The 50,604-nt window shown below is 50.8% G+C and carries 43 protein-coding genes, 1 tRNA gene and 1 pseudogene; 25 read left to right on the top strand and 20 right to left on the bottom strand.

Features of this window, described 5'->3' with window-relative positions; translation table 11 throughout:
- Positions 1-130: 130 nt before the first annotated feature.
- The 4 genes from M0R47_RS13680 to M0R47_RS13665 all read left to right on the top strand — a co-directional run bounded on the left by M0R47_RS13680 (position 131) and on the right by M0R47_RS13665 (position 2,888).
- A complete protein-coding gene (locus M0R47_RS13680) occupies positions 131-1,006 on the top strand; it encodes a site-specific integrase (protein ID WP_292555775.1) in 876 nt (291 codons plus the stop codon).
- Between the two features lie 9 nt (positions 1,007-1,015).
- Positions 1,016-2,215: an IS91 family transposase gene (locus tag M0R47_RS13675; RefSeq protein ID WP_292555773.1), complete on the top strand. Its 1,200-nt coding sequence runs from the start codon at positions 1,016-1,018 to the stop codon at positions 2,213-2,215.
- On the top strand, positions 2,212-2,475 hold the full coding sequence (locus tag M0R47_RS13670) for a hypothetical protein (RefSeq protein WP_292555771.1): 264 nt from the start codon (positions 2,212-2,214) through the stop codon (positions 2,473-2,475). Before M0R47_RS13675 ends, M0R47_RS13670 begins: the two co-directional genes overlap by 4 nt.
- A 321-nt stretch (positions 2,476-2,796) precedes the next feature.
- Positions 2,797-2,888: transfer RNA gene (locus tag M0R47_RS13665), tRNA-Ser, on the top strand.
- A gap of 269 nt (positions 2,889-3,157) precedes the next feature.
- On the opposite strand, the gene M0R47_RS13660 is transcribed toward M0R47_RS13665, so the two are convergent.
- Positions 3,158-4,639 (bottom strand): TolC family protein, encoded by a 1,482-nt coding sequence (locus M0R47_RS13660; RefSeq protein ID WP_292555777.1) that lies wholly within the window; start codon positions 4,637-4,639, stop codon positions 3,158-3,160.
- A 342-nt stretch (positions 4,640-4,981) separates the two neighbouring features.
- Between M0R47_RS13660 and M0R47_RS13655 the strand changes: the two genes are divergently transcribed.
- From M0R47_RS13655 to M0R47_RS13640, 4 genes and pseudogenes are all read left to right on the top strand, one after another.
- On the top strand, positions 4,982-5,242 hold the full coding sequence (locus tag M0R47_RS13655; protein ID WP_292555769.1) for a YtcA family lipoprotein: 261 nt from the start codon (positions 4,982-4,984) through the stop codon (positions 5,240-5,242).
- An 18-nt stretch (positions 5,243-5,260) separates the two neighbouring features.
- Positions 5,261-6,439 (top strand): biotin/lipoyl-binding protein, encoded by a 1,179-nt coding sequence (locus M0R47_RS13650; protein WP_292555767.1) that lies wholly within the window; start codon positions 5,261-5,263, stop codon positions 6,437-6,439.
- Positions 6,436-8,700 (top strand): FUSC family protein, encoded by a 2,265-nt coding sequence (locus tag M0R47_RS13645; RefSeq protein ID WP_292555765.1) that lies wholly within the window; start codon positions 6,436-6,438, stop codon positions 8,698-8,700. Before M0R47_RS13650 ends, M0R47_RS13645 begins: the two co-directional genes overlap by 4 nt.
- Positions 8,701-8,753: 53 nt before the next feature.
- Positions 8,754-8,876, top strand: a pseudogene (locus M0R47_RS13640) (IS982 family transposase); the annotation flags it as partial.
- A 38-nt stretch (positions 8,877-8,914) separates the two neighbouring features.
- Here the strand turns inward: M0R47_RS13640 and M0R47_RS13635 are convergent.
- A complete protein-coding gene (locus tag M0R47_RS13635) occupies positions 8,915-9,223 on the bottom strand; it encodes a hypothetical protein (protein WP_292555764.1) in 309 nt (102 codons plus the stop codon).
- A 542-nt stretch (positions 9,224-9,765) separates the two neighbouring features.
- On the opposite strand from M0R47_RS13635, the gene M0R47_RS13630 reads away from it, so the two are divergent.
- Positions 9,766-10,554 (top strand): hypothetical protein, encoded by a 789-nt coding sequence (locus M0R47_RS13630; RefSeq protein ID WP_292555762.1) that lies wholly within the window; start codon positions 9,766-9,768, stop codon positions 10,552-10,554.
- Between the two features lie 339 nt (positions 10,555-10,893).
- On the opposite strand, the gene M0R47_RS13625 is transcribed toward M0R47_RS13630, so the two are convergent.
- The 7 genes from M0R47_RS13625 to M0R47_RS13595 all read right to left on the bottom strand — a co-directional run bounded on the left by M0R47_RS13625 (position 10,894) and on the right by M0R47_RS13595 (position 20,764).
- A complete protein-coding gene (locus tag M0R47_RS13625; protein ID WP_292555760.1) occupies positions 10,894-11,700 on the bottom strand; it encodes an SDR family oxidoreductase in 807 nt (268 codons plus the stop codon).
- A 39-nt stretch (positions 11,701-11,739) separates the two neighbouring features.
- Positions 11,740-13,476 carry an FAD-binding oxidoreductase gene (locus M0R47_RS13620; protein WP_292555758.1) on the bottom strand — a complete coding sequence of 579 codons (1,737 nt, stop codon included), beginning with the start codon at positions 13,474-13,476 and terminating at the stop codon, positions 11,740-11,742.
- 216 nt (positions 13,477-13,692) lie between these two features.
- Positions 13,693-16,866: a thioester reductase domain-containing protein gene (locus M0R47_RS13615; protein ID WP_292555757.1), complete on the bottom strand. Its 3,174-nt coding sequence runs from the start codon at positions 16,864-16,866 to the stop codon at positions 13,693-13,695.
- A gap of 55 nt (positions 16,867-16,921) precedes the next feature.
- Positions 16,922-17,590 carry an HAD family hydrolase gene (locus tag M0R47_RS13610; RefSeq protein WP_292555755.1) on the bottom strand — a complete coding sequence of 223 codons (669 nt, stop codon included), beginning with the start codon at positions 17,588-17,590 and terminating at the stop codon, positions 16,922-16,924.
- 3 nt (positions 17,591-17,593) lie between these two features.
- The gene (locus M0R47_RS13605) at positions 17,594-18,238 is read right to left on the bottom strand and encodes a lysophospholipid acyltransferase family protein (RefSeq protein ID WP_292555753.1); all 645 of its coding nucleotides are present in this window, start codon (positions 18,236-18,238) and stop codon (positions 17,594-17,596) included.
- Positions 18,239-18,613: 375 nt separating this feature from the next.
- Complete coding sequence (locus M0R47_RS13600) at positions 18,614-19,645, bottom strand: AraC family transcriptional regulator (protein ID WP_292555752.1); 1,032 nt, start codon at positions 19,643-19,645, stop codon at positions 18,614-18,616.
- A gap of 96 nt (positions 19,646-19,741) precedes the next feature.
- On the bottom strand, positions 19,742-20,764 hold the full coding sequence (locus M0R47_RS13595; protein WP_292555750.1) for a fatty acid desaturase: 1,023 nt from the start codon (positions 20,762-20,764) through the stop codon (positions 19,742-19,744).
- A 384-nt stretch (positions 20,765-21,148) separates the two neighbouring features.
- Here M0R47_RS13595 and M0R47_RS13590 point away from each other — a divergent pair, with 384 nt between their 5' ends.
- The 10 genes from M0R47_RS13590 (at position 21,149) to M0R47_RS13545 (ending at position 34,470) form a co-directional block, all read left to right on the top strand.
- Positions 21,149-22,009, top strand: a complete 861-nt coding sequence (locus M0R47_RS13590; protein WP_292555748.1) for a class I SAM-dependent methyltransferase — start codon at positions 21,149-21,151, stop codon at positions 22,007-22,009.
- 162 nt (positions 22,010-22,171) lie between these two features.
- Complete coding sequence (locus M0R47_RS13585) at positions 22,172-22,843, top strand: CDP-alcohol phosphatidyltransferase family protein (protein WP_292555747.1); 672 nt, start codon at positions 22,172-22,174, stop codon at positions 22,841-22,843.
- A 136-nt stretch (positions 22,844-22,979) separates the two neighbouring features.
- Positions 22,980-24,596 carry a phosphoenolpyruvate mutase gene (gene aepX, locus M0R47_RS13580; RefSeq protein ID WP_292555746.1) on the top strand — a complete coding sequence of 539 codons (1,617 nt, stop codon included), beginning with the start codon at positions 22,980-22,982 and terminating at the stop codon, positions 24,594-24,596.
- On the top strand, positions 24,593-25,723 hold the full coding sequence (gene aepY, locus M0R47_RS13575; protein WP_292555744.1) for a phosphonopyruvate decarboxylase: 1,131 nt from the start codon (positions 24,593-24,595) through the stop codon (positions 25,721-25,723). Before aepX ends, aepY begins: the two co-directional genes overlap by 4 nt.
- Entirely contained in the window at positions 25,720-26,469 is a 750-nt protein-coding gene (locus M0R47_RS13570) for an NTP transferase domain-containing protein (RefSeq protein ID WP_292555742.1), read from the top strand. Before aepY ends, M0R47_RS13570 begins: the two co-directional genes overlap by 4 nt.
- The gene (locus M0R47_RS13565; RefSeq protein ID WP_292555741.1) at positions 26,466-27,605 is read left to right on the top strand and encodes a 2-aminoethylphosphonate aminotransferase; all 1,140 of its coding nucleotides are present in this window, start codon (positions 26,466-26,468) and stop codon (positions 27,603-27,605) included. The genes M0R47_RS13570 and M0R47_RS13565 overlap by 4 nt, the downstream gene beginning before the upstream one ends.
- A gap of 13 nt (positions 27,606-27,618) precedes the next feature.
- Positions 27,619-28,383: a class I SAM-dependent methyltransferase gene (locus tag M0R47_RS13560; RefSeq protein ID WP_292555739.1), complete on the top strand. Its 765-nt coding sequence runs from the start codon at positions 27,619-27,621 to the stop codon at positions 28,381-28,383.
- 90 nt (positions 28,384-28,473) lie between these two features.
- A complete protein-coding gene (locus M0R47_RS13555; RefSeq protein ID WP_292555738.1) occupies positions 28,474-29,697 on the top strand; it encodes an MFS transporter in 1,224 nt (407 codons plus the stop codon).
- Positions 29,698-30,232: 535 nt separating this feature from the next.
- Complete coding sequence (locus M0R47_RS13550) at positions 30,233-31,417, top strand: efflux RND transporter periplasmic adaptor subunit (protein ID WP_292555736.1); 1,185 nt, start codon at positions 30,233-30,235, stop codon at positions 31,415-31,417.
- Between the two features lie 2 nt (positions 31,418-31,419).
- Positions 31,420-34,470 (top strand): efflux RND transporter permease subunit, encoded by a 3,051-nt coding sequence (locus M0R47_RS13545; protein WP_292555734.1) that lies wholly within the window; start codon positions 31,420-31,422, stop codon positions 34,468-34,470.
- A gap of 116 nt (positions 34,471-34,586) precedes the next feature.
- Here the strand turns inward: M0R47_RS13545 and M0R47_RS13540 are convergent, their stop codons facing one another.
- On the bottom strand, positions 34,587-35,627 hold the full coding sequence (locus M0R47_RS13540; RefSeq protein WP_292555732.1) for a methyltransferase domain-containing protein: 1,041 nt from the start codon (positions 35,625-35,627) through the stop codon (positions 34,587-34,589).
- Positions 35,628-36,218: 591 nt separating this feature from the next.
- Here M0R47_RS13540 and M0R47_RS13535 point away from each other — a divergent pair.
- Positions 36,219-36,734: a GNAT family N-acetyltransferase gene (locus tag M0R47_RS13535; protein ID WP_292555730.1), complete on the top strand. Its 516-nt coding sequence runs from the start codon at positions 36,219-36,221 to the stop codon at positions 36,732-36,734.
- 47 nt (positions 36,735-36,781) lie between these two features.
- Here the strand turns inward: M0R47_RS13535 and M0R47_RS13530 are convergent, their stop codons facing one another.
- The 7 genes from M0R47_RS13530 to nifB all read right to left on the bottom strand — a co-directional run bounded on the left by M0R47_RS13530 (position 36,782) and on the right by nifB (position 41,831).
- On the bottom strand, positions 36,782-37,357 hold the full coding sequence (locus tag M0R47_RS13530; RefSeq protein WP_292555728.1) for a nitrogen fixation protein NifQ: 576 nt from the start codon (positions 37,355-37,357) through the stop codon (positions 36,782-36,784).
- 2 nt (positions 37,358-37,359) lie between these two features.
- Positions 37,360-37,710, bottom strand: coding sequence for a 2Fe-2S iron-sulfur cluster binding domain-containing protein (locus M0R47_RS13525; protein ID WP_292555726.1), 351 nt, complete (start codon positions 37,708-37,710; stop codon positions 37,360-37,362).
- Between the two features lie 244 nt (positions 37,711-37,954).
- A complete protein-coding gene (locus tag M0R47_RS13520; protein ID WP_292555724.1) occupies positions 37,955-38,242 on the bottom strand; it encodes a 2Fe-2S iron-sulfur cluster-binding protein in 288 nt (95 codons plus the stop codon).
- A 27-nt stretch (positions 38,243-38,269) separates the two neighbouring features.
- Positions 38,270-39,550, bottom strand: a complete 1,281-nt coding sequence (locus tag M0R47_RS13515) for an FprA family A-type flavoprotein (protein ID WP_292555722.1) — start codon at positions 39,548-39,550, stop codon at positions 38,270-38,272.
- Positions 39,543-39,965: an ArsC/Spx/MgsR family protein gene (locus tag M0R47_RS13510; protein ID WP_292555720.1), complete on the bottom strand. Its 423-nt coding sequence runs from the start codon at positions 39,963-39,965 to the stop codon at positions 39,543-39,545. Before M0R47_RS13510 ends, M0R47_RS13515 begins: the two co-directional genes overlap by 8 nt.
- 15 nt (positions 39,966-39,980) lie before the next feature.
- On the bottom strand, positions 39,981-40,259 hold the full coding sequence (locus M0R47_RS13505) for a 4Fe-4S dicluster domain-containing protein (protein ID WP_104424178.1): 279 nt from the start codon (positions 40,257-40,259) through the stop codon (positions 39,981-39,983).
- A gap of 81 nt (positions 40,260-40,340) precedes the next feature.
- Positions 40,341-41,831: a nitrogenase cofactor biosynthesis protein NifB gene (nifB, locus tag M0R47_RS13500; RefSeq protein ID WP_292555717.1), complete on the bottom strand. Its 1,491-nt coding sequence runs from the start codon at positions 41,829-41,831 to the stop codon at positions 40,341-40,343.
- Positions 41,832-42,134: 303 nt separating this feature from the next.
- Here nifB and M0R47_RS13495 point away from each other — a divergent pair, with 303 nt between their 5' ends.
- On the top strand, positions 42,135-42,854 hold the full coding sequence (locus M0R47_RS13495) for a hypothetical protein (RefSeq protein WP_292555715.1): 720 nt from the start codon (positions 42,135-42,137) through the stop codon (positions 42,852-42,854).
- Here the strand turns inward: M0R47_RS13495 and M0R47_RS13490 are convergent.
- Genes M0R47_RS13490 through nifL form a run of 3 tightly spaced genes read right to left on the bottom strand, consistent with a single transcriptional unit; the run spans position 42,839 to position 46,262 of the window.
- A complete protein-coding gene (locus M0R47_RS13490; protein ID WP_292555713.1) occupies positions 42,839-43,099 on the bottom strand; it encodes a hypothetical protein in 261 nt (86 codons plus the stop codon). The genes M0R47_RS13495 and M0R47_RS13490 overlap by 16 nt on opposite strands.
- An 11-nt stretch (positions 43,100-43,110) precedes the next feature.
- On the bottom strand, positions 43,111-44,652 hold the full coding sequence (gene nifA / locus M0R47_RS13485; RefSeq protein WP_292555711.1) for a nif-specific transcriptional activator NifA: 1,542 nt from the start codon (positions 44,650-44,652) through the stop codon (positions 43,111-43,113).
- Positions 44,652-46,262 carry a nitrogen fixation negative regulator NifL gene (gene nifL / locus M0R47_RS13480; protein WP_292555709.1) on the bottom strand — a complete coding sequence of 537 codons (1,611 nt, stop codon included), beginning with the start codon at positions 46,260-46,262 and terminating at the stop codon, positions 44,652-44,654. The genes nifA and nifL overlap by 1 nt, the downstream gene beginning before the upstream one ends.
- Before the next feature lie 350 nt (positions 46,263-46,612).
- On the opposite strand from nifL, the gene rsxA reads away from it, so the two are divergent.
- Genes rsxA through M0R47_RS13460 form a run of 4 tightly spaced genes read left to right on the top strand, consistent with a single transcriptional unit; the run spans position 46,613 to position 50,349 of the window.
- Positions 46,613-47,194 (top strand): electron transport complex subunit RsxA, encoded by a 582-nt coding sequence (gene rsxA, locus M0R47_RS13475; protein WP_292555708.1) that lies wholly within the window; start codon positions 46,613-46,615, stop codon positions 47,192-47,194.
- 31 nt (positions 47,195-47,225) lie between these two features.
- Complete coding sequence (gene rsxB / locus M0R47_RS13470; protein WP_292555706.1) at positions 47,226-47,798, top strand: electron transport complex subunit RsxB; 573 nt, start codon at positions 47,226-47,228, stop codon at positions 47,796-47,798.
- Complete coding sequence (gene rsxC, locus M0R47_RS13465) at positions 47,792-49,279, top strand: electron transport complex subunit RsxC (RefSeq protein ID WP_292555705.1); 1,488 nt, start codon at positions 47,792-47,794, stop codon at positions 49,277-49,279. The genes rsxB and rsxC overlap by 7 nt, the downstream gene beginning before the upstream one ends.
- Positions 49,276-50,349: an RnfABCDGE type electron transport complex subunit D gene (locus M0R47_RS13460; protein ID WP_292555702.1), complete on the top strand. Its 1,074-nt coding sequence runs from the start codon at positions 49,276-49,278 to the stop codon at positions 50,347-50,349. Before rsxC ends, M0R47_RS13460 begins: the two co-directional genes overlap by 4 nt.
- The last annotated feature ends 255 nt before the right edge of the window (positions 50,350-50,604 follow it).

Genomic DNA, 50,604 nt, shown 5'->3' with positions numbered 1-50,604 from the left:
GCCAAAGGACTAAACCGCTCACGCGGTATTGACGCTGCGATCATAAGCCTGTGGCTGGTTGAAAGAGCGTAACTGTTTCCTATGTTATGGAATGAGGCAATCCGCCTTGTTTCAAGATAGGAGCTGTGTCATGACTTCGACAAGTAAAGCCATTACCCCGTTGCGCCAACGCATGATTGACGACATGCGGATGCGCAAACTTTCCCCCAAAACCCAGGCCAGTTATATTCGAGTTGTAAAGCGATTCGCGGGGTTCCTGGGGCGATCGCCGGATACCGCCAGCGTCGAAGATTTACGCAGCTATCAATTGCACTTGGTTGATCACGGTATTTCGCCAATTTCACTGAATGCGACCCTCACCGGGCTCAAGTTTCTCTTTGAAACGACGCTGGATCGCCCCGAGTTGTTGACTAAGATGCACGCGGTGCAGGTGCCGCACAAACTGCCCGTGGTATTGAGTCGTGAGGAGGTGGCTCGCCTGATCGCCGCCGTTGACAACCTCAAGCACCAGACAGCGTTATCGGTGGCTTACGGCGCCGGCTTGCGTGCCAACGAGGTGGTGTCGCTGAAGGTCGGTGACATTGATAGTCAGCGTATGGTGCTGCGCATCGAACAGGGTAAAGGCGGCAAGGATCGTTATGCCATGCTGTCGCCGGTGCTGTTGGAACGGTTGCGCGCCTGGTGGAAGTTTGCCCATGCCCAAGGCAAAATGCGCCCGGGTGGCTGGCTATTTCCTGGTTTAGACCCCATCGATCCACTCAGCCCCCGTCAACTCAACCGGGCCATCCATGCCGCTGCAGAGGCGGCGCGGATTGACAAGCGGGTGTCGATGCATACGCTGAGACACAGTTTCGCTACCCACTTGCTGGAACAGAAGGTCGATATTCGGGTGATCCAGGTGCTGCTCGGCCACAAGAAGCTGGAGACCACGGCGCTGTATGCCCAGGTAGCCACCGATCTCCTGCGTGAGGTAGTCAGTCCACTGGAGACTTTGCGCCCCTTGTAGACCCAGATCATGGTGCGTCCCGCACTCGAGGTGGCGGATATCTTCCGCGCCCACGGACCCGCTTGGCGACAAGCTCAGCAGACCCACTTAAGTCTGGGACAACTGAAAGTCATGTCCGCCATCGAACAGTGTCGCACCTCGACCTTGGGTGGGCATGTGTTGCATTGCCCTGCCTGTAAGCATGACGACATCGCCTATAACTCTTGCCGCAACCGGCACTGCCCGAAGTGCCAGGCCAGTGCGGCCAAACGCTGGCTCGAAGCCCGGCAGGCCGATCTGTTGCCGGTGGACTATTACCATGTGGTATTCACCTTGCCCGCGCCGATCAGCGCCATCGCTTACACCAACAAGGCGGTGATCTATGGCCTGTTGTTTGCGGTCGCTGCTGAGACGCTACGCACCATCGCCGCTGACCCCAAGCATCTGGGCGCACGGATCGGGGCCACCCTGGTGCTGCATACCTGGGGTTCGGCGTTAACCCATCACCCGCATGTGCATGGCATCGTCCCCGGCGGTGGCTTATCCTTAGACGGCGAGCGATGGGTGGCTTGCAAGCCGGGCTTCTTTTTATCGGTACGCGTGCTGTCACGGCTGTTTCGACGGCGTTTTCTGGAAGAACTCAGCAAAGCGCAGGCGGCTGGACAATTGCAGTTCTTCGGCGCGTCTGCCCATCTTGCTGACGCCTCGGCCTTTGCCGACTGGCTCGCGCCGCTTAAAAAGTGCGAATGGGTGGTCTACGCCAAACGCCCGTTTTCAGGGCCTTCGGCGGTATTGGCTTATCTGTCGCGTTATACCCACCGGGTGGCCATCGCCAACTCACGCCTACTTTCCCTGGACGAGCAGGGTGTCACGTTCCGCTGGAAAGACTACCGAGCCAAGGGCAAGACGCGGCATAAAACCATGACGCTCAATACCGACGAGTTTATCCGCCGCTTCCTATTGCATGTGTTGCCCAGTGGCTTTCATCGCATTCGTCATTATGGCTTGCTCGCCAATGGCGTCCGCCGTGAACAGCTTGCGCAGGTATGTGAACGACTGCAGGTGATGCCCGCCGACAGGGAACTCAACGGTGGGGATAGTGAAGCGGTAGGACAATCGGCCCAGCCGACTTTCGTCTGCCCCGACTGCGGTGCGGCCATGATCATCGTCGAAACCTTAACGCGCAAACAGCCGATTCGAGCGCCACCCGGGCAACGAGGTACGGCATGAAAACAAGTGCCTGCCAAACGCCAAATCACCGGTCACTGTTTTATCGGCGGTTAGAGCCGATACGGGAAGGCTTGGCTTGGTGGCGTAAAATCCCTGTTTTTTGCTCGCCGCCGCTACGAAAAATCAGGCGCATAGACTGCGAGATGGCCCCGATGGACTATGCCGGGCTTCACCTGATCAACATGAGAGCCAGGCTAACCCGTACAGCCACCTTTCAAATCCCCATAGTCCATCCCCTGTTCTGGTCCATCGCTGCGTAGCCCGCGGTTTCCTCCCTCGAGGCTTGTCCGACGCCTGCCCGCCCAGTTCTGTCGCATCTTGCCGCCTTGCGCAGGAGGGCAGACATCTGACAACCCTTAACAAATTCAGCCAGTCAATGACAGATTCAGTTGCAGCTCATTTTGATGCCATCAGATCAAGACCAGACTTTCGTATATTACAAATTTTAAAGAGAGAATTGGCTTTAGGGCAGGGCTGTGTATGCTCAAAAACTACAGTAAAAACTACAGTGGTTCATAATTCTTCATACTCCTTTAAACGACTTTACACGCTCTCTGATGTCTGATAACCTGTTGATTATAGGGAGTTATACTTAGTACGCAGTTGTTTGGTATCAATTAGAATCGAACTTTTAATGCGATGGTCGCGCGTTCGAATCGCGCACGACCCACCATCAAAGAATAAATAAAACAAGCTGTTAGGTTAAAGCCTTGCGGCTTTTTTTATGCCCGCTAGAAAGTTTGGAACATTAGACTAATCTCAGCCCGGAAGCGGTTGAGGCCAAAATGGTCTCTTAGCAAAGTGTCCAGAAAATCGGGGCAAGATCAAGTCGTTATCCAAATTGAGGCATTTGTATTAATCCACTTGAAGCAGAGCACCGGGTTAATGGTCTCACAATGAATTATCTTTCGGTTTTTACAAATTTTGCGGCAAAACCTCTCACTATGGAAGACTGCGGACAAACGCTTCGCTATCCGTATTCAAATCTCCCCGGCTTTGCCCTCCGGAAGCGTAAACCAGGGTTGCGGCTGATCGTAGCAAGGTGGAGCGACTGTCGATTTCGGTATAACGGGCGCGCGCTAAATCTTTTTGCGCGGACAGCAGTTCTATCACCGTGGAAAAGCCGTGAGTATAAGATTCTTGAGTAGCGGCATAAGATTCTTCGGCGGCTTTCAACAGGGCTAACGCAAACTCGCGTTTTTCCAACGCGGTTTTGGTATCGGCATAGGCTTTCCAGATATCGCGCATAATTTCCAGACGCAAAGCCTCAAGCTGAGCCTTGGAAACCTCTTTCCTGGCCTCTGCTTCATGCACGGCATTGCTGCGTTCAAAGCCATCGAACAAGGTCCATTCCATAGTCAGCATCGCTGTACCGACCCCGTTACTTGCTGAGTAACTCTCATTACCGGGTGGATTTGTACGCACATTTCCCCAGTGTTGATTACCCAGACTGCCTCCCAGGGAAAACTTGGGCCAGAATTCGGCCCTCGCCTTTTTTACTTCCGCTTCGCGTGCACGCAGTTCTGCAAGCCGCGCCATCAGGTCGGGACGTTGCTCCAAAGCCTGATCGACAATTTTTTCGACCGATTGCACCAGTCCTGCCGGCAAGGGCAACTGGCTTAAATCTATCAGTTGCAGCGAATAAGAAGGCGAAATACCCAGGTTTGAAGTCAGATCGGCATGTGTCTGACTTACCGAGCTGCGCGCATCTTGCAGGTCATAGCTGGCTTTCGCCTGCTCCTGTATCGCCAGCAACAAATCCGGCCGTGTCGCAAAACCTTTGTCGAGTTTCGCCTGGACCGAAGCAGAGCCGGCCCTTGCGGACTCAAATGTTTGCTGCGCCGCCGTCACCTTGGCCAGGGCAGCCTGATAGGCAAAAAAACTGGTTGCAACCCGATAGGCAATTTCCTGATGCTTGCGGTTGAAGGCAAAATTAGCGGCACTCAAGCGCTGTGCTCCCGCATCGACCAAGGCCTCCCTGCGTCCGAAATCGAACAGTGTCCATGCCAAATCCAAACTGCCAAACGAGGAATAACCTGTGCTAACCAATGCGCCTCCAGGAATGGGGAAGCTGGTTTTGAAATATTGCCCGAACGCCATGGCCGTCAGCGTCGGATACCAGGCGCTGCGATTCCTTTCGAGGCGGGCAGCGGCGGCTTTCGCTTCCTCCCAGCTAATTCGGGTTTCCGGGTTGGCATGCAAGGCAAGATCGACCAGTGCGGGCAGGTCGTAAGTCAGCTTGGTATCGATCTGGCTTTCTTCGCGCGAATGGATGGATATGGGGGGCTGCTGTTTGCCGGTTGTGGCCTGGTAATCATGCCAATAAACGGCATGGTCGGTCGGGGCCGCCGCATAGGGTTCATCAAGCTGCGCCAAGCCCGGCGGCGACATGCAGGCTGTCAAGGCCAGGGCGGCTGGTATCACCAAGCGACTGACACCTAGAGGTAGACATGACAACAATGTTAACAAGTTATCGCGCTTGCTGCGCCGCAACTTTTGCAAATTTAAAACACCTTATTCAAACGTCAATTTAGTTGCAGAACATCCCTATTTTCGGAAACTTGAAGAGTTAGTTGACAATAGGAGATTCAAATACCAGAATCCTGATCAGCTACACTTTAGTTAATGCCTTTAAGTTTTACAACTTAAAGATTTATTTCTTAATGACCTGATCAATATTAAAAAACGCCGCATAAAATAATCCCAATGGCCTTACGAAAATTATTTAAGTTCAGTTTCTCCCTTCAGGCGCAAATTACGATCTTCATGACGAGATTACGAAAAACGGCTTTTCCGATTATTTTTGCGGTTTTTTTGACGGCTTGCGACCCGATGCTGAGTATTGAGGGTTCGTTCTGGCCTGCCTGGATTATCTGTATTCTTGCCGGACTGATGGCAAGCATGGTGCTGATGTGGCAATTGGTGCGACACAGGCTGGCGCCGTATCTCGGGCCGCCGCTGTTGATTGCGCCGAGCCTGTGGGCGTTATGCACCTTTGTTATCTGGTTGTTATTTTACTCGACGTAAACGCGGGTGCCGTCCATCATGGAAAACAACGATCATTCTGTAAACCTTAAACAACGGATCATGCTGGGACGCATCATCGGTACATTAATCGTGCTGGGAGCACTGGTAACCGGAACGCTGGTCTGGCGCATAAACTATCAGCATCCCCGCACTAACGACGCGATGGTGCGAGCCAATATCGTTGGCATAGCTCCCCAAGTGAGCGGCCGTATCGTGGAATTGCCTGTCGAAGACAATCAGTATGCCAAGCAGGGCGATCTGTTGTATGTGATCGATCCGCGCCCCTATCAGGCCAAACTGGCTCAGGCCAGGGCGGAATTGTTAATTGCCGAAAAAGAGGTGGATTCAAGGCGTGCCTCCAGTGGTTCCGCCGAGTTGGCCATCGAACGACTGGAACACCAACGCACTGCCGCCGCGGCTGAAATCAACAGAATTGAAGCTGAGGATGAGTATCTGCATAGCTATCTGGAACGCCTTGAACCCTTAGCGAAGCAACAATACGTAACGGTAGACCAGCTCAAGCAAGCCCGATCGAAGTACGCCGCATCGCGCGCTGAGCTGGCAGACGCCCGGGCCAAGGAACTTTCGGCCCGGAGTGCGATAGAGGAAGCCAAAAGCGATAGCCGCCGCGCCGTATCGTTGATTGCCCAGGTCGGCAACGTTAATGCCCGCATCGAAGCGGCCAGAGCAGTGGTTGCCGCCGCCGAACTGGACGTGGAATACTGTTCGGTGCGTGCGCCTTTCGATGCCTACGTCACCAACCTGAACACACGCGAAGGCGAATACGCAAGGGCTGGAACGCAAATGTTCGCCCTGGTCGATGACCGCCACTGGTATGCCATCGCCAACTTCAAAGAAACTTATCTACAATCCATCAAACCCGGCCAGGAAGCCGAAGTCTTCCTGGTCGGTTATCCGGGAAAGCGCTACCGGGGGGTGGTGACCGGTATCGGTTGGGCCAATTATCCCGATAATACCAAGCAGCAAGGGGTTCTGCCGGAGGTTCAGCGCACCCTGAACTGGGTCATCCTGGCATCCCGTTTCCCGGTGCGGATCGAAATACACGAACGCGACCCCGAGCATCCGCTACGCATGGGCATGACCGCCTTTGTCACCGTTCTGGACCGTCTTGCCGATATTCCGGGAGTTTCTCCAGCCAGTGAGAAGGGAGCCAGCAAAGCCCAGATTCCGCAATGAATAACAGCGACACGCAGCACACTTCGGTTCCGCACAAAAGACGAAGCAGACTTTGGTTCGGAACCAGCCTGGCACAATTTCTTAAAGTTGAACTGAAAGATTCCCCGGAACGGCGGGTAGCGGCATTCCGCCTGTTTATCGTTACACTCATCATCGTCCTGGTCAGCCAAACGCTGCACGTGCCGCCATTAGGGGCGATCGCGCTGCTGATATGCTTGAGTTACGACGCGTATGCGAATGCCGGTCAATCGCTGGCGTTCGGGCTGCGCCAGTTGGGGTATATCATCGTCACCACCTTGGTATCGGTATTAACGCTGATGCTAGCCGGTAACGATGCCTGGTTGCTACTACCCTTGTCTTTCATCATAATGGCTGTCGCCCTGTTTCATGCCCGTCTGATCGCATGGCCTACCGGCATCGCTCTATGGTACTCGGTGGCGGTGCTATATAGCCCAAACACTCCCGATCAAGCTATCTACAACGCTTTGTGGAACATCCCGATCATTGGTGTACTTGCTATTGGCTCATGGACGGTGGTGCACCTGACCATCAAACCGCAAGACCCGCTCAAACAGCTGACGGCGAGTATCGCTGAGCAATTGGCAGCAATTGAATATATTTTCAATGCGCGCTTGGCCGACAGCGGCGTGGTCATCCATAAGCGGATAAGCTCAAAATTTCCCAGCGCCGGCAGCTTCGGCAAAATACTGGGGCTGCTGTCAAACGCGGAACTGGTACACCCCTCCATGCTTAATCGGCATGATACTTATCTTGCCCTGTTGCTGGAAATCGACGGTTTACGGCAGATGGCCATCTGGCTGGATCAGGTATTGACGGAAGAGTATCGCGCTCAAGCAATGACTCAGGAAAAATTAGATGTCTACCTGGCTCTGCAAAGCGCCTGTGCAACGCTGCGGCAAGGCATAGAAGAGTCCCGCGATGTTTCCGGGCAAATTGAGGCGCTGCTGACCGATGAAGTCCTGCACAGTTATTCATTGCAAACCAACCCTTCGCTGTTAACCGCCATTTGGCGGGCGCAACAACGTATCGCCGGTTTGATGCATGACTTGCATAACCCAGCAGCGCCCGAAGTTAAAACCACAGAGGCCGAAACCGACAGTAATGAAGCAGATGGCTGGTTTCCAGCCTGGTTTGGTTATGAATTCTGGGCGACACATGCCGACAGCCTGCAATTCGGAATTAAATTTTCTTTGGGCGCGATACTCTGCATGCTGATCGTGGAAAGCCTGGGCTGGCCGGATATCAATACCGCCATACCAACCTGTCTGGTCGCGGCCCAAACCAGTCTCGGCGCCGACTACCGGCTATCGATATTACGTGTGTCGGGCGCGATTCTGGGCGGGCTATGTGCCTATTTTTATGTGCTGGTACTCCAGTCCCAGCTCGACACCATCGCCGGCTTTGCGCTTGCAACGGCCCCGGTCTGGGGTATTGCCGCCTGGATTTCCTCCGGTAGCGAGCGTATCGCCTACATGGGCAGGCAACTCGGGTTTTCGTTCGCGATGTTCGTTTTACATGATTTCGGACCGGTCACCGATCTGTATCTGCCGCGCGACCGGGTTATCGGTATCTTGCTGGGCATCGGCGTGATGGGAGTACTCGACTATGCGCTATGGCCTCGGCGTTCGATTGTGCTTGCTCGTCACCATAGCGTAGCGGCATTGCACACACTCGCCAAGTTCACAACCCGGTTGCCTGACCTGAGCCTGATGCTCAAGCATGCGTTGCCGTTGCGCTTGTCGGCAGAAAAAGATCTGGCTGCTGCACAGGATTTGGTGATTCACGCGGTACTGGAACCGGATGCCAGATTGACCTACAAAGCCAATGAAAGAACGGCGTTGCGTGCGGTTATTGAAGCCGCAGGCAACTTGTCCGGCTTGCTACAGATTCGGGGACGCTATCGATTGCTAAGCGGTCAACAATTCAGCAGCTTTCCTGACGAGCTACAAGAACATAGCCGAACTTTTGATGCGGCACTGGCAAGCGCGTTGGAGAATGCGGCGCTAGTGCTGCAAGGCCGGCAACAAGAGCCCCAGGCTGAGGTTGCCGACATCCACGCACAACTGAAACAAAGCTACACCGAACACCATCGCATCGACAGCTTGCCTGACGATCTGGCAATGGAATGGGAACTGCGATTCATGCTGGATCAGCAAATCATGGAACTGATAGAGCACATCCAAAAAATGGCCGTGGACTCCGTTTCATATCGCCTGAAAGCCGGCTCTACTATTGATTAGTAACCGGTGTTACGCAGTCTTTTGTTGGCAAAACACTTCCGGCTAACTAACCGACGCGGCACCGCCCTTATTTTAATTTTGCGGTCAACCTGATGGCGGGCATTACGGCCTATTGCCTGCCCGACAACAAGCCCACCTTGTCTCTGAGCAAGGTCAATCTCTTGCATTCAGCTTAATGGCTTATCTCGAACTCAGGTTAATGAAGGAACAGGGCTTATTGTCTCCAATCCAAATTATCTATATCCCTACTAATACATCTGTCATGCCCACCTATCATAGTGTGTCCGTGCCAGCTATTACCGCTGGCTGTTTTGCAGTCAGGAATGGTCTTATAACCCATTTTCTCACCATCGCAATTCGTTCCTCTAAAGCACATTCCTGTTTCATCTTCGATCGCAGTTGCTTTATCTGTAGCGGGCTTTTCAGTCGTCTCATTAGTTTTGGGCTGGACAGGGTCGGCCGCGTAAGCCGCAAAACCAAGACTCAAGCTAAAACAAAACATAAACAAGTAACGAGTTATCATAAATCACCTCCACCAGTGGATGGGCAATATTGCACCCGGAAAAGTCAGTTGACGCTTAGCTGATGCTAGGTGTACAAGTAAAATAAATCAATTAGTTAAATTGCGTAATAGCCGCCTTGCACGCCATAGACGGTATCGAAGCCTGCCTTTGATTTCATCCTGTAAGATGGTGGGGAAAGAACTATGCTAAGAGTTTTTTAATTGTTGAGGTTTCCACTTTCAGAGGCTGCCGCTACTAAATCGGCGGTATTAGACTTGTCAATCATCATGCACAATTTTCAAGTATCGACACAACATTTATCAGGACAGTTGGAAGACAAGGTATTAATAATCGTACTAAAGCAGTTTTCGGCTCAAAAATAAAAACGCTAAGAACGGGTAATTTTTGCATGTTGATGGACACAGAAAGTTTGTGGGCATTAACCAATGCGAGAAAATCCGCATTTAGAGATTCCTAAAACCCACTGCCGCCAGCCAATGCCGAGGCGACTTCCGCGCCCGAAACCAAATAGTCATCAAGGATTCTTTTGAGAATAGTGATAATGAACAATTCAAAAAAAATAACAGCGGCTTCCTGTCTGATTACGATAGTTTTGGCGCTTTCAGGCTGCGAACTATTAGCCCCTGGACAGGCTCAGCTTCTGCCGCCGGTTTCCAAAGCGGCGCAGGAATCGGAGATGGAGCCTTTTTTTAACAAGCCGCAAGACGAGCAGTCTGTTGTTGATTCAATGAAAACAAAAACAGAGCTTAGTCCCCGGACAGATCAGTTTGTGCCGGTCCCGGCACAGCATAGGAAAATTAGCTCGAAAGCGGGTTCATACAATCTGAATTTCGATGACTCTGATCTCGCGGAATTCGTAAAAGTCGTCTTGAGCGATATGCTTGGACAAAACTATGCACTAAACCCCAAAGTGGCCGGCAAAGTCACATTGCAGACAGCACAGCCGTTAACCAAAGGCGAATTGCTGCCTACGCTAGAAATGGTTTTGCAAATGAACGATGCTGTTCTGGTCAAGGACAGTAAAATTTACCGTATAGATCCAGTCGCCGATACTCTGCACACATCCGGTATTTCGACGGGCGGTAGTCATCCGGATTATCTGCTACGGCAAAAGGGTTTGCGGTCTTATTTATCGGAGCGGCATCCGCAATGCCAAAAGATAATTCTCAAGGTCAAACAAGGCGATAATCTTAATGGCTGGAAACTCACCGAAATCCAGGGGGATAGAGTCATATTGACGCAAGGCGGCTGCCAGAAGGAGTTGTTAATGCAAGAACCGAAGATTAAACCGTTACCGCGCAAAACACATCAGGATATCTTTAAAAATTAACACTACATTAGTGCAAATGGATAAGATAAAGGTTCTGTCGCAAAATTTAAATGAATGTAGAAAACGCCTATCTTGTAGACAAAGCTACCCTGTTAAAACAGTAAACCGCTTATAAGCGGGAACGCGCTCTGTAAGCTGGTAATGTCAGTGTTGATCACTGGAAAATGTGGTGCGTTGATTTACAGCTGCAAAACCCACTTATTCAATAACGCTATTTCCAAGCGCTGAAACGGCTTGCCGCTGCGGCATGCTGAGAGAAAATACATTAATCCCCAATTCATAACGGCAAAACAATGTCGAATGGACAAACTGGACAGCGCACATACCGAGTGATTGGTTTCAGCTGACACAAAGGAAACGGGCGAGCCGGCGGACCAGGCCATCGGGTGCAATGTGTTTTAGCAGGTACAGCGATCTGGCATCCCAGCCCAAAGGATATCTAAGTTTACCGCTATTATCTGTAGCCGCCCTGTAGATTGTTTCCGCAATCCGTTCGGCCGAATTGCCGAAGCGGTAAAATTGCTCCATGCGAGCAAGTGAGCGCCCGGCGCGAGGCTCATAAGCCGGTAAAGCAATGCTGTCTTTAGAACGAGTATGGAAATCGGTTTTGACCACACCGGGCTCCACCAGTTTGACCCGGATTCCAAACGGTTCCAGTTCGTAGCGCAAAGATTCCGCAAAGCCCTCGACAGCCCATTTGCTGGCATGATAGAGGCTATAGTAGGGAAAGCACGAGTATCCGGCCATAGAAGATATATTGATCAAACTACCGCCGCCGGCCTCCCGCATCGAAGGCAACACGGCGCGGGTGACCGCCATCAAGCCGAACACATTCACCTCGAATTGGCGGCGAACCTGCGTGTCATCGGCGGCTTCAAACGGGCCTATCAATCCGTAGCCGGCGTTGTTAATCAGCACGTCGATTCGCCCCCAACGTTCCAGAACCTCATCCACTGCGGCTTGGATGGACTTGGGATCGGTTACGTCCAGTTGCGGGCGGATCAGCCCGGGACGCTCGCCTAATGCGAGATCATTCTCAGGATTACGCATCGAAGCCGCCACATTCCAACCCTGGCGATGGAAGTGTTCGGCGACGGCCAAGCCAATGCCACAGGAAGCGCCAGTGATGAGTACGCATTTGGTCATGTCACAAAATCTCGGTTGTTTGAAAAATTCCAGCCAATTTTATTGGCTGCGGTCGAATAGGTTATTGCTCGCGCCAAACACATTGCGCGGGTCGAGCTCCCGTTTCAGCGCCAGCAAAGTTTTTTTGGTGGCCTCGGAATAAAGCTGCGGGATAAACGAGGCGCGCAGTTTGCCTATGCCGTGGTGATGGGAAATGCTGCCGCCATGATCCAAAATAACCGCGCGCATGGCTTGCTCGACGGCGTGAAATTTCTGATCGGCGTTTTCTACGCCGTGTATGGAAACGCCATGAGTAAAATAGATACATGCGCCTGTCGGGTATATCTGGGTGATTCTGGCGGAGATATAAGGCTTGCCCGGAAAGCCGTAGCGCGCGTGTTCCAGCTCCGCCGCCCGCTTGACCTCGTCGCAGATGGCCTGGATGCAATCCCAGGATGCGGAGGTTTCATAAGTTTCGCCGATCACGCTGTAGCGCATCAGGAGATCCCGGATATAGGCAATCGCGTAAGTGAGCTGATAACCGCGCTGGCCGTTTTCCGCTCCGCCGTAAATAGCGCCGTAGCGGCGCACCAGCCGATCCAACGCGCGCCGCTGGGCGATGACTTCATCGGCACTGCCTTCGATGACAATGGTCGCGGCGGCCAGCGTTTCCGGATCGAACTTTTTTACCGACGTCAGCAACCACCTTTGCAGGCGGTGCTTATAACCGGCCCAGCCTTTTGCCGCCGGTTTCAGTGATTGGGCAAAGCGAAACTGCGGGTTATCCACCAGCCGGATGCTAGCCGGCCACACCGTGCCTTTGGAAAGCTCCTGCAAAAAAGCGATGCCGGTGGGAAAGTCGCGAAACAGGATCGATTGGTATTGCGTGACTTCAGGCAACGGACGCAGTTTTAAGACCGCTTCAGTGATCAAACCGAAATTGCCTTCGCTACCGAACAGCAAATAGTGCAGGCGGCTGCCGCTCGAAACCCGCGGCGCCCGCGCCGACTCTTGGAGCGTTCCCAATGGCGTGACAACGGTCATGGCTTCCACCACGTCTTCAATGTTGCCGTAGCGGTTCTTCTTCATGCCGCTGGCATTGGTGGCAATCCAGCCGCCGACCGTCGAGAACTCGATGCTGTCCGGTTCATGCCCCAGCGTGTAGCCTTCCGCGCGGAGCTGACGTTCCAAGTCGGCTCCGCAAATACCTGCCTGCACCGTGACCCGCATGTTGTTGCGCTCCAGGCTGACTATGCGATTCATGCGGCTGGTATCGACAGCAACCACCATCCGCTGTTCATCGGCCGGAATGCGCAGTGCATTGCTGACACTGGTGCCCCCGCCATAGGGCAACAAGCAGACGTCGTGTACTGCCGCCAACTCCACCAAAGCTTGCGCTTCTGCCGTATCGGTACAATAAAAAACGGCGTCCACCAATTTCGGGAGCTTGCCGTAAAGCACCTGGTAAACCTCATCCACGGTGGTCTGTCCGTGGCTATGCGGCAAGCGCACCGCATCGGCGAAACTGATATGTTCGGGGGGAAATCTTAAATTCAATGCTTCGCAAAAAGCCTCGTTGCGGTTGGATGCAGGCAGCTGAACCTCTTGACGTTCGGCCTGTTGTTCAGTGGACAGGCAAACGTTGAGCACGCTCTCGACAAAGGGGATGAAGTAGGGCATGGCATAACCGCATATCGAGTAACGGTTGCCGGTGAGCGTCACGGAACCATCCTCGTTGAGGGTGAAACGGGTATCGCGAAATCCCCAGCGGTGGGGTTCTCTTTCATTATTCGGCATGGACTGATTTTCCTGGGTTATGTGGTTTAGATAGCAAGCATTAGGTATTTGATGTTACGCATTGTCCACGAAAAGCACGAAAAAAGACGGCTTGGCTTTTCCTCGTAGGGCGTGCCGTGCGCGCTTCCTGATTCTCACGTAGTGCGCTCATTGTTATGCGCAAAAATTCTGCCGATATGCAGACCTTCCAGGTTTTAAAAACCTGGAAGGTCTAACTCACAAAAAGCCGCTGTTTTCAAAATAGAGTAAATAACTCTCCAGTAACGCCGCGGAAGAGTGAACGCCAATGTCAGCCTGGGCGCAAATTTCCCGGCAGTTAGTGTCATCGACCAGCGGGAACTCCGCTTGGCGCTGACCCATTCCGGCAATCATATTCCGGAAAGGAGTTAAGGCATTGCCGCTATCGCAGGCTAAGACACGTTTTTGCCATTCGGCATAAGGCACGATATCCATCGCATAACCCCTGGAACGCAGCACCTCGACTACCTCGGTAAGAACCAGCGGTTTAGGATGGCGGATATGGAAAGCCTTGCCGAGACTGGAAGGACATTGCAAGCCGGCGACAATGACCTGAGCCGCAAAATCCACAGGCAACATCTCAACGCCGTTTTCCAGAGCCGGAATGCAGCCCAGTTGAATACTGCTTTTCAGAAAACGCGCGATGAACTGGTCGGTATTGACAAAACGCCTTGAGATACTGTCTCCGGTAAGCAATCCAGGGCGATAAACCGCAATAGGCATATCGCAGTCGGCCGCCAATTTGAGCACATGTTCGGCTACCCATTTGCTTTGTTCGTAACCATTAACCAAACTCTCGCCTGCACAATCCGGCGGCCACGATTCGACGGCCAAATGATTGGCGCTACGAGACTTGCTCATTAAAAGACCCAGCGTGGAAACAAAATGCAGCGGCTTGCGTCGCCCGGTAGCGGCAAAGCGCAGAATTTCCGTAGTACCAAACACATTGCTGGAGCGCAGCTCAGTATAAGGCAGCGTGAAATCGACATGGGCTCCGGCATTAAGTACGGCATCCATTTGCAACGCCAAGCGTTGATAAAGCTCCTCGTCCAATCCCAGGCGGGGCAACGCCATGTCGCCGACCAACGGCCGGATACGCTCGACAGGTAATGCGGTAGACAATCCGTAATATTCCGCATTACTGAGCAGCCGCCCAAACGCAGCGTCAGCATTCTCGGCACGCACCAGGCAGTAAATTTCACAGTCGGTGATCTCCAGCAGTTCCGCCAATAAATAAGCGCCCAGATAACCGGTGGCTCCGGTAAACAAAATCCGGCGCGGCGGCCAACAATCGGCTATTGCGTCTGTCGGCGACCAGTCTTCCGGCAGTTTCACCTCGTCCGCCAGCCTTGGAACGATTTCTTCGGCTACCGGCGTAGAGTCTTGCAGGTGTGACATCAGGCTAACAGCAAGCTGTTCAAGGCTGGATGACCGGCTCAGGAAATCCGCGTTTAAGCGTAGCCCGAAATCACGTTCGATACGATTCACCAGTTCAACCGATGTTATCGAATCCAGGCCCAAGCGATCCGGAATCATATCCGTTGATATCTCTGCGGCACTCAGCCTCAAGGATTGGCCTATTTGCCGACGCAAATAGTCCAGCAGAAACAGGTGCCGGTCGGTTTCCGGCAAGCGCTTGAAATCATCGTCAAAACGTTGTCGCGGTGATGAGCCAACGATGCTGGCCGATGACGATGTTTCGGTTGGCGTTTTGCGCCTCTCTCGATCAATGATAGGCAGGCTGCCTGCCGCCAACATTTCCTGGCAGGCGCGGCGACGAACCTTACCGCTGGTGGTCGTGGGAATGCTGCCGGGCTTTACCAGGACCAGCTCGTCCGCCTGAACCTGGAAAGCCTCCCAGTGCGCCTCGCGTATCGCGGCGAACACTCGGGCAGCAGCAAGCCCACGGATTTGGGAGCGCTCGACTTCCTGTACCAGCACCAGCGCTTCGCCGTCCTCCGATTCCCGCACGAAAGCCGCTCCGCCATCGACCCGTAACGCGCTATGAGCCTCCTGGGCCGCTAGTTCGAGATCTTGCGGATAAAGGTTACGGCCGCGCAAAATGATCAGGTCTTTGAGCCGTCCGGTAACATAAACCTCACCCTGGTCCACAAACCCGAGATCGCCGGTGCGTAAGTAGGGAACGCCACCTTGTTTCAGTTGCGCCTGAAAATAGAGTTCAGTCTGTTCCGGCTGGCTCCAGTAACCTTGTGCAATATTGCTGCCGGTCAGCCACAATTCTCCGGTGACGCCATCGGCTACCGGCTGACGGGTATCCGGATCGACCGCCAGCACTGTGCAATCGTCCCAGCTTCTGCCGCAGGATACATGGTTTTTGCCTTCATGCTGCTTAAACACGGGCGACGGCTTTCGATTGCCGCTGATAAACAAGGTGGCCTCAGCCATGCCATAGCACGGTAGCCAAGCTGACGGCGAAAATCCATAGGGCTCAAAGGCCTGCTGAAATCGAGCCAAGGTTGCGGCTCTGACCGGTTCGGCGCCGTTAAACGCGACTTGCCAACAACTTAAATCCAGGCCGGAACAATTTTCGGGCGTAGCCTTGCGCGCGCAAAGGTCATACGCAAAGTTAGGCCCGCCGCTGGTTGTTGCACGAAATTTAACTATGCCTCGCAGCCATTGTATCGGATCGCGAATAAATGCTTGCGCCGGAATATGATAACTTTGATAGCCGACATAAATCGGGTTAAACAAGGGACCGATCAGTCCCATATCATGATAAAAAGGCAGCCAACTGAAAGAGCGGGATTCTTCGTTGTGGCTAAAGCCTTGCGTAATCATGGCTTGATTCGCGATTAGGTTGGCATGGCTGACAACGACTCCTTTGGGAGCTCCAGTAGACCCGGAGGTATATTGGAAAAACGCCGGCTGCCCCGGATCGATGCGATGGCTGTGCCAATCCGCAGCTTCGCTATCGGGCACACTGTCGGTATCCAACCATTCGTGCCCGGCCCCGATGCCTGCTTCCTGAAACCATGGCATGACTTTAGCGATAAGACCGCTTGAGGAAAGTACATGCGTTGCCGCGCAGTCACGTAAAATTGCATCGATGCGCGCCATGCCGCGCCGGGACTGTGGGGGAAACACAGGAATCGGCGTTGCTCCTGCATACCAGCAGGCTATGAAAGCCAGGAAAAACGATGGCCCGTGCGGGTAGATTAGCATTACTCGCCGGGCGTTAATTGCTTGCAGGCGCGCGGCAATAGCACGAGCGCGAAGGTCGATGTCGCCATAAGTCAAGCGGTGTTGATAGCCATCGATATGATCCATAAAAACATGCGACAAGCGGTCAGGTTGCAGCTGGGCGCGTTGTAAAAGAACGTCGGCAAGGCTTGGCGCTTGGATAATGGACATAGTATCAATTGAGTAAATAATTTAACGGTCAGTGTAGGAGGATAAGCGGCCCTAATCAGATGGGGGAGGGCAAATCCAGCGTTAACCATTGTTGACGCTGCGCTAACTGCGCCAAACTCCGGCCGGGATTGACAGCAACAGGATGACCGACGGCAGCTAACATATACCGGTCTTCCCAATGATCTCCATAGGCATGGCACTGAGCTAAATCCAGGCCGTGTTTATCCGCGTAATCCTTGACGATCGACGCCTTGGCCTGACCGTAAGGGATAGAGCCAAGCACTTCCCCTGAAAACAAATGATTTGATACTTCCAGCCGGCTCGCAAACCAGTCGTCGGTTTGCAGCAGTTCGGCGACAGGGGATACGATGAAATCCAGTGCAGCGGAGACAATGACGACTTTATCACCGGCGGATTGATGACTCCTGACGCAATCAAGCATCTTTGGAAATAGTGATTGGGATAAGTGTTGGTGAAAATGCGCGGTATAAGTTTCAACGTAGGGTGCAACCGCTTCACCGGCAAAGAGCGCACGTAACACGCGTCTTTTCAATATGTCTATATTGTCGATCAAGCCCAGCTCATAAAGAAGATACTGGTAAATAACACCGCCCACTTGGGTGATGCCTAATTTCCCTTGGCGAAATTGATGAACGGCAAAAGCTTTCTCGCCCGAACAGGCCCAAAGCGTTCTATCTAAGTCGAAAAAAGCGGCAGAACTCATCTATTACTCCGTTTCCGCCAGTAATTGCCCTAACTTGTCCATAAGCTTCTGGGTAAATTGTTGACGATTCATGTCGGATGATTGAGTAATCGGCGTTCCTATCCTGATCGTGCAGGGCGCGATGCCCGGAAAGAGCCGATGACGCGGCCAAGCTTGGTAAAATCCCTGCAAGGCTATCGGAATGATAGGAACGCCCGCCTGGATAGCCAACCAGGCGGCGCCTTCATGGGAATGTTGTAAACGGCCGTCGGCGGAACGCGTACCCTCAGGAAAAATGCCGACGATATGATGAGCTAAAAGATGTCCTCGCATATCGTTAAGCGCTTTGCGAATAGATTGTTTCTGTTCGTAATTCACCACGATCGCACGTCCATGGCGTACACAGGCCCGCCATAGCGGCTTGGTATTCAACTTGGATTTGGCAAGAAAAACAATCTGAATGCCGTAATGGCGGCTAAACAAATGATAAGTCAGGAGCCAGTCCAGGTAGCTGCTGTGGTTGAAAGCAAGAATACACGGTGAGTTAATTAAGTTTTCTATCCCTATGACCCTGCCTTTTAGCATCTGGAAAAAGTAAAAATCCAAAAGCCGGGTTGCAAAAGGCACTGCCAATAAACGCCAGGACCATTCTTTGACAAAAGATCCCATTGAAGCTCTGCAAGTTAAAAAGCCATTTTGTCCGTACATAAGAGCGCATCTTTCCCGTCATCATTACACCTAAAACGAATTCAACCCATAAGTTCAAGCCCGATGTAAACATGGACGAAGAAATTGCTGGTTTAGCTTTTGCACACCGACAGCTTGGCAGGCGTTGATCCATAACCAAAAAACCATTGAACTATATGAATAAACAGCATTGCATGGTCAATGAGAGCAAATTCACTGTTACAAATTCTACCAAACTTTCCGAGTGGGAATTTGCACCAGCGTCTATAAGCCCTCGACTGTCTGTATAGCCTGATTACAGTTAAATACTTGAGAAAAAGCGTTTCAACGTTGCCCCTAAAGCAAAACCCCAAGCTATCAGCGCAGATTCACTATCCATTTTTCAAAATGCCGATCAATATGGGCATTGTCTTGCTCCTGGCGATGGTTAATTCGCACAGAATGTCTTACATTGGAGGGCGTCATGCCAAAAGCACGATGAAAACTGCGGCTAAAGTGGCTTTCGCTGTTAAAGCCAAGGTCATAGGCAATTTGACTAATGCGCAGTCGGTGATTGGCGGGATTATTCAATTGATTAAATGCCTTGAGCAAACGTTGTTCCAGAATGAATTGATGTATGCCCTGCCCAGTGTCGAACAGGCGGTAAAGATAAGCACGGGATATTTTAAAATGTAGAGCTATGCTGTCGGCGGTTAAGTTGTAATCGGTTAGATTATTGATAATGTAACGGCGGATGGATTCGCGGTTAACGCTCTGCACCTTTTGGCAGTTTTCATCGGTCAAAGTGTGGTTAAAGTAGCTGCCAACTAAACTCAACACGCCTTCCGCTACCGAACCGGCTTCATCTTCACTAAGCGTTTGGGACGAAAAGTACAGGGTTTTAAGATGCTCGCCCAACAGCTTTGCCAGTATGGACTCTCTTGGCAGCACTCTGCCGTGCTGCCGTTCCGGCTCGGATAGTTTTGCACAGATCATGCTTCGCGGGACGATCAGCGTTAAGCAGTTAAAATCGCCGGCCAACGATTTTATGGGTTGGTTTAAATCCAGCAGGAAAATATCGCCGCTACGTACGGTTGAATTATTGTTTTTTCCCCATTGGCCTGAGGTCGAACCCTGCGTATACATCTGTATAAGAAAATGATCTAGATTGTCTTTGGCGATAAGTTTGCGGTCTCGATTAAAATATTGTTGTCCGCTGCTCGCAAAGCTCAGCAGCATTGACGATAAGTGACAGGTGGTTAACGATGCGTTGAATGGTTTGTGCTGATCCTCCTGCTTTAATACGGAGTCGAATACGACCGAAATACTTTCTTTCCAGACAGTATGGCGTTCCTTTATATCTATGTCAGAAAGATCTATTTGGGAGATAGGAAGAGTTTTATTAGTCATAAACAGTATTTATGTAAATATTATTATTGTTATGCTACAAAATACAAATAGCTTGCTTTGTCAGGAGCAATTTATCAGTGGATTATCTGAATCGATCTATTCTCTGCTCAAAGTGGACACAACATTTGGATGCCTGGAAAAAACCATTCCATTATGCCCATTGATCTGCGCCAAGATGTCTTTTATTCCGTGATTATAAATTTTACTCTTGAATTCGTCAGGAATTACTATCGCTATTTCCTTGCGAAATTTATTCAGCAAATACCATGGAATTCTCATATTTAAATGATGCTCAAAGTGAATGCTTATATTAAAAGGAAAAAAAACTGGCCTCAATAAAAACAACGTTGTTTTAGATCTAAACTCTCGGTAATGCTCGATTGCATGTTCGCCGCCATGCTCCAGCGTTCCTTTTATTTCGTTAATTATAAATAAATAATGCCATGCTATTAGGACAACAAAGAAGTAAGAAAAGTTCTTCGTCAATATCCAATTAATTATTCCCAAAAGAAACCAAAAGCATAGAAAGAGTATTTTTGCAATCAGCTCGTTTTTTGATATTTTTGAATGATAATACGGGTTGCCTTCATCAATATTGAAGAGGTTTCTTTTTCTGTTTTTTTGTAGAATAAAAATACTTCCAGGTATTAGTGAATATAATATTCTTCTTTTAAATAAATCTTTAATTGTAATATTATAATTCTGCGGATCATCTGTTTCATTTTCATGAGCATGATGTATATTGTGATTATTCTTCCAGGCAATGTCGTAAAAATCAGCCTCCACGATACACGAAAGTAGGCGGCCAAAAAAAAGGTTTAATTTCTCTTGTTTTTTAGTATTTTTAGATAACAAAAACATTGAATGAGATGACTCATGTACAACTAAAACTGCCAGTCCAAATAACAATATTCCTAAAGATACCCCTTCAAAAAATATTTCAATAATATTACTGGCTTGAAATGATAAATTAATAACTAATGCGGATAAGAACATTAAAAGGCTTAATGAGCCTATATTTATGAAGTTATGTTTTAAAATACTCTGTTTTTTAACATGATATTTTCTACTAATATTAATAACGTCTTTTATCCACTCAGGTTTATGATCTTCAGGCACCGCGCTATTCCTTGGTTGAACCAAAAACAATCTATGTTATTGATTTTTTTAAGTTAATGTTCTTTGGCATCAAGCGCCGAGTAGCTAATAATAATTAAATAAAAAACAACCTAGTAAGCATATGCTTATACTTGTAGTTAACTGCTGATAATCGCTTAAGTTTAAGGGTTTTGCAAGGTATTTTTTTACGCAAATATACTCTTCATTAGAACTTGGAAAGGGTATGCTCTTATCCGATTATATCAACGCAAAAATCAATTAAAAATCTATCGAAGTTGATAATCAGTCAAAAAGTCGTAGACGCTGGTGCAAGTTTTGATCAGGAATATGACCTACAATTTACAGTCTTAAAAAGTTATGACTTATCAAAGGAGATGCCGGTTCATGTCTGAAATCAAGTCCCAGTGGAATGCCTCCCAACAGGAATATCGTACCGAGAAGTTTTGGGGCGGAGATCACTTCGACCTTGCCATGGAAGCGCACCATCCCGGTTACCTGTCATTCGGTTACTGGCGCCGCGAATCGGACGGCAACCCGATTTCAGACAATATAGAGGCCTGCGAGAATCTTTACCTGGCATTGGGCAATCGCGTGGGGTTGGGCGCCGAATCAGTGGTGTTGGACGTTGCCTGCAGCATGTTGCAGGAGTCTATCTATCTACATCGAACTTTCGGAAGCACAATCACCGGCCTGGATTGCGTCAATAAGCACATTGAAGTTGGCAGGATTCGAGTGGCCAATGCGAACCTGGAACAGCATATCACCCCGGTCTATGGTTCCGGCGAGAACATACCATTGGCTTCAGGTTCTTACACCCATGTGTTTTGTGTGGAGGGAACGCCTTATATGGATCGCAGTAAATTTTTCAAGGAGTCCCATCGTGTGCTGAATGCCAGCGGGCGCATTGCCATTGGCGAATGCATGGTGCGTCCAAGCAGCGGCTTTTTGTTTGAAAAGCTTGCCGCTTTTGTTGCCGATGCCTGGCAAATTCGCAGGGAGAATATTGGCATGTCGGAACAGCAGTATCGTTTTCTTCTTAGCGATGCCGGCTTTCGGGACATTCAAATCGAATACATCGGCAAGTATGTCTATACGCCATTTTTTATCAATGACTTCAAAGAACTCGGACGTATGATCAAAGTACGTGGATGGCATGCGATAGCCAAGGTGTTCCATAACTTGTTGTGCGATCTGTCATTCCGGCTCGGCTGGCTTGAGTACGCCTTTGTGACCGCACAAAAATAGCTACAGCACCAGGCAAGTTTATTTGAAAAGTTTTTATTGGGTTAATTCCAATGACTTATTTTCGATTGGCGCCCGCCGGCGACTTTACTACACCTCAATATTCAACATTCGCATTTACCGTATTTTTTTGATTCAGTGGATTATCTAAAATAAAAACTATATATGTCTCAACCTAATACAAATGCCCAAAGCCCTGTATCAAGCAACCGAGATATTTTTGATCGGTTACTTTACCCGCTATTATCAAAGTTTGTCGCTTACATACCAAGGTTTATCCACCCGAACTTGCTGACCTTGGGCGCAATAATCTCAGCATGCGCAACTGCATTGGTATTTGCGTTTAGTCCCGCCCCAACTGCCTATCTATATTGTGCTGTCTTGCTCCTGTTGTGGATCGTGCTGGATTCGTGCGATGGCATACATGCCAGAAACACCGGACAGTGCAGCGAGTTCGGCGCTTTTCTGGATCACGTCGGCGACGCCTTTGGCATTTTTGCCTTGCACCTGGCGTTCGTTTACAGATTGGATATACATGAACCGATTCTCGTCGGCGCTTTACTGCTGCGTCAGGCCATGAATGGCTGGGTATACTTGATTCAAATTCATACCGGAAAACTGTATATACCAACTGTCGGTTGGAGCTTTGAAATTTATACCCTGGCTGGAGTGATGATGGCTAAGTTTTTCTTCCCCGACACTACTTTTAGCTTAGGCCCATTACCGGAACTCGATATTATCGGCAATATGTTGTTAATTTATTATATCGCCGTGCCGATGAGCTTGGCCGAGATAGGTATTGTCGTTTATTTTTCGCATCGCAAAAACTCACTATAACCCAGCAAGACAAACGGTTTTGTCGCGGTAATCTACTAATTAATTTGAAACAATGCCCCAAAACCGGCGGCTACAAAATCCATATCCCTTAATCTATACGTTTAATACATTTAATTTTGAATAGGCATTTACCTCAATGAATGAAAAACTCGCGCCGTTAAAGAAAACCACGCAACTGAAACAAATGCTGACCACGCCGGGGCTCAATTTCATCTGCGAGGCACATAACGGTATCAGCGCGCGCATTGTCGAAGAAACCGGTTTTAAAGGCATCTGGGCGAGCGGTTTGACCATTTCCGGGTCTTTAGGTGTCAGAGACAATAACGAGGCGAGCTGGACCCAGGTATTGGAGTTGGTTGAGTTCATGAGCGATGCGACCAGCATACCGATATTGCTGGACGGCGACACCGGTTACGGCAATTTCAACAATCTGCGGCGCCTGGTTTCAAAGCTGGAATCCCGGCAGGTCGCCGGTGTTTGCATAGAAGACAAGTTGTTCCCCAAAACCAATTCCTTCATTGAAGGCGAAAAACAGAGTCTTGCGGATCTGGACGAGTTTTGCGGCAAGATCAAGGCCGGCAAGGATACGCAAAAGGACGATGATTTCGCTATCGTCGCCCGTACCGAAGCCTTTATCGTCGGTGCAGGGCTTAAGGAAGCTCTGCGCCGCGCCGAAGCCTATCGGCAAGCCGGGGCGGATGCGATTTTGGTGCACAGCAAAAAGCATATGCCGGATGACATTGAAGCGTTCATGAAAGAATGGGCAAATCGTCACCCGATTGTCGTCGTTCCGACGACTTATTATTCGACGCCGACACGCCGGTTTGAAGAATTGGATATCTCGCTGGTCATATGGGCCAACCAGATTTTGCGCTCTGCGGTTACCGCGATGCGTAAGTCGGCAGAGGATATCTTCGCTTCAAGCTCAATCAAAACGCAAGAAGACAAAATCGCCCCCGTTGCTGAAATATTCAGGCTCCAGGGCGCCAAGGAATTGCAGCAGGCCGAGGATAAATACCTGCCCGGCGGCGCCGACTGTAAGGCGATCATTTTAGCCGCCAGCCGCGGCGAAGCATTGGGCGAGCTAACTGAGGAGCGTCCGAAAGCGATGTTGCCGGTCAATGGCAAGCCCATAATCGATGCCTATGTGAACGAACTGCGCGCGCTGAATATCGGCGATATTTCGGTAGTGCGCGGTTACAAAAAAGAATGGCTGAGCTCGCCATCTTACCGGAGCTACGACAACGACCGTTATGATGAAACCGGCGAACTGTATTCACTGTATCAGGCCCGCGAGGAACTGCACGGCAACGTGATCGTTTCCTACGGCGATTGCCTGTTCCGCAGCCACATACTTAGGGACTTGCTGGAAAGTCCGGCCATGGCAACCGTGATCGTCGATGCGGAGCAGGGCGGCAACGGAAGAAGCAAAGACATGGCATTTTGCAGTCGTCCTTATTCCAACGATTTTTTAAATCACAACATTGAGCTGGAGCGTCTTGAAAGGAACGACTCGTTGGCTTCGGCAAACGGCGAGTGGACCGGTCTATTGATGCTGAGCGCTCAGTCAAGTCCTATCGCCAGACAATTATTGGAAGAAATGGCCGGGCAGGACGATTTCGAAAAACTGGGCGTACCCGACCTGATCAACCGGCTTAAGGAACATCATCCGATCCGGGTCATTTATACCAAAGGCGGGTGGATTAACATCAACGACATGAACGACTTTATTGCGGCAGGGCACTGGCAATGATCGATACGCTTGAATTCGAAAGCGTACTTAGAGCTCATGGCTACCGCCTGTTTTCCGGCGTGCCTTGCTCGCTATTGCAACCGCTGATCAACCTGGCCAGCAATTCGCTGAACTATGTCGGTGCAACCAATGAAGGGGAAGCGGTCGCAATTGCGGCAGGCGCTCAACTGGGCGGCATGAAGTCGGCGGTATTGCTGCAAAATTCGGGGCTTGCCAATGCGCTGGCGCCGCTGACTTCGCTGACCAATATTTGTGAAGTTCCGGTTACCGGCTTTGTCGGCTTTCGCGGCGAACCCGGCGTTGCTGACGAGGTTCAGCATGAATTCATGGGCCGCATCAGCGCCCAATTGCTGGAAATCAGCGGCGTTAAGGTTTACCGGCTGGCAACCGATTTACCGCAGGCAGCCGAACAATTGGCCGAAGGGCAGGATTATCTGGCGCGAGGCATATCGGTGTTTTACCTGGTTTCCAAAGGCACTTTCACGCCGCTCGAATTAAAAGCCAAAGCGCCGATCCGTTTTACTCCGGGCACGCTCACACGCGAGCAGCCCGAAACAGGAACTCTGCCCAAACGCTATGAAGCTTTGCAAATCGTCTCCAAGCACAAGCAGGACGATACCGTGGTATTGGCGACCACCGGCATGTGCGGCCGCGAATTGTTCACCATTGAAGACGCGCCCAACAACTTGTACATGGTCGGCTCGATGGGCTGTGTTTCGTCGATTGGCCTCGGCATTGCGATAGCGAAGCCCGATAAAAAAGTCATCGCCCTGGACGGCGACGGCGCGTTGCTGATGCGCATGGGCAACTTGGCGACCAATGCCTATTACAGACCGGACAATCTGCTGCATGTGCTGCTGGACAATGAGACTCACGACTCCACCGGCGGACAGTCCACCGCGTCCGGCAATATGGATTGGCCGGCCATCGCGTTGGGAGCCGGCTATCCTGCGGTAGTTCATGCCGGCAGCCTATCCGGCTTCGAGGCGGCTATTGCGGAGTGGATGCGCAACCCCAAGCTCACCTTTTTGCATCTATCGATCGCGAAAGGTTCGATTTCCCCGCTGGGCAGGCCGACGATAACGCCCGCGCAGGTAGCTCGAAGACTGGAGGCGTTTCTGAAGTGAGCATCGATACCGCAGTGATTATGGCGGCCGGGCTTGGCAGCCGAATTCCCGAATTTTCCAGGCATGGCCCGAAAGGGTTTATCAGCGTCGGCGGGCAGCCGATTGTCGAACGCTCTGTGGATATTCTTATGCGCCATGGAATACGCCGCATCATCATCGGCACCGGCTACCGGGCCATGGATTATGCCGACTTGACGAAACGCTACGCTAATATCCGCATCGAATGCGTGCGCAACGCCGATTATGCGGATTCGGGCAGCCTGGAAACCTTGTTGCGGTGCACTGAAAATTTGGACTGCAATTTTTTGACGCTGGAATCCGACTTGCTGTATGACAGCCGAATGATCGAGCATCTGCTGTGTTCGCCTTTCGCGAATGTCATTCTGGCGTCCGGCGAAACCCAGTCGGGCGACGAGGTTTACATAGAAACCAACGAGCGCAGCGAACTGGTCAATCTGTCCAAAGATCCATCGACGCTTTCCCATATCGACGCCGAACTGGTGGGCATTTGCAAACTCGCGGCCGAAACGCCCTATGCCCTTAAGCAATGGCTGACGAAAGCCGGTCTTAACCGTCCTGCCCAGCAGCATTATGAAGAAGGCTTGACCGCCATCGCCGATACGGTTTCGTTGTATGTCGATAAGGTCGACTTGCCCTGGACCGAAATCGATACCCTGGAACATCTGGAACGCGCCAATAACCTAATTTGGCCGCGCATTCAGTCTGCCGAAAAAGACTTGTTATGAAGATTCGCCGCAACGTATTGCTGACACCCGGACCCGCCACCACCAGCGACAGGGTCAAGCAGGCCCAGATTGTTCCCGATATTTGCCCGCGCGAGGCGGAGTTTGGTGCGCTACAAGACAGCATTCGCCGGCGGCTGGTGCAAGTGGTTCACGGCGAGGATACGCACACTGCGGTATTGTTCGCAGGCTCCGGAACTGCGGCAGTGGAGGCCTGCGTCAGTTCGGTAGTACCCAATGATGGAAAAATCCTGGTATTGATTAACGGTGCATACGGCAAACGCATGCTGGACATGTGCTGCATACATCTGCGCCCGGAACAAATCGCCGTTTACGAGACCGCTTACGATGAACTGCCCGATACGCTGGAAGTGGACCGTATTCTTTCGACCAATCCGTCTATTACCCATCTGGCGCTGATTCATCATGAGACTACTACCGGCATTTTGAATCCGCTTGAGGACATCACGGCGATAAGCCAACGCCATGACGTCAAGGTCATTGTCGATGCGATGTCGTCTTTTGCCGGAATCCCGCTGAATTTGAGGCAAACCTCTTGCGACTTTGTCATCTCGTCCTCCAACAAATGCATACAAGGCATGGCTGGCACAGCTTTCGTGATTTGCCGCAACACCTTGCTGATCCCGCCTGAAAACTACAGGCCGCGCAGTTTGTACCTGGACTTATACGGCCAGCACGCCGGTTTCGAATCGACCCTGCAAATGCGTTTTACCCCCCCCGTGCAGGTGTTGTATGCCCTTGATGCAGCACTGGATGAGTTCTTCGAAGAAACCCAGCTGGGCCGCTATCGGCGTTATTGTCAATGTTGGGAAATCCTGCTGGACGGCATGGACAAACTGGGCTTCGCGATGGCGGTGCCGCAGCTCCCTCAGTCCAAGCTGTTAACTACTTTTTTAGAGCCGCAACACCCCCGCTATGATTTTGATGCCATGCACGATGCATTGCTGGCTGAAGGCTATACCCTTTATCCCGGCAAAGTGGGAAATCTTGCCAGTTTCCGTTTGGCGAATATCGGACAAATCGACATTCAGGACATCCAGGCATTTCTCGTCGCCATGAAGCGCTATCTGGCGGCGAACGAAATCGTTTTGCCACTGTTTAAAACGATCAATAACTAACAAGGTACAGAAAATGGATATTGGCAAGCTTTACGATCAAAGCATCGCCGGCACTTATGACCGGGACGAACTGGGGCTTTATTCAGGCGCCAGAGATAAGGCATACCAACAAATTAAAACCCATATCGGTAACCAGCGTATTGATGATGTATTGGATTTGGCAGTCGGCACAGGAGAGTCGCTGCTGAAAATGAAAGAGCTTTTTCCAGAGGGGAATTTGCATGGTATCGATCTGTCCGGCGAAATGCTGAAAATAGCAAAAACGAAGCTGTCTTTTAATGCGATCCATGACGATGTTTTGAATACCTGCAAACACTTTCCCTTGGCTAGCGTTGACTTAATGTTAATGTACTTTCTGACCACCTTTGTAGATGGCAGCGAAGTGGTTCGGGATACATCCAAACTATTGAGGCCTGGCGGCTACTACTCGATTGTCGGCACCACGTATGAGGCATTTCCACGGATAGATGAACTTGCCCGGATGACGCTTTCCGAAGACTTCTTAAAACAAGCCAATCCATTGCCGATGGGCACCGAAACCATAGTTTCCTATCTTAGTGACGCCGGCTTGGATGTTGTTGCGATTGACACGTTCACGAAAACGGTGGAGTTTTCCGACTTTAAGGACTTTTATCAATTCGGCATGGACTCCGGTTTTTTTACGCACATTCTTGTACAGTGCGATAGAGCGCAGCTTGAGACATTCGGGCGACTGGAAAATATTTTTCCACTAAAGGATCAGTACACGGGCTCTATCGTTCTCGCCAGAAAACCGTAACAAATTTCATACCAATTTGTAACCGCCCCCTTTTCAGAATGCGGTCATTTCTTGGAGTAAAGCGGGTAATCAAGGCATCAAGCTGTTTTTATGAATAAGCTTAAGACATTATCGACGCGATACTTTCTTTGTCATTTATTGGCGGGATCCACTAACTCATTTGTTGATTTATTGCTTAAAAATGGCGTTATCGTTTATGCCGCTTTTAAGGCTGATATGACCGCCAGTAATGTCGGTCTGATCGCAACGCTTTCATGGAGCCTGTTTATTCTGCCATTTTTTATTTTTTCAGCTCATGGAGGATATCTTGGCGATCGCTATGACAAACGTAAAGTATCTATGGCTCTGCGTGCTATCGATATTTTTATCGCGGCTTTTGCCGCATTCGGGTTTTTAAGCGGCAATATCGGCTTGTTGCTGGTTTTGATTTTTGCAAAAGGTATTACTTCGACGCTGTTCGGCCCTTTGAAATACGCTATGTTATCCGAATGCCTGCCGCCTTCGGCTTTAGCGACAGGCTCCTCGTTGATGGAAGCGGGGACGATGATTGCGATACTGTCAGGAACCTATATAGGCGCAATTTACGGTGCCCATACCGATATATATCTAATAGGAAGCATAGCGTTAGCCGCCGCGATTGTGTCATTCTCGGCAACGTGCTTTTGTACCAAAAGCGCGGGCGGCGATCCCAAACTATTGTCGCCAAGCTTCAACCCTTTAAAATCAACATTCGAAATACTTCTGTTGGCTTGCCAGGACCGTCGCTGCATAGCGGCTATCATCGCGCTGTCATGGTATTGGTCGCTGGGCGCAGTCTATCTATCTAACGTCACGGCATTAGTTCGCACGACCTTGCTGGGCGACGAGAAGCAAGTGGCTTCGATTCTGCTGATTTTTACTCTGGGGGTTAGTAGCGGTTTGGCGATCGGCTCCTATTGGCTACATGGCAAGCCCAACACCCGTGTCGCTATTTTTATGACTGTGCTGATAGGACTGGCAGGTATCGATTTGTATGGGTCCATTCCCGATTCATTGCTTCGAATGCAATTCGATTTTTTTACCATTGCTTTTGCTTCGGGTGTTTATGCGGCACATTTTTCATCGGTGTTATATTTAGTCGCCAATCAGCAAGCTAAGGCGCGAATCTTTGCCGCTTACAACATTATGAGTTCTTTGCTCGCGGTATTGGTCCTGATGTTAAGCGCCTTTATTGTCAATTATGGTGTTTCTCTGCCTTTGTGTTTGTCTGGATTTGCGGTTGCCACCATACCCCTGACATTACTGGTAAACAGGATGATTCAAAGGCATTCGTAGCAAAGCCCGAGGTCTCATTTCGGCTATAATCAGGGGCTTCGGTATGACAGCTTGTTCCATAAAGCAGCTCACACACTCTTTGCCTGCACTTGCCAAGAGATCGCCTTTAAATTTAATAACTGATGTTACGCAGTCAGTCGAATTTAAATTTAAGGCGTCGCTAACGCGACAGTTTATTTGAACCGGGTTCGCGCACCCGAAGGCGAGATACTTTTCGCTACGAAAACCCTCCCTGGTTTTCGCCCTGCGGGCCAGCCTCATGGCTGTTCAAATTCGCTCCAGGCGAATTTGTGCTCCGCCAAAGAAAAGTATCCAAAAGAAAGGCGGCCCGGTTGCTGCTTGTGTCCTGCGCTCCTCGCTTTTGCCGAGGGTTGGCAGATGGGGCTCCTGCCCTCTGCCAACGTGCGGCCTCTCTGCCGCACCCCTTACGGGCCATTCTCGGCAAAAGCTCCGGTGCTCGGCGCGGCAAACGGGAGAAGCACATCCTGTGCGTAACATCAGTTAGTAACCGAATTGTTCAACTAAAGCGAAGTTCATGAATAAAAGCACAACAAATAACCGGGCCGGAAACACTTCGATGGCCGCCAAATTTCAGGCTGTGAAAATTAACAGAAAGCTGATTTTCGCTGCTGTTATTGCCTTAGCTACAGTCGGAGCCACATCGGCATTCATGGCCCCGAAAAGCCAGGAAACGCAGCCGGAAGCTGTAGCGGCGAAACCCGCGTTATATGTAAGCACTGCCAAGCCCGCGCTTGCCGCTTGGCCGGTTAAGCTGGTTGCCAACGGTGATATCGCGCCTTGGCAGGAGGCTATCGTCGGCGCGGAAATTGACGGATTGAGATTAAGCGCCGTTAACGTCAACGTCGGGGACTGGGTGCGCAAAGGCCAAGTGATCGCTGAATTTGCTAAAGACACGATGTATCAAAGCTTAGCCGAGCAAGGCGCCATGGTCGTTGAAGCCGAGGCAGTGCTGGCGGAGGCCAAGGCCAATGCGGTTCGCGCCCGCTTTTTGCAAAAGTCGGGCGCGCTACCCGCACAGCAAATAAACCAGCTGTTGATTGCCGAACGCACTGCCGAAGCCAAGCTGTCGGCTGCCAAGGCCAGGCGCGCATCCAGCCAATTGCAACTGGGCTATACGCATGTGCTTGCGCCCGATGACGGCGTCATTTCTGCGCGTGTCGCAACGCTCGGCGCAGTGGTATCCAGCGGCGATGAATTGTTCCGTCTGATCCGGAAAAACCGGCTTGAATGGCGGGCGGAAGTGACCGCGGCCGACCTGGCCAATATCAAAACGGGCGGCGAGGTTATCATTACTCTGCCTGACCGGGAGCAAATCAAGGGCACTGTGCGCATGGTCGCGCCTACGGTAGACCCTAAAACGCGCAATGCCCTGGTTTACGTCGATGTCAATTCAACGCCACAGGTCAAGGCAGGCATGTTCGCAAGCGGGGAGTTTCTGTTAGGCACAACCGACGCCCTTAGCGTGCCTCAGCAAGCCGTTGTTATTCGTGATGGCTTTAGTTATGTTTTTGCAGTGGACAGCAGCAATCGGATAAGCCAGGTTAAAGTGCAGGTGGGGCGACGCCGGAGTAACCGCATAGAAATCCTGGATGGCTTGCCGGGCGACACCGACATTGTCGTCAGCGGCGCCGGCTTTTTAACTGACGGCGATCTGGTCAGCGTTCAAGCTGAGTCAGCCAATACTTCCAATCCAGGTTAACGATGAATGTTTCCGCCTGGTCGATAAAAAATCCTATCGCGGCCATAGTATTTTTTATGATGCTGTGTTTTTTCGGCATCGATAGTTTCCGGACGCTAGGTGTGCAGGAATATCCGGACATTCAGCTGCCGAAAGTGATCGTGACCGCCAAGTATGATGGCGCAACACCTTCGCAGCTGGAAACCGAGGTTGTAAAAAAAATCGAGAATTCAGTAGCCAGCCTGCAAGGCTTAAAGCACATTTACAGCACGGTGCTGGAAGGGACGGCGACAATTACCGTTGAGTTCGAGTTGGAAAAAAACGGCTCCGATGCCACTAACGAAGTGCGCGACGCCGTAGGCCAAATTCGGGCCGATTTGCCCGTTGCCATGCGCGATCCGATTATCACCAAAGTCATCCATGTCGGCTGGCCCGTTCTTACTTATGCGATTTCATCGGACCAAGCGGATGAAAAAGATTTGTCGTGGTTTATAGACGACACGTTAAGCAAGCGGATGCTCAGCCTGGAAGGCGTAGGCAAGGTAACTCGCTTAGGCGGCGTGGCGCGAGAAGTCAGTGTCGAGCTTGACCCCGATAGAATGGCCCAGTTGGGAATTACTGCGGCCGATGTCTCGCATCTGCTAGGCCAAATTCAACGGGATGCGCCCAGCGGGCGCGGCAATGTGGGCGGCGCTGAGCAGTCGGTACGCACCTTGGCCAGCGCAAAGACCCTGGACGATTTAAAAAAGCTGCATTTGCCCCTGAGCGACGGCAAATCCGTCCGGCTCGATCAAATTGCCGAAATAGAAGACGGCATAGAGGAACGGCGCAGCCTGGCATTATTGAATGGTAAGCCCGTCATTGCTTTTGAAGTTAGCCGCACGGAAGGGGAAAACGCAGTGGCGGTTGCTAAAACTGTGCAACAGGAAATTAGGCAACTGGCTAAACAGTACCCAAATTTAAAAATAGAGCAGGTCATTGACAATACGCTAGTGGCGCAAGAAACCTTTGACGGCACTATGCGCCAGCTTTACGAAGGTGCGGTGCTGGCAATACTGGTGGTGGGATTTTTTTTACGCGACTGGCGCGCCACTTTAATCGCGGCGGTGGCATTGCCTCTATCGATTATCCCGAGTTATTGGGGCATGCAGTACTTCGGCTTCACCTTTAACATGCTCACCCAGCTGGCGTTAGTACTGGTGGTCGGGGTGCTGGTGGATGATGCCATCGTTGAAATTGAAAATATCTCCCGTCACATAAGAATGGGTAAAACACCTTTCAAGGCGGCTAACGATGCCGTAGAGGAAATCGGCCTTGCTGTTACTGCGACTACCTTTGCGCTAATCGCAGTGTTTTTGCCGACTGCGTTTATGACTGGTGAATTAGGCAAATACTTTAAGCAATTCGGTTGGACTGCGGCGCTGGCTATTTTTTCGTCGCTGATGGTGGCGCGCATGCTGACGCCTATGATGGCGGCGTATTTGCTTAAACCCGATGTTGAACAGCAGGAAAAGCCCGACTCCAGGTTGATGACGCTGTATTTAAGAGCGGTAGCCTGGTGCTTGCAGCATCGAAGCATAACCGTCCTGGCAGCACTTGCTTTTTTTATAGGTTCACTGGCTCTTATCCCGCTGCTTCCGAAAGGATTCCTGCCGCCGACAGACTATGCGCAAACGCAGGTAAATATCGAATTGCCTCCAGGCAGTACGCTTGAAGATACGCTTCTCGCGTCAGAGCGTGCCAGACAAATGCTGATCGGCGAAAAAGATGTACAAGGCGTGTTCAGTCTGGTCGGCAGTAGCGAGTTACTGGACGGGCAAAGCGCTGAAGTCCGCAAAGCGAAATTAACCGTGCTGCTCAAGCACAGGAAAGAACGCGATCGCACCCAGCAAGCTATTGAAGCTGATTTGCGTGAAAAGCTCAGCCGGCAAATCGGTGTCCGCACTTCCGTTGGACTTAAGGATGTCGGTAACCAGTTGCAGCTGGTGCTTAAAAGTGATGATCCCGTCGCTTTGCGGACTGCCGCCCGCAAATTGGAACGGGAGCTGCGCACTTTAAAAAATGTGGGCAATGTAATTTCCAGCGCAAGTCTGGAGCAACCTGAAGTCAGTGTGGCGATTGATTTTGCCAAAGCGGCTGATTTTGGCGTAACGGCAGCGACGATTGGCGAAACTGTCCGTATCGCTACCGCAGGCGACTTTACCGAAGAGCTTGCCAAATTTAATTTAAGCGAACGGCAATTGCCTATACGAGTAAAACTGCCCCAGGCATTGCGCGCAGATCTTCAAGCTTTGGCGCGTTTACCGGTGCCCAGCAACAACGGCGCCATCATGCTTGCCCAGGTCGCCAACATCACCATGAGCAGCGAGCCGGCGGTAATCAAGCGCTTTGATCGTTCAGAGCAAGTGACTCTGGATGTTGAGCTGGGGCTGCGCCAATTGGGCGAAATACACACTGAGGCGATGGCTTTACCGGCTCTGCAAACCTTGCCGGGCAATGTCAGCCTGGTTGATTTCGGCGATGCCCAATTAATGACGGAGATGTTTACCAGCTTTAGTTCTGCAATGATGGTCGGCGTGCTGTGCATTTTTGCCGTGCTGGTGCTGCTGTTTAAAGATTTTATGCAGCCGTTGACCATCCTGGTTGCAGTGCCGCTGGCTGTTGGCGGCGCTTTTGTGATGTTGCTGCTGACCGGGAAAAGTTTTTCAATGCCCGCATTGATAGGCTTGCTGATGTTGATCGGCATCGTCACTAAAAATTCCATTTTGTTGGTGGAATACGCGATTGTGGCCAGGCAGGAAATGCATCTGCCACAGTTTGAAGCATTGCTTGATGCCTGCCACAAACGGGTAAGACCCATCATCATGACATCTATGGCTATGGGTTTTGGCATGTTGCCTGTTGCGCTGGGGTGGGGCGCCGATCCTGCCTTTAGTGCGCCCTTGGCAATAGCCGTTGTGGGAGGCGTCATCACGTCTACATTACTGAGCTTGCTGGTCGTTCCGGCCGTGTTCACCTTTGTTGATGATATTAGGGAAGCGATCCGCAAGCTCTTTGCCTGGAAAGGGGCATAGACCGCCAAATTGCTACGATTTGATCGATAGATTAAGTGGCACGGACTGGGTCTTGCTTGCCGCGCCGGGCATCGAAGCTTTCGCCGAGACAAATCAGCAGCGTACATGCGCCCCAATCAGCAACACAAACCGGTTTCTGCCGAATCACCTTGCGCCCCTGGAGTGCAATCAAACAACCCGAAGTGGCGGGATTTTTCACCCAATACCTGAAAATGCTCGGCATAGCGGCTGGCGGCCAGCATATCGGCGGTGTTACCGCAGACCCGTAATGGTCGGCCGGTTTCGAAGTGATGATGGTTATCCAGATCGAAAGCATGCAGATGCTCGGGGATGGTGCCGAGGTAGCAGGCCACCTGCCCATAATCCTCACAACGGTCTTCCAGCGGAAGCTTGAAAGCGCTGACGGTGACCGAGCTGAACTTGACCATGCCGATTTTAGCGGCAACCTCAGGATCGTCGAGACTGATGGAATTTTGTTTGACGACGCGCACATCGGGGCATCCCAGCTCGTGCATAATCCTCCGGAAGTCTTCCCAGTATAATGCGCCGCCCAGGCATTCGCCCAGCAAAACGGGGTCTTGGCGCAAAGCGGCCGGGATGCGGCGATCGGCGAAGACATCGGAAAAATAGAGTTCGCCACCCGGTTTCAGCACTCGGAATATTTCCGCCAGTACCCGTGGTTTTTCCGGCGACAAGTTAATCACGCAATTGGAAACGACTGCGTCAATGCTGTTATCGTCGATACCGATAGCCGCCAGATTTTCGATATGTCCGTGCAAAAACTCGACATTGGCATAACCGAAGCGCTCTGCATGCCAATCGCGATGACGAACGGCGACTTCTAACTGTTCCGGCGTCATATCGACGCCAATCACCCGACCCTTCGGGCCAACCAGTTTCGATAGTAAATAACAGTCGCGTCCTGAACCGCAACCTAAATCCAGCACAGTTTTACCTTTTAAAGCCGGGGGCAATGGTGAGCCGCAGCCGTAAAAACGCTCCAGCACTTCTGGGTGCAAATCGGCCAGTAAGGCTTTTAAGTGGCCGGGCATCGCATCAATGCTGCAACAGGCGCTGGTTTTCAAATCATTGCTGGATTGCAAAACCTGACCATAATAATGGCGGACGGATTCGCTGATTTCGATACTTTCAGTCATAGGTTCCCTCTTGTGTTTTAGAATGCTGAGTTAGTCGTTAAGATTAGTAGAAACCTTACAAAATCATCCTATTGACCCTGACAGGAAACTGGTTTTACCGCAACCTGAAGGCCCGGTCAACGCGGTGATACATTCTTTATGGTATAGATATCCAGTGAAACATTCTCCAACGCCGGTTTTTTTCCGTAATGCAGAGACAAATTGGCAACCCGAATCAGAGGTTCAGGATCGCAGCACGGAGGACCAGCCTGCATATAGCCTCACCCGTATGGATGTTATCGATAGGCCCATAAATATGCACCGATAAAGCCCTGCCGGAATCAAAAGCGAGTCCGGCATGCGATCGACATAAGCGCTGGTAAAAACCAGCGCCAGGCTACGCCGCACCAAGCGGCCGAACACGCTGTCATATCGGGTAAACTCATTTGCAAGAAACGACCAGGATAGGTGAGGCAATCCGTGACAGGATGTCAGATAGCAGCGCTTAATAGTGGAAAAATTGGAGGCTTTTTTATATCCCTGAAATTTAGCGCGCAAGGTTTACGCGACTTAGCTTATTCTGGTTCTGAAAAATGCTAAATTAACCTTTAGTTGAATAAATTAATCGACTCCCGGGCTTCTCCTGAGGATTGCCCATCAATAACAATAGGCTCGACAATGCAAATTACTCCTGCAAATGCTTCAGACATCCCGGCGCTTTGTGAATTGCTGGATATTTTGTTTTCTCAGGAAGCGGACTTCAAGCCGGATTACGAAGCGCAAAGTCGTGGCTTAGCCCGCATCATTAGCAGTCCTGAAGTTGGGCTTGTCGTCGTCGCCCGGCAGGATGGCCAGGTTGTGGGTATGGCTAATCTTCTCTACACCGTATCGACTGCGCTCGGGGATCGTGTCGCGCTACTGGAGGATGTGGTGGTTTCCCCCAGCGTTCGCGGGTCTGGCGTGGGCTCCCGGCTCATGGAGCATGCCATTCAATTTGCGCGATTAAACGGATGCAAACGCATTACTGTGCTCACGGATCGCGAGAATGAGTCAGCGCAACGTTTTTATCAGAAGCACGGGTTCGGTTTTTCGGCCATGATGCCTATGCGTCTTTCGCTGAGTGAATAGGCGGCTATGCCTACAAGACTAACGTAAGGCCGATCTGTAAATTAAGGCTATTCCTCAGAGCCATAGCATTTGGGATAATCGATACATACACTGCAAGACGGTGCGCGGCACAGATACAAGCCTTCCGCTTCGCAAAGCTGCTTGTATAGGAACTTTTTCCATTTCATGTCCTTGTCATTTTTTGCCGCTAATTCAGGAAAGTTGTATTGCAGCATGGCGCTCAATTGCGAGCGCGACCAAAGTCCTAAATCCTGCCACAAGTGATCGCTGCCCAGACAACCGGCTACGATAACGCCTATGATCCAGTCCGTTTCGAGAATACCCGGTTTGCTGAATTGTTTTAGCAGATTGACCAGGTCATCTCTTTCCAGCATCCGGTTGAAGTCCAGCTTGTTGCCCGATGCGGCTTGTTCAGGCAGGCGGCAACCTGGGAAAAAATGTTCTTTTAGCGCATTAAATTGCCCGGTCTCCAATCCCAGGCAGTCGGGCAAAACGCCTTGCCCGGCACACCAGCTGGCTAGCATACAGGCCAGCCATTCATGATTGGCTGTGATCATGGATTCTGAGGTTAGCCGGGAATAGATTTGTTCCCGGTTATCCTGGAGTTGGAAAGCGGCAGACATGATTAATATTCGACCAGAATGTCTTCATCCCTGACTATCATCTGGCAAGCCAGGCGCCAGGGCGAGGGCAAATCGTCAACGATCATTTGCTCCATTTCCACTTTGGTGATTTTGCCGCTGGCTTGCAGCACTGATTTCTCTTTTTCAGTTAAAGGGCCGCCCATGCGCTGGTGCTTGTTATCAATGCTGCTGACTTTTACCAGACAGGTTCCGCATTCCCCGTCCTCGCATTCATAATTGATCGGGATTTTGTTTTCCCGCGCCAGTTTCAGCAGCGTCTCCGTGTGGCTGCCTGCTACGGCATAGACGGTTTTGTCCCGGTATTCGGGGTTTGAAAAAGTAACTAAAGCCATAATGTACTCCTGGATAATTGATAAGCAGTTGCCTGATTCCCTGACGGAATACCGGCGGTTATTTTTGCATCTGCGTTCCCACGCAAAAGAAACTGTGAACGTATTAAGCACTCGGAGTACAAACCTAGGCTTGTACTCCTGTACTTCGCTAAAAATCATCACTTAAAAACAAGAAAGATTTTTAAGCCTGTTTTTTACAATACCTTCGCACTCTCAACGGCATGGGAGCGAGAAAGGCACGTTTTTAAACCGGCTTGACCCTAAGGGCTCCGCCCAACACCTGCGCTTGGCAAGCCAGCCGGTTATGTTTGCCGGCCATGTTTTCGCGCAGGACTTTATCTTCGAGCACAGACGGCTCGGTCAGATTGTTCCAGCCTTCCGTTACTTTCATGATGCAGGTGCCGCAATCGCCTTCACGGCAGCCGTATGTAATGCCTGAACCGACCTTTTCGGAAATTTCGATAATCCGCGTACCGGCAGGCGCCGAAACGGTAATATTTATATCTTCAAAGGTAATTGACGCTTTCGCCATTGCTACTCTCCTGGTGTGTTAAAAAATTTAGGCAAGATCGGCCATATCGATCACTTTGGATTGCCTTAAACCCATTAGGTCCTGTGCCATCTCATGCCCGAATTCACGACAGATTTCGATTTCTTCGTCGGTCGGAATTAACTTAATGCGTATGCCCGGAATGGGCACACGCAATTTGAGACCGCGCAAGCGATCTTCAACCATTTTCACGCCTTCCCCGGTCCAGCCGTACGAGCCGAAAACCCCGCCAAGCTTTGATTTGAGATTGATGACCGCCAGCGAGGACAATAAATCCCAAACCGGTTTAACCGCATCGCCGTTGATGGTCGGCGTACCGAACAGGATGCCGTCCGCACTTTCGATTAAATCGACAAAAGGGGCTATTTCGCTGCCTTCCAGGTCGTATAAAGACACGCGCACCTGCTCCACGGCCATTGCGCCTTCATAAATCGCTTCGGCCATGCGCCGGGTGTTGCCGTAGGAACTGATATAAAAGATCAACAGGGTTTTTTCGCCTGAACTGATTTCGCTTTGCAAGGCAGGGCTTGATAATTCACGATAGCGCTGCACATACCGTTGCGGCTGGTCACGCAATAGCGGGCCGTGCGCAGGCAAGATTTTATTCAACGGCAGTGGCTCAAGCAGAACCAGCGCCCGATTTACGTACTCTTTAAACGGCCGCATGATATGGGCGTAGTAATATTCAAACGAAAAGCGAAAATCGCCGACTTCATCGTTAAACAGCCGTGAATCGCAAAAATGGCAGCCAAACACATCGCCTGAAAACAGGGTTTTTTCTTCGATTAAATAAGTGCATTGGGTATCCGGCCAATGCAAATAAGGCGTATGGAAAAACTCCAAAGTGCGGTCGCCGAGGGATACTTTGTCACCGGTAAAGACCGGCGTAAAATCGAACTCATCCTGCTTTAACAGGGCTTTGAGCATGGATTGCGCTTTCTGGGAAATGTACAGCTGGGCTTGCGGCGCGCGACGCATCAGCTCAGGCAATGCGCCGGTATGATCGGGTTCGAGATGGTTCAGGACGATGACTTTAATTTCGTCATAGCGGGCTACCGATTCCAAACGGGCAAAAAAATCATCGGCAAAATTTTCTTTGACGGTATCAACGATCGCAACGCCTTCGCTGCCCCTGACGACATAAGCGTTGTAACTGGTGCCGTTGGCGGTTTTTAAAATAATGTCGAAGGTGCGCAACGAAGGATCGAGCGCGCCTATCCAATGGACGCGTTCGGATAGCGTAACGGCTTGCGCTACGCCATCCAGAGCCAGGACCGGTGGTTTAGTCATGACCGCAGCTTGCAGATGCAGACGAGCGAGGGCAGCTTTCAATATCCTGCTGGGCTTCGGATTCTTTTAAGCCGATCCATGTATCGACCGCCTGTTGATCGAATCCGGCCATTAAGCTGTCGCCGACTTGCATCAAAGGACGGCGAATTAGCAACGGATTATGCAGCATCAGCGCCAACGCTTGTTGTTCTGATAGTTTATCCGGATCGATCTCGCCGTATTTCAGAGGCGGAGCACTGACATTAAACCAATCCCGCACCGCCAACTCGCCAAAAAAAGCACGCAAGCGGTCTTCTTGCCAGGGTTCTGTCAGCAAATTCAGCGCCACGACCTGATGCCCCGCTGCGGCTAATAATTTCTTCTGCCGGGTATTGTTAATACAGCCGGGCTTTTCATAGAAATAGACAGTAGCCATCGGATGCACCGTTAATTAATGGGACTGTAGCTCGGCCATCGCTTCCGCCATTTTTTCAGGAGGAATGCCGGTTAGAGATCCGGGCGGGTTAATCGCCAAGCCTAACGAATCCAGAATCGCGCCCTCAATCGGACAAATACTGGCGCATTGAAAAACCGGGAAATCGCCCTCGCATTCGGTGCATTTTTTACTATCGACTAAAAAATGCGGCTTGGCTTCGTAAATCGCATTGCTTGGACAGACCGGCTCGCAAGCAAAGCAATTGACACAGGATTCAATAATTTTTACTGCCATGACAAACTCCTGGTGTAGGGTACGCATCGCGTACCTTTTGTCGCATTGAAAATAAGGTACGCGGTGCGTACCCTACGACTGTTATGCACTGGCTCTGACCGAATCTTTCGCATCATCCAACTTACCCGCAGCCGCCATCTCCTTGTAAACCGCCATCACCGCGTCTTCGATCGGTTCCATCGCATGTTCACCGTTCGGTTGAATACCGGCCGCTTCCAGCTGCTCCCAAGGCTCATAACCGACTTTCGAGCACAACACCGCTTCACAGCCAGCCAAAGCGCGGATAGTGACTTGCAACGTGCTTTCGCCGTCCCCGCAAGTCGTATCGCCGCCGCAATATTGATCGGCTTTGCGATGACTGATAAAGCGCACGCCCTCCGGTGAAGCTTCATAAATCAGGAATTCTTTGGCATGGCCGAAATGCACGTTAATCACGCCTTGACCGCTGGTGGCTACGGCCATCAATACCGGACGCGTAGTTAGCTTGGGTTCTTGTTTATGCTGCTGCGCTTTTTCGGCTTTTTCCAAACGTTTGCTGTCCATTTCGGCTTGAATCGCTTGATGAATCACCTTGCGTTTTTCCATCGCCGCTTGGTAATCGATTTCCATATCTTCAATCTTATCCAGCGTAAACTCGTCGCCTCTATCCTCGCCGAGCATACCGACCGCGTCGGCGCGGCATTGGCGGCAATGGCGCATCATGTTCATATCGCCGGAACAGCTGTCTTGCAGGTCTTGCAGTTCATCGGGAGTCGGGCCGCGTTGACCCATCACCCCGTAGAAAGTGCCATGCTCGGCTTCGGCAATCAGCGGCATCACGTTATGCAAAAACGCGCCTTTGGACTTAACCACCTTGCTGACTTCGGCCAAATGCTGGTCGTTCACGCCGGGAATCATCACCGAATTGACCTTGACCAAAATGCCTTTGGCGATCAGCATCTCCAGGCCTTTTTGCTGTTGTTCAATCAGGATTTTCGCGGCTTTTACGCCTTTGATGCGTTTGTTTTTCCAGTAAATCCACGGATAGATTTTCGCGCCGATTTCAGGATCAACACAGTTAATGGTGATGGTGACATGATCGATATTGTGCTTGGACAATTCTTCCACCGCGTCGGGCAGCGCCAAGCCGTTGGTCGATACGCACAATTTAATATCCGGCGCTTCTTCGCTTAAACGGCGGAATGTTTCAAAGGTGCGTTCCGGATTAGCTAACGGATCGCCGGGGCCGGCAATGCCCAGCACCGTCATTTGCGGAATATTGGCCGCCACCGCCATGGTCTTTTTAACCGCTTGATCCGGCGTCAGCAGTTCGGAAACCACGCCGGGACGCGATTCATTGGCGCAATCGTATTTACGGTTACAGTAATGGCACTGGATGTTACAAGCCGGAGCAACGGCAACATGCATCCGGGCGAAATAATGATGGGCATCTTCCGAATAGCACGGATGATTCTGTACCTTCTCCCGTATCGAGTCAGGCAATGAATCCATTTGATTATCGGTTGAACCGCAGGAACCGGCAGAGCAGCCGCCTTTTGCCGCTGGGGCATCGTTTAATACTGGTAATTGCATAGCATTGACCTCGTAAGTTGCATTTACTCAAAGCAAATGCACAGGTCATGCCAATGACAGTACTTTATTTTATGTTATTGATTTATAAGTCTATTTTCTTTGGCGGATGAGCGGGATTGTTGCAAAAACAACAGTCATTTTTTCAGGTTTTGTAATTAACAGCACAAAGATTTTGGGGTAACTGTAATCTGATGCTTTTGCATCGATGACATATAATGCAATAGGCTGCAATGGTGCAGTTCAGTGGTACGGATCGCGTGCCTTTATTGTTGATGTTTTTCGGTACGATATTATAAAGTTGATATGAAAACGAAGAAGTGCAGCGAGGAATTCATTTCGTGTTTAGGTTCAAATTATAATCAACCGATTGCCAATCTGGTCGCTGGTCTATTGGCAGTTCCATTACCCGATTTTCCCGATGAACCTCCACGTAATAATGAAGTGGACTATGCGATTAGCTTGGTCGTTCTGTTGGTACTCGATTTTGAGGCATGGATATCTAGGGCGCGCTATCTTTTTAACGAAAGAGTGTTAACAAAAAACGATATGAGTGTTATTAGCTGGTTAAAATCACTAAATCAGCCTAAAATGTTGCCGATTATTGAAAGGTTATCAGAGATATATTTTCTTAGAGATGCGATTGTTCATAACCATATCTGGACTTATAAGCAGATTTGGATTGAAGGTAGAGTTCGCTATTCGGGTTTTAATATAGACTCCAAATGGCAAACAACCGATAACAAGTTTAAAAATATTGTCAACGGAACACTACCTCTCTCATCTTTTCCACGCTCTAAGAAATTAAATCTAATTGTTATACCGAGTTTTGTTGGCCGAAGAGAGGTTGTAGCAGTTTTCAAAACAGTGAAAGATACGCTCAAAATCCTTGAAGAATTAGGCTACATCGAGATAGTTCATGAAATTAGCCATGTTCGTTTTGACGGAAAACTGAGTTTTCCATTTTGGAGATTGATCGGTGTAATTCAAAGGTCTTTCCTCGTAAAACCTCAAGCCACATCGTAATACCAATCCAAAAGCTCTTCTCCGCCCCAGTTCTCTGCATCGGCGGGAATGGTTTCAGCTGTTTTGCATAAGGTCATCTGTCCGGGTTTTGGCGAGCTGACCAATAAGCTTTCCGCATACTCAACTGAACAGCCTTGTTTGCCGGTCTCATCCTTTAACCATTGCGCCGCCATGGCGATGGCGTCTGTCCGGGTTTCACCAAAGCCGAAAACGGCGTAATCGTGTTGCACGTATAAAATAGTCATTTCCGAACCTCTTAAATTTGCTTCATGGTTATATCCAGCGTCAAAATCCGGTAAGCGATTTGCCTCGGCGTCATATTCAACAAGCGGGCGGCTTTGGCTTGCACCCAGCCGCTTTGCTCCAACGCGGCGATGACCCGTTCCCGGTCGTCCATGTTTTCATCGTTAAAATCAATCGCGGGCGCTTTTTGCGGTTTAAGGCTGATCGCTGTGCCGATTTCGTCTTCCAGGCCGGTGCTGACCATGACGTCGCGGTCGATGATGCCGTTTTGACTCATGATGGCGGCGCGTTCCAGGCGGTTGGCCAGTTCGCGGACGTTGCCGGGCCAGTTGTGTTTCATCAATATGCGTATCGCGCTTTCCTTGATTTCCAAGGGCCGGCCGCCTTGCTGCTCTGATATCCTGCCGAGCAGGAATTCGGATAGCTGCGGGATGTCCTCAATCCTGTCGCGCAATGCAGGCATCTGGATAGGCATGACATTAAGGCGGTAATACAAATCTTCCCTGAACTTGCCTTCGGTGACTTCTTCTTCAAGATTACGGTTGGTTGCTGCGATGATGCGGACATTGACTTTGATGGTTTGTGTGCCGCCGACCCGCTCGAATTCGCCTTCCTGCAATACGCGCAGCAGTTTGGCCTGGAACGATGCGGATATTTCGCCGATTTCGTCGAGAAACAGGGTACCGTTGTCGGCCAGTTCAAAACGGCCTTTGCGCTGGCTGACGGCGCCGCTGAACGCGCCTTTTTCGTGGCCGAATAGTTCAGACTCCAGCAAGGTATCGGGCAGGGCGGCGCAATTGAGTTTTAAAAAAGGCCCGCTCGCACAGCCCGAGTTAAAGTGGATCGCATTGGCGACGACTTCCTTGCCGGTACCCGATTCGCCCCGGATCAATACCGTGGTATTCCATTTCGCAACCTGGCGGATCACGTCGAACACCTTTAACATCGGCGGCGAATGGCCGATGATGTTTTCAAAGCTGTAGTTCTTGATCAATGCCTGTTTGAGCTGATCCCGTTCGCTGAGCAGGTGGCGCTGTTTGCGCTCGATGCCCCGCAGCATTTTGACGCTTTGCGCGATCAGGTTGGCAATCATCTCCATAAATCGGGCGCGCTCGCCCAGAAACAGGCTGTTATCCGGCTGGGCGGCCAGCACGCCGATGGTGTCGCCTTCTTCTATATAAATGGGTGAGCCGATAAAAGGCAGTTCGGGATCATATAAACCCAAGCGGCCTAAAAAACGCGGCTCTTCAGATACTTTTTCAATGACGATGGTGCTGCCCTCGTCAAGGATGGCCCCCATCAAGCCTTCGCCGGGGTTATATCGTACCGGCTCGGTGAATTTACTTGCGTCGTCGGTGTGGACAACGCTCAGAAGCATGCTGTTATTTTCAATTTCCCGTAGCGTGATCATCCCGGAACGCATGCCCGACCGTTTGTGCAGTATCTCCAAAACCGCCTGCAATTTTGCGTGCAAATCGTGGGAGCTGTTCAATACCTGGCTGATGATATACAAGGTATCCAGTTCGGCTTCGATCAGTTGGATGCGCTCTGCCATTACTCTACCCCCTTAAATGCCTGCTTATGTAGGGGAAAGCTGATTTTGAACCGGCAGCCCTGGTCGCAATCGGGATCGATTTCAATAAACCCGTGATGCTGGTTTACGATTTCCTTAGCCATGACCAGTCCCATACCGGCCTGGTTGCTGCCCATGGGCCGCGTGGTATAAAAGGGTTCGAATACTTTGGCGCGTTTTTCGACCGGAATGCCGGCGCCGCTGTCTTCAATACAGACATAAATCAAGTCGGCATCGGTATCGGTGGTGATCTTAAGCCGCTGTTCCGGCCCATCCGATTCGCAGACGGCGTCAATTGCATTGTCGATCAGTTGCTTGAACAAGATACGCAGGCGGTTTTCAGAACCCAATATGGTCGGCAATTTTGACAATGGCTGCCAATGCACTTCTATATCGTTACTGCAGATCCGTTGGTTGTTCAGCAACAGCACTTCATGCAGAATCTGGTTCAGGTTGATCGGGATAACGGCGGTTTGCAGAATCTCGGGAATGCATTTTTGCATGGTCGCAACCGCTTCTTCGCCGGATTTCTGGATCTGCTGCAATATCTGCAACAGGCCGGCGTGCTGATCATCCCGCTTGTGTCGTAAGATTTGCTCGGCCGCCCTAATTTGGTTCATCGGCATTTGAATTTGGTGCATCGCGCCCAGCAATGTCTCCCGAATACCGCGCACCCGTTCATCCTCCGCCATAATGGTTTTTAAGGTCTGAATATGCAGCTCTTCCATCTGCCTGCGTTGCCGGGTGATGTCTGTTATGGTCAGGATCAGGTACTGTTTGGAGGTCTGCTCAAAAAAGGCGTCGGCATTGACTTCATTTTCGATAAACCAGTTGCCGGCACAGGAGAACCAGCGGATCTTCTGGCTTCCCTTGCTTTCTATTCTAAATTCGCGGTTGTTAAAGCCTTGCTCTTTGCTTTGCAACTGCGACCATAAATCGCCCATCTCATCCCGCAGCAATTTTAGAAAATACGTTGCGGGCTCGGCCCTATCAAGATCGCTGACCAGCGCTTTATAGTTATGATTATCCAGGATAACCCTGTCCTGGTCATCGAGTACCACCATTGCGATAGGCGATGAGTTAATGACCGATTCGATCAATAATTTTTGGTTGATGACCTTTTTTTCCGATTCGTAAGGCTGGGTAATATCCCGGTGCATGCCGATGTAGTGAGTGATTGCCCCGGATTCATTCAACATGGGGGCAATAGTCAAATCGGATAGATAACGCTCCCCGGATTTATGCCGGTTACATAAAGTTCCGCGCCATATTTTCTTGGCGCTGATGGTGCGCCATAAATCGCGATATACCTCCTTGGGGGTGCGCTTGTCCGATAACAGCGATTCGTTTTCACCCAGGATATCTTCAGGCCGGTAACCCGTGACTCTGGAAAATTCTTTATTGACGTAAAGAATTTTGGCTTTCTTATCGGTAATGGAAATGGCTATCGGCACCTGTTCAACTGTCTCGATAAACAGGCTGTAAAGCATTTTGTCACCATAGCCTTCACCCAATAGGTCAGGTGCGAGTTCGCCGATGACTTTCGCCATGTTGGTATGTGCCTGCAAAAATTGCAATGAAGTTTTTTTCATAAATTATGCCGGGTGAGGAAGAGCGCTAATAATTGCTAAGCAAATATAAAGCCAACATAAATGCTAAGGTCTTTTATAGGACTCGCCACTGATGTTGCTGCCCTTATTTTTAAAGCAAAACCTTGAAGCAGGCGGGTTCATGGGTAACAAGATTTTGTAGTGTTTGCGACACGCGTATTTTGATCGCTGTCGATATGTATGACTTGCAACAGTTTTCATGCACCAGTTTGGCGTGTTTTTGCAAGATACTAGACCGGCAAACCCGTTGCGGCTGCACATTGGCCGACTTGGCATAATTGATGCTGGGGTCTTGTCAACAGAACAACCCTGAAAATAGTCCGGGAAAAACAGTGAGCGAATATCTTCTACTTTTATTAGGCACGGCTCTGGTCAACAACGTGGTTCTGGTTAAATTTCTCGGGCTATGTCCATTTATGGGCGTCTCGAAAAAACTGGATTCGGCATTGAGCATGGGTCTGGCAACGACCTTTGTATTGACCCTGGCTGCAATGACCAGCTGGATGCTGGAACACTTTATTCTGGCGCCTTTCAATATTCAGTTTTTGCGCATCCTCGCTTTTATCCTGGTGATTGCCGCCGTGGTGCAGTTCACCGAAATGGTCGTGCATAAAACCAGCCCGGTGTTGTATCAGATATTGGGTATTTTCCTGCCGCTGATCACCACTAATTGCGCGGTATTGGGCGTCGCGCTACTCAATGTGCAAGAGCAGTACGGCTTTATGCAAAGCTTGATTTTCGGTTTCGGTTCCGCGCTCGGCTTCACGCTGGTGATGGTGCTGTTTGCAGGCTTGCGGGAGCGGCTGGCGTTAATGGCGGTTCCGACATTATTTGCCGGTACGCCGATTGCGTTTATTACCGCCGGGATTTTATCGCTGGCGTTTATGGGTTTTGCAGGGCTTTACAGCAAATGATTTACAGCAAATGATTTACAGGAAATAAACTATGTATGTTTTATCCGCCATTGTAAGTTTAACCTTGTTAGGGCTGTTTCTAGGCTTGCTGCTGGGTATTGCCGGTAAGTATTTAAAAGTCGAGAGCAGCCCGATTGTCGATGAACTGGAAGCCTTGCTGCCCGGTTCGCAATGCGGCCAATGCGGTTTTCCGGGTTGCAGGCCGGCCGCCGAAGCCTTGTCCGAAGGTAACGCGCCGGCCACGATGTGTCCTCCGGGCGGCAGCGCATTGGCTGAACAAATCGCCGCTTTATTGGGCCTGGACCTGGATTTAAGCGACGTAAAAGAACCCGAGTTGCTGGTCGCGAGAGTCAGCGAAGATACCTGCACCGGTTGCACCCGCTGTTTTAAAGTCTGCCCAACCGACGCCATTGTCGGTGCGCCCAAGCAAATTCACGCGGTCGTTGCCGATGCCTGCATAGCCTGCAAAAAATGCGTCGATGTATGCCCGACCGAATGCCTGCAAATGCATCCTGTCGAGGTGACCTTGCGTAACTGGCGCTGGGCCAAGCCGCATCATGTTCCCGCGCAATCTTTGGGAACAGGGAGTAATGCCGTATGTTAAGTTTTTTCAAAACACCGCGTATTCGCGGCGGCGTCCATGCCAAAGAGCATAAAACCGCAACCGCCGCACTGCCTATAGCAACTAACTTTCCGTTGCCGAAAAAACTGTATATTCCGCTGCAACAACACGTCGGCAAACCCGCAGAGCCGCTGATTATGGTCGGCGACAAAGTGCTGAAAGGGCAGTTGTTAGCCTACAGTCAGGGCCTGATTTCCGCGCCGGTGCATGCGCCAAGTTCGGGCATAATCGTTGATGTTAACGATTATCCTGCACCGCATCCGTCCGCGTTGCCTATTCGCATGATCGTGCTGGAAACCGACGGCAAGGACGAATGGATCAAAACACAGCTTGTCGATGACCCGTTCCAGCTAAATCCTGAAGAGATCAGTCTGTGCGTCGGTGCGGCGGGTATTGTCGGTTTGGGCGGCGCGACTTTCCCGACTGCGGTCAAGCTGAATATGGGCCGTGAAAACCATGTCGATACCTTGATTATCAACGGCTCCGAATGCGAGCCTTATTTATGCTGCGATGACAGGCTGATGCAGGAGCGCGCCGAGCAGATTATCGACGGCGTGCGCTTGATGCTGCACGGCATGGAGAGCGAACATGCAGTGGTGGCGATTGAAGACAACAAGCCGCAAGCCTTTCTTGCGATGCGAGCCGCAGCGGATCCTTATGCGTCAGTTAACGTCATACAAATCCCAACCCGCTACCCGATGGGCTGGGATCGGCAGTTGATCCGCTATGTTACCGGCAAGGAAGTCCCGGTCGGTTGTCGTTCGTCGGAAATCGGCGTAACCATTCATAATGTCGGTACCGCTTATGCCGTCCATAAAGCGATTCGCTACGGACAACCCTTGCTTAACCGGGTGGTTACCGTAGCGGGCGGCGCAGTCAAACGTCCTATGAATGTCGAGGTTCCTTTCGGCACGTTAATCTCCGAACTGTTCGAGTTTTGCGAGGTGAATCAGCAAGAGACCGCGCGTATCATTATGGGCGGGCCGATGATGGGCGATTCGTTACCGCATGGGGCTTTGCCTACGGTCAAGGCCACCAGCGGCATTCTGGCATTAACCCAAAGCGAACTGAAAAACACCGACGAGCAACCCTGTATCCGTTGCGCCAGTTGCGTCAGCGTTTGCCCGGCGGGACTTCGGCCTTTGGACATGGCGAACAACATCCGCATTAACCAATTGGATGCAGCGGTGGATTTGGGCTTGAAAGACTGTATCAGTTGCGGCTGCTGTTCTTATATCTGCCCGTCGAATATTCCATTGGTGCAGTTTTTTAAATATGCATCCGGCGAAGTCGTAGCAAGGCAACAAGCACAACATAAGTCAGAGCAAACCAAGCGCCTGATGGATGCGCGTAATGCCCGCATGGAACGCATCGCCCAGCAACAACGCGAAGAAGAGTTGGCCCGGATAGCGGCCAAGGCAGAGCGGGAACGGTTGAAAGCCGAGCAGGAGGCATTGGTATGATTCCACATATGAAACCGAGCAGCGGCGCGCATGTCGGTGCTAACAACAGTGTCAGCCATATCATGGGGCAAGTCATGCTGGCGCTATCTCCGGCCACAGCGTTCGGGCTGTTGTGTTTCGGTTGGCCCGCGTTCAACCTGTTTATTATTACCGTGTTGTCGGCGGTGGCTTTCGAAGCTTTCTGTGTGCGCTTGAAGGGCAGGGCGGCTAAACCCGTCATTATGGACGGCTCCGCCGTGCTGACCGGCTGGCTTCTGGCGATCACGCTGCCGCCTTGGGCGCCGTGGTGGATCGGCGTGGTCGGTTCCGGGCTGGCGATTGTTTTAGGCAAGCAAGTGTACGGCGGTTTGGGGCAAAACCTGTTCAATCCGGCCATGTTGGCCAGGGTCGCGTTGCTGATTTCCTTTCCTATCGAAATGACCACTTGGGCCAATGTGTCGCCGTTGTTTTTCTCGCATTCGCCGGGTTTGATTGGAAGTTGGCACATTACTTTTTCCGGATTGGACAATATCGACGCCAGCACCGGCGCGACTACGCTGGGTTTTATCAAAACCGAGTTTTCCCAGAACCGTTTATTGACCGACATTTTGAAGGACACTTCCGGTTTTTTGAATTTTATCGGCTGGTCGCGCGGCAGTTTGGGTGAAACCTCGACACTGTTGCTGGGCTTGGGCGGCGTGTGGTTAATCCGGCAGAACATCATTCAATGGCAGATTCCGGTGTCCTTATTGCTGACGGTTACGCTGTTAGCCGGATTTTTTCATGCAGTGGACAGTGAGCATTATGTCAGCCCACTGCTGCATTTGAATTCAGGCGCGTTAATGTGCGTGGCGTTCTTTATAGCGACCGACTATGTCACTTCGCCGAATACACCTACAGGACAGCTGGTGTTCGGTGCGGGTTGCGGGTTGCTGATTTTCGTTATCCGAACTTGGGGCGCGTATCCCGAGGGCGCGGGTTTTGCGGTGTTGTTGATGAACTCGGCGACGCCGTTGATCGATTATTACATTCGCCCTCGGATATACGGACGTGATCGTAAAGGCAAGCCGCTTGAAATACCGAAACCGTAGAAAAATTCACCACGAAGAACACGAAGGATGTAGGCCGGAATAAGACCGCCCGGCGTCAGCAAGGGCGGATGTTTCCGGAAATCGGAACGCCGGAAACGCCTATCCTGCGCTTAACGCGCGGACAGGCTTATTCCGGCCTTGTATATTAAATACATCTCTAAAACACAGGATTATGTGACACAAAAAAGTTTATAGTGGTAAGTGATTTTCTGGGGAAGCCGATCCGGCCTTAAGCTATGAGCTTGTTTGTAGATA

Origin of the sequence: Methylobacter sp. (assembly GCF_023227905.1) — a bacterium.
Lineage (GTDB): Bacteria > Pseudomonadota > Gammaproteobacteria > Methylococcales > Methylomonadaceae > Methylobacter_A.
The sequence above is the reverse complement of the archived record's forward strand: the minus strand, read 5'-3'. Positions and strand labels throughout refer to the sequence as shown.

Coding starts and splice junctions, on each gene's coding strand:
- M0R47_RS13680 (WP_292555775.1), top strand. CDS start 131: ATGACTTCGACAAGTAAAGCCATTACCCCGTTGCGCCAACGCATGATT.
- M0R47_RS13675 (WP_292555773.1), top strand. CDS start 1,016: ATGGTGCGTCCCGCACTCGAGGTGGCGGATATCTTCCGCGCCCACGGA.
- M0R47_RS13670 (WP_292555771.1), top strand. CDS start 2,212: ATGAAAACAAGTGCCTGCCAAACGCCAAATCACCGGTCACTGTTTTAT.
- M0R47_RS13655 (WP_292555769.1), top strand. CDS start 4,982: ATGACGAGATTACGAAAAACGGCTTTTCCGATTATTTTTGCGGTTTTT.
- M0R47_RS13650 (WP_292555767.1), top strand. CDS start 5,261: ATGGAAAACAACGATCATTCTGTAAACCTTAAACAACGGATCATGCTG.
- M0R47_RS13645 (WP_292555765.1), top strand. CDS start 6,436: ATGAATAACAGCGACACGCAGCACACTTCGGTTCCGCACAAAAGACGA.
- M0R47_RS13635 (WP_292555764.1), bottom strand. CDS start 9,223: ATGATAACTCGTTACTTGTTTATGTTTTGTTTTAGCTTGAGTCTTGGT.
- M0R47_RS13630 (WP_292555762.1), top strand. CDS start 9,766: ATGAACAATTCAAAAAAAATAACAGCGGCTTCCTGTCTGATTACGATA.
- M0R47_RS13625 (WP_292555760.1), bottom strand. CDS start 11,700: ATGACCAAATGCGTACTCATCACTGGCGCTTCCTGTGGCATTGGCTTG.
- M0R47_RS13620 (WP_292555758.1), bottom strand. CDS start 13,476: ATGCCGAATAATGAAAGAGAACCCCACCGCTGGGGATTTCGCGATACC.
- M0R47_RS13615 (WP_292555757.1), bottom strand. CDS start 16,866: ATGTCCATTATCCAAGCGCCAAGCCTTGCCGACGTTCTTTTACAACGC.
- M0R47_RS13610 (WP_292555755.1), bottom strand. CDS start 17,590: ATGAGTTCTGCCGCTTTTTTCGACTTAGATAGAACGCTTTGGGCCTGT.
- M0R47_RS13605 (WP_292555753.1), bottom strand. CDS start 18,238: ATGGGATCTTTTGTCAAAGAATGGTCCTGGCGTTTATTGGCAGTGCCT.
- M0R47_RS13600 (WP_292555752.1), bottom strand. CDS start 19,645: ATGACTAATAAAACTCTTCCTATCTCCCAAATAGATCTTTCTGACATA.
- M0R47_RS13590 (WP_292555748.1), top strand. CDS start 21,149: ATGTCTGAAATCAAGTCCCAGTGGAATGCCTCCCAACAGGAATATCGT.
- M0R47_RS13585 (WP_292555747.1), top strand. CDS start 22,172: ATGTCTCAACCTAATACAAATGCCCAAAGCCCTGTATCAAGCAACCGA.
- aepX (WP_292555746.1), top strand. CDS start 22,980: ATGAATGAAAAACTCGCGCCGTTAAAGAAAACCACGCAACTGAAACAA.
- aepY (WP_292555744.1), top strand. CDS start 24,593: ATGATCGATACGCTTGAATTCGAAAGCGTACTTAGAGCTCATGGCTAC.
- M0R47_RS13565 (WP_292555741.1), top strand. CDS start 26,466: ATGAAGATTCGCCGCAACGTATTGCTGACACCCGGACCCGCCACCACC.
- M0R47_RS13560 (WP_292555739.1), top strand. CDS start 27,619: ATGGATATTGGCAAGCTTTACGATCAAAGCATCGCCGGCACTTATGAC.
- M0R47_RS13555 (WP_292555738.1), top strand. CDS start 28,474: ATGAATAAGCTTAAGACATTATCGACGCGATACTTTCTTTGTCATTTA.
- M0R47_RS13550 (WP_292555736.1), top strand. CDS start 30,233: ATGAATAAAAGCACAACAAATAACCGGGCCGGAAACACTTCGATGGCC.
- M0R47_RS13545 (WP_292555734.1), top strand. CDS start 31,420: ATGAATGTTTCCGCCTGGTCGATAAAAAATCCTATCGCGGCCATAGTA.
- M0R47_RS13540 (WP_292555732.1), bottom strand. CDS start 35,627: ATGACTGAAAGTATCGAAATCAGCGAATCCGTCCGCCATTATTATGGT.
- M0R47_RS13530 (WP_292555728.1), bottom strand. CDS start 37,357: ATGTCTGCCGCTTTCCAACTCCAGGATAACCGGGAACAAATCTATTCC.
- M0R47_RS13525 (WP_292555726.1), bottom strand. CDS start 37,710: ATGGCTTTAGTTACTTTTTCAAACCCCGAATACCGGGACAAAACCGTC.
- M0R47_RS13520 (WP_292555724.1), bottom strand. CDS start 38,242: ATGGCGAAAGCGTCAATTACCTTTGAAGATATAAATATTACCGTTTCG.
- M0R47_RS13515 (WP_292555722.1), bottom strand. CDS start 39,550: ATGACTAAACCACCGGTCCTGGCTCTGGATGGCGTAGCGCAAGCCGTT.
- M0R47_RS13510 (WP_292555720.1), bottom strand. CDS start 39,965: ATGGCTACTGTCTATTTCTATGAAAAGCCCGGCTGTATTAACAATACC.
- M0R47_RS13505 (WP_104424178.1), bottom strand. CDS start 40,259: ATGGCAGTAAAAATTATTGAATCCTGTGTCAATTGCTTTGCTTGCGAG.
- nifB (WP_292555717.1), bottom strand. CDS start 41,831: ATGCAATTACCAGTATTAAACGATGCCCCAGCGGCAAAAGGCGGCTGC.
- M0R47_RS13495 (WP_292555715.1), top strand. CDS start 42,135: ATGAAAACGAAGAAGTGCAGCGAGGAATTCATTTCGTGTTTAGGTTCA.
- M0R47_RS13490 (WP_292555713.1), bottom strand. CDS start 43,099: ATGACTATTTTATACGTGCAACACGATTACGCCGTTTTCGGCTTTGGT.
- nifA (WP_292555711.1), bottom strand. CDS start 44,652: ATGGCAGAGCGCATCCAACTGATCGAAGCCGAACTGGATACCTTGTAT.
- nifL (WP_292555709.1), bottom strand. CDS start 46,262: ATGAAAAAAACTTCATTGCAATTTTTGCAGGCACATACCAACATGGCG.
- rsxB (WP_292555706.1), top strand. CDS start 47,226: ATGTATGTTTTATCCGCCATTGTAAGTTTAACCTTGTTAGGGCTGTTT.
- rsxC (WP_292555705.1), top strand. CDS start 47,792: ATGTTAAGTTTTTTCAAAACACCGCGTATTCGCGGCGGCGTCCATGCC.
- M0R47_RS13460 (WP_292555702.1), top strand. CDS start 49,276: ATGATTCCACATATGAAACCGAGCAGCGGCGCGCATGTCGGTGCTAAC.